The following is a 54,858-nucleotide window of genomic DNA, read 5'->3' on the forward strand; positions in this document are numbered from 1 at the left end:
TGAGCCGCCGGGGCGACGGCCTGTCGCTCGGCGACACGTTCTTCTTCATCTTCCTGTTCAGCATCCTGACGGTGCTCTACGACCGGTACCACCCGGTCAACGAGTACCGCACCGCCGCCGCGAAGAACGAGGTCACGCCCTAGACCGCACACCGAACCGAGGAGCTCACGATGTCAGACGGCGACACCCCCGGGACGCACCGGCGCCCGGGCGAGGTCGAGGTGCCCGAGTGGCCGAGCCGATGGGTCGGCTGGATCCTCTTCGCCGGCGTGATGATGATCGTGCTCGGGATCCTGCACGCGTTCCAGGGGTTCATCGCGATCTTCCACGACGACTACTTCCTGGTCCGCACCACCCGGCTGGCGATCGAGCTCAACTACGACTCCTGGGGCCTGATCCACCTGATCCTCGGCCTGGTCGTGGTCGTGTCCGGCATCGCACTGCTCAACGGCCGGCTGTGGGGACGGATCGTCGGCGTGATCCTGTCGGTGCTCAGCATCGTGGTGAACGCCGCGTTCCTGGCGGCGTACCCGATCTGGTCCACGATCCTGATCGCCGTCGACATCCTGGTCATCTGGGCCCTCACCGTGCACGGCGACGAGATGCGGACGATGCTCGAGGTCCGCGAGCGCTAGGTCTTCGGATCGGGTTGTGCACTGGCGGTGGGCTGCCGGGTCGGAAGATGGGCCGACAGGAACAGTGACAGCAGCGAGATCAACGCCAGGGCGGCCAGGGACGCGCGCAGTCCGTCCAGCCGGGCCTGCTCGTTCTCGTCGATGACGGCGTCGGCGGTGGTCTGGTCCACCTTGGCGTCGGAGAGCGCCTGACTGAGCTGGTCGTTCGAGACGAACGGGACGCCGCCCGCGAGCTTCACCTCCGCCTGCGACGACACGCTCGCGGGAACGTCCGGATTGTTCTTGATCCCGGTCAGGAACGACGTGGTCAGTGCCGAGATCAGGATCGCGCCGGCCAGGGCGGTTCCGATCGAGGAGCCGAGGAACGTGATCGAGTTCTGCAGTCCACCGACCTCGCCGCTCTCCTCGTCGGGCACCGAGCTGACGGTGACGGCGCCGAGCTGCGACGCCAGCGCTCCGATGCCGAGCCCGGCCAGCAGCAGCGGCACGGTCACGACGTCGGCCCCGACGCCGATGTCGAGCCCTGCGATCAGCAACACGATCCCCAGGAACAGCAGGGCGAAGCCGACCCGGACCACGCGCCGCGGCGACGCCTGCGGCCGGAGCCGCGGTACGCCGATCGCGGTGGCCAGCAACCCCAGTGACAACGGCAGCAGCCGCAGCCCGGTGTCGATCGCCGACAGGCCGAGGGCGATCGACAGGAACAACGGGACGACGAAGAACAGCCCGGCCTGCAGCAGGTACTGGAAAAGGAACGAGGTGAGCCCGGCCCGGAGCCGTTGGTTGCCGAACATCGCCGGGTCGACCAGGACCGCCTCCCCGCGGTTCGTCCGGCGGCGCTCCCAGGCCATGAAGCCGACCAGGACGGCGCCCCCGCCGAGGACCAGCCAGACGACCGGCGACAGACCGAGCCAGGACGGGGCGCCCTGCTTCGGGTTGACGAACCCCCAGGAACCCGCCCGCAGCACCCCGAAGACGATCAGAGCGAGCCCGGCCGCGGACAGCGCCGTACCGACCAGGTCGAGCTTCGCGGAGCGATCGGCGGGGACGTCGGCGATCCGGCGGGTCATCGCCAGGATGCCGAGCACGATCAGGACCTCACCGGCGAACACCCAGCGCCAGGACAGGTACGTGGTGAACAGGCCGCCGATCAGCGGGCCGAGCGCGACGGCGATCGCGGCCGCCGCGGCGACGGCGCCGTACGCGCGCGGCCGCTGGGACTTGTCGAAGTTGGAGGCCACGAGCGCGACGATGGCGGGCATGATCAGCGCCGCGCCGATGCCTTCCAGCCCTGACCAGCCGATCATCAGCACCGTCAGGTTGGGCGACAGCGAGGTGGTCAGCGAGCCGGCCCCGTAGATGATGCAGCCAATGGCGAAGGCGCGCTTGCGGCCGAGAATCTGGCCGAGCTTCCCGCCGGTGATCATCAGTGAGGCCATCACCAGGGTGTAGAGCGTGATGGCGGACTGGATCCCGGTCACCGTCGTCCCGAGATCCGCGGCCACCGTGGCGATCGACACGTTCATCACCGAACTGTCCAGCGCCATCAGGAACTGGCCGGACGCCAGAGTGATCAGAACTGTCCGCGAGCCGGTCGCGGTGCGCACGCCGGAGGCCGGCGCGTCGCTGCTCATCTGGGTCCCCCTCCCCGTCCGGATTCCGGCCGGACGAGGTCAGTAGAGCGCACCCGCCGGCACCCGGCATCGTCCGCGCCGGGTGATGGCGGGCGTCAGGCCTTGAGGCCCGACATTGCGATCGAGTCGGTGAGGTAGCGCTGGAGGAGGCCGAAGACCAGCAGGCTGGGGACGACCGTGATGGTCGCGCCGGCCATCAGCTGGTTGATCGGGACGGCCTGGCCCTGGAGGGTGGCGAGGCCGACGGTGAGGGTCTGCATCTTGCCGGACTGGCCGATCACGAGCGGCCAGAGGAAGTCGTTCCAGTGCCAGAGGAAGACGAAGATGCCGAGCGTGGCCAGCACTGGGCGGACCAGCGGGAGCACGATCATGGTGAAGATCCGCCATTCGGGGGCGCCGTCGATCTCGGCGGCCTCGAAGAGCTCGTCGGGGAGCTGCACGATGAACTGCCGCATCAGGAACACGGCTTGCGAGTTCGCCAGCGTGGGCACGATCAGGCCCCAGTAGCTGTCCACCCAGTCGAGCTTCGCGACCAGGATGTACGACGGGATCAGCGTCGCCTGGAACGGGACCATCAGCGTGGCCAGGAACGCCCAGAACATGATCTCCCGGCCGGGGAACTTCTTCTTCGCGAACGCGTACCCGGCCATCGCGGCGAACAGCAGCACCAGTGCCACCGACACCAGCGAGTAGAGCAGCGAGTTCACCGTCCAGCGCGGGATGTCCGAGCTGGACAGCACCTTGGAGAAGTTCTCCAGCGTGAAGTTCGCCGGGTTCAGCGCGTCCGGGAACGTCTGCCCGCTGGGCGGTGCGAACGCGACCAGCACCATCGCCGCGAACGGTACGACGGTGACGATCGCGGTCAGCGTCAGCAGCGTCGGCAGCGTCAGCCGGGCCGCGGTCCCACGCCGGGCCGCCGCCGGCGGCTCCGCGACCGGGCGGACCGGCGGGCGGTCGAGTACCTGGGCCATCTAGTCGTCCCTCCCGACGAGCCGGCGCTGTACGAGCGAGACGATCAGCACGATCAGGAACAGCACCAGGCCGATCGCGCTGGCGTAGCCGAAGTCGAAGTACTTGAACCCGCTGTCGTACAGGAAGTACACGAGCGAGTAGCTGGAGCGCACCGGGCCGCCGCCGGTCATCACGTACATCGCGTCGAAGACCTGGAACGCGCCGATGGTCTCGATCACCAGCACGAAGAACAGCACCGGCCGCAGCTGCGGCAGCGTCACGTAGCGGAACCGCTGCCAGGTCCCCGCGCCGTCGATCATCGCGGCCTCGAGGTACGACTTCGGCACCGCCTGCAGGCCCGCGAGCAGGATCAGCATCGAGTACCCGAAGCCCTTCCAGGCCGAGGTGAGGGCGATCGAGGGCAGCACGGTGTTCGACTGGCTGAGGAAGTCGATCGGGCCGATCGAGACCAGTCCGAGGACGGCGTTCAGCAGCCCGTCCTGCGCGTCGTAGATCCACTTCCAGATCACCGCGGCCAGCACGATGCTGGTCACGTACGGCAGGAAGAACACGCCGCGGAAGAAGCCCCGCCGCCACACCACCTGGTGCAGCAGTACGGCGGTGCCGAGCGACAGCAGGACCGTCAGCGGGACGAAGATCACCGTGTAGGTGATCGTCACCAGCAGGGCCTCGTGGAACACCTTGTCCGAGAGCAGGCGGGTGTAGTTGTCGAGCGCGATGAAGTCCCATTTCCCGCTGATCCGGTAGTCGGTCAGCGAGAGGAAGAACGCCCCGATCGCCGGCAGGAACCGGAACAACAAGAACAAGACCAGCATGGGCAGGACGAACACGAAGCCCACCCACGGGCGTTTGAGCGTGCCGCGCCGGGCCGGGCCGGCGACGGGTCCCGCCCGACCCGCCGCCGTGTCCGGCTGCCGTGCTTCGGTCAACGCTGCCTCGAGAGCAGGTCGTTGGCCTGCTTGGCCGCGTCGTCCAGGGCCTGCTGGGGTTGCTTCTTGCCGGTCAGCACGGCCTGGATCTCGGTGCTCAGGAACGACATCACCTGCCGCGCCGACGGGTTCGGCTCACCCGGTACGGCGTACTGCAGCGCGTCACGGAACTTCGCCGCGTTCGGGTCGGTCGACTCGGACTTGGCGTCGCTGCGCGGCGAGTAGAACCCGGACGCCTTGCTGAGCGCGTCCAGCTGCGCGGACTGCATCATGAACGACAGGAACTTCTTCGCGCCGTCGACGTTGTCCGAGGCCGCGTTCAGGACCAGACCGCCGGGGAGCCCGAAGCCGACCTGCTTCTTGCCGGTCAGCGGCGCCCCGAGCTCGACGTTCGCGGCGCCCCAGGTCGGCGTCACCGTGGCGACGTCGGCCGGCACGCTGGTCATCGCCATCGCGACCTGACCCTTGCCGAACGGCGAGTCGGCGACCACGTTGCCCGCGGTGAGCGCGGTCTTCGGGATCGCGCCCTGGTCCCACAGGCTCTTCAGGAAGGTCAGCGCCTCCAGACCCGGGGCCTGGTTGAACGCGACGCTCTTGCCGTCGTCGGCGAAGACCTTCCCGCCGGCCTGCCACAGCAGCGGGTAGAAGTTCAGGTTCAGCGTCGCCTCCGGCGAGGCCGAGTAGTCGAGCGTGGAGAACCCGGCTGCCTTGAGCTTCGGCGCGGCGGCCTTGATCTCGTCCCAGGTCGCCGGCGGCTTGCTGATCCCGGCCTTGGTCAGGACGGTCTTGTTGTACATCGTCGTGGTGACGGTGTGGTAGATCGGGGCGCCGTACACCTTGCCCTCGACCGTCAGGCCGGGGATCGCGGCCGGCAGGAACTTGTCCTTCTCCGGCGCGACCACGTCGTCGACCGGCTCCAACGAGCCGCTCTTCACGTACTGCGGGATCTGGTCCGGGATCATCAGCAGGACGTCCGGGCCTTTCCCGCCGGAGAACGCGGCCGCGACCTTCTCCTCGCGGCCCTTCCACGGCTGGTTCTCCAGCTTCAGGTCGACACCGGAGTTGGCCGCCTCGAAGTCGGTCTCGACCTTCTTCCAGTACGCGTCGCTGGCCGCCTGGTCGGCGATCACCGGGTACATCCAGAGCGTGACGCTCTTCTTCGAGTCCGAGGAGCCCGAGTCGCCTCCGCCGCAGGAACTGAGCGCGGCGGCGAGCACGAGCGCCGTGAGTGGTGCCGCCATGCGGCGGACGGTGGATCTCATCGCACCCCCAGGGTGTCCGGAAGTCAGGGCCGGAAGTAGTGAAACCGAATAACGGTCAGGACCGAAAGTAGCCGGGGTGAATTTCGGCTGTCAACGGCTGATATCAATCCGGAACAGCTCGGAGCCGCTCGTCATCAACAGTTGGTGATCTCCGCGGACGCCGAGCCGCCGGTGTGCGTGCTGCACGAACACCGTCGGGACCGAGTTCTTCCCCGGCGCGATCCGGTAGATCTTGTTCAGGTCGATGCTCACGTAGACGGCCTCCGAGGTCGCGACGATGTCGCCGCTGGAGGTCGTCGTCCCGAGCGTGAAGGACTTCTTCAGCTTGCCGCTGTCCGGGGCCAGCGCGAAGACGGTCTTCCCGGCCACGCCCCACAACAGCCCGTCCGGGCCCATCGTGACCGCCGAGACCGTCGCGGCCTTCGCCACCGGTACGACCTCCCAGAGCTTCTTCTTGCCGGCTACGTCCCACGCGAACACTGTGCCCGCTTCGCGGGTCGGCGGGGTGGTCGTCAGGCCGCCGGCGATCGACGTTCCGCCGTACACGATGCCGCAGTGCGCGGTGAGACCGAAAACGGACTCGTCCTGGACGACGTTGCGGTACTTCTCCGCGGTGTTCGTCGCCGGGTCGTAGATCACCAGCGCGCCGCCCAGTCGGTCCCCGTCGGGGATCGTGCCGACCGCGATCTTGCCGTTCACCTCGGTCAGCGCGCGGGCCCGGGTCTGGAACAGATCGGGCTTCAGGTTGAGCAGCTGCTTGGGGTTGTCCGGCGTGCCGGGCGGGCCGGGGGAGTACTCCGGGCTGCTCCAGGGCTTCGTGGTGTCGTAGGAGTAGAGGCGGGCCTCCGGATAGGCGCCGACCCAGACGGTGCCGTCGGAGCCCTCCATCAGGGCCTCGACCTGGGAGAACCGGTTGAACTTCGCCTCGCCGGTGGTCGGGTTGACCACCGAGACGCCGCCGTTGAGGAATCCGCCGGCGTAGATGTCGTCCTTGCCGCCCGCCACGGACAGGATCTCGATCGGCTCCCGCCGGACCTTGGTGGTGAAGATCTCGGACTTGCCGGTCTGCGGGTTGTACCGGAACTCCTCGCCGCGCCACAGGGTGCCGACGACACTGGTGCCCGGGTAGTCGGGCAGGCCCAGGTCGGCGTACCCGATCGAGCGGGCGTTCTGGATCCGGCCGGTGAAGGTCAGGCCGGTGCCGGTCAGCGTCTTGGTGGCCGGATCGTACTTCTTCAGTTCGCTGCTCTGGATGAGGTACAGCGAGCCGTCCGCGCCGATCGGGGAGATGTCCAGACCGTGCGCGTTCGGGATCTCGTCCACCCAGGTCCGCGAAGCGATGTCCCAGACGTACAGCGGGCCGGGGAACGCGGTGCTGATCCGCGCGTACACGCGCCCGCCGCGCGCGTTCAGGTCGTACACGACCTTGTCGGAGGGGTCGCCGAGGCCGGGCGGCGACGGCAGTTCGGTGATCGCGCCGGTGGCCGCGTCGACCTCCATGATGTGCGCGTCGGGCATCGTGCCGGCGTACACCTTGCCGCCGGCGTAGTCGATGCTCTTGACGTACGTCTGGCCGGCCAGGACCGTGCCGTAGTCGCGGACGGCGCCGGTCTTGTCGTCGTACCGGAACACCTTCCCGTGCGGGAACGTCCCGCCGTGCACGTTGCCCTGGTCGTCGGTGGTGATCCGCCAGATGAAGGTCTCGGTGGCGATCGGCCGGCCGAGGTCCTCGACGGCGCCGCCCGGGCGCAGCCGGTACAGGTGGCCGTTGTTGTAGGTGCCGACGTAGATCGTGCCGTCCGGCGTCGCGGCGACCGCGTAACTGCCGTCCGCCCCGGGCAGTGCCGCCGAGAGCAGGCTGTCGCCGGTGGCCGGGTCGACGGCGTTCAGGTACGCCGGACTTCCGGTGGACACGTTCCAGATCGCGGCCTTGCCGTTCGGGCCGGGTGCGACGGTGCCCCCGATCAGGAGTACGTCGGACAGCGGCGTGCCGAGCGAAACGACCGTGCCGGTCGGCGGTCCCGGCGGCCCGGCGGGCGCCGCGCCGGCAGGTGGCGCCGAAGGGGCCGTGACGAGCAGAGCGGCGAGTGCCAGTGCGAGAAGGGAGCGGACTGATCGCATGCGATTGCCTCCGGGGGCCTATTTACGGTCCTGTCCGAAAGTGAAGCTCTCGCGGCGTGGCCAAGTCAACGGCTCGGGAGAATTTGCCACTACTGACAGCAACCGGTCCGGTTACGGCCCCTGCCGTTAAAGTCCGGGCAGCGCGCCGAGCAGCTTCTCGAGCTTCTCGCGGGTGGCCGCGAAGTAGCTGTTCTCGCGGTGCAGCGCGCGGTGGAACGCGGCCAGTTCGGCCGCCGAGATGGTGTTCGAGAACGTGCTGATCTCGGTCAGGTCGAGCCGCCGGTTGAACAGGTGCACGGTGTCCCGCCACCGGTGCAGCTGCCCGACGAGCTCGGCGTCGCGGCGCAGGCCGAGCGCACCGGACACCAGCGCGAGATCGACCGCCGACACCACCAGCCGCGGATACACCTGCCGGACGGTCGGGGCGTCGGGCGAGAACCGGTCGTCGTTCAGCAGCCGGGTGTTCTCGTGCAGCTCGTCAGCGACGGACCGCAGCACCTCGGTACGGCGTTCCGCCTCGGCGGTCAGCCGCTCGACGAAGATGCCGGTCAGGCCGGCCACCAGCGTGAGCGAGTTGACGGCCGGCTCCCAGCGCGAGTTCTCCGGCCAGAAGAACCAGATGACACCGAGGACGAACGCCAGCGCGAGCAGGCCGTACGTCACGACGCTGACGACGGCCCGCCGGTTCATCCGGCTCATGTGGCCCAGATGTCGTCGGCGAGGCTGCGCGCGCCCTCGCCGGCTGCCTCCGGTGCGAGCAGCAGCAGCTCCAGGCCGAACGGGTTCGGACGGCGGGTGTACCGGAACTGGGACTGGATCGCCTCGACCGGCGTCAGCTTGCAGGCCTCGGTGAGCCGCTTCAGCCGGGTCGTGGAGTACTTGCGGGTGGTGTAGAGCCGGATCGTGTCACCGATCGGCAGCACCACCTCGGTGTGGTCCGGCAGCTCCATCCGGACCTCGTCGCCGGTGTCGTTCTGCCAGAGGATCTTCACCAGCAGGGCGTCGTCGTCCTCGACCTCGCCGACGAACTTGACCAGCTCGTTGTTGATCTTGAGGTCGGTGTTGTACCGCAGGGCGCTGGTGACGAACTCCGCGAACGCGCGGGTCTGGTGGTACTCGTCCGCGGCCGCGTCGGCGGTCTCCTGGTCCAGGCGCGTCGTACTGGCCACCTCGAGCAGCAGCCGGTCCTGGGCGCGCAGCCCTTGGGTGAGGGTGCCGAGCAGTTCCTCGTCGCTGTCGAAGTTGGCCAGCGTATTGCCGGTCAGCGTGAACAGGATCGGCTCGTCGCCGACCAGCCGGGCGAGCATCTCGGCCAGCTCTTCCATGTTGTCCGCGATCGAGAAGTCGAGCTGGACCGGCAGCAACTGGGCGACCGGGAACCGGGCGTCGCGCACCGGCTGGGTCCCCATCCGCAGCATTTCGGAACTCATGTCGACCGGGATGTAGTACATGTTCCGGTTCTGCCGGCGCAGGTCGCTGACGATGGTGCGGTCCTTGACACCCGTGCCGACGCCGAGGCTGACGACGTGGAAGCCGCCGTTCTCGACGTGCGGCCGGACCTTGCGCCAGTGCCGCTGGAACGACTCCGCGCCGGCCTTCATGACCAGGTAGAACGGGTCGTTCGTCGCGTTCGCCCAGGCGATCGTGGGGCCGATCCCCCAGTAGGAGAAGCCGGAGGTGATCTGCTTGCCGTCGCCGGTCGTCGAGAACGGCCCGCGCAGGTCGCCGGTCAGCGTCGCGAGCTTGTCCGTCTGGTCCTCACCGGTCAGCACCAGCGACCAGGCGAAGTCGTCGTCGGCCAGCGCATGCTCGAGCTTCCGGATCACGGGTACCGGCTCTGTCACGTCTCACCCCTCACACGATGAGACGTCAGGCTACCGGTTCGCGACGGTGCGTGCCGGTCAGATCGGAGTGACCGCGTCGGCCTCCCGGCCCTTCGGCCCGTCGACGATCTGGAACTCGACGTGCTGGCCGTCCTCGAGGGTCTTGTACCCGTCGGAGACGATCTTGCTCCAGTGCACGAACACGTCGTCCTGCCCGTCGACGGCCAGAAAGCCGTAGCCCTTGTCGGCGTTGAACCACTTCACGGTGCCGCGCACCATCGGAACTCCTTGACCACGGGACCCGCTTCACCCGGGCCCCTCGCGATCCACAAGCTTAATGGAGCCGCCTGCGACCAGCGCGACGCCCACGAGCGCCGCGCTGACCCAGAGCGGTCCGCGGAACCCGGCCGCGCCGATGGCCGGCCCGCCGAGCAGCGGTCCGGCGGCGGCGCCGACGTTCAGCGCGGCGGTGGCCAGTCCGCCGGTCAGCACGGGCGTCCCGCTCCCGGCGTACAAGCTGTAGGCGATCAGCGTCGACCCGACCGCGAACGACAACCCGCCCTGGAGCAGCACGAGCAGCACGGTCGGTACGACGGACGCCGCAGTGAGCGCGAACGCGCACCACCCGACGAGCAAGATGCCGCCGGCAACCAGTACGAGCCGGTCGTCGCGCCGGTCGGCGTACCGGCCCGCGACCGTCACGCCCGCGAACGAGCCGAGGCCGAAGAGCGCGAGCATCAGCGGCACCCAGCCCACGCCCAGCCCGGTGACCTCGGTGAGCACCGGGGAGAGGTACGTGAACGAGCAGAACGTCGCGCCGTTGACGAGGGCCCCGAGCAACAACAGGACGGCGAGCCGGGGCCTGATGCGGAACCGGCCCACCGTGGCCGGACCGGCGGCCCGCGAAGGGACCGAGCGGAGGATCCCGAGCAGCGCCGGGAGCGAGATGATCGCGACCGCCCAGAACGCGGACCGCCAGCCGAGGTACTGGCCGAGCACGGCGCCGGCCGGTACGCCGACAATGCACGCGAGCGTCGTACCGCCGAGCAGGACGGAGGTGGCACGGCCCTTCGCGTCCGGAACGAGACTCGCGGCGGTGGCGAGCGCGATCGCCAGGAAGCCGGCGTTGGCGAGGGCCGCGAGGACCCGCGTGACCAGCAGAACCGTGAAGTCGGATGTGAGCGCGCCGGCTACGTGGACGGCGAGGAAGACGGTCAGCGTCACGAGCAGGGTCCGCCGGCGCGGCCAGCGGGCGCCGAGCACGGCGATCGCCGGGGCGCCGACGATCATGCCGAGCGCGAACGCGGACGTCAGCCAGCCGGCGGCGGGGATGGAGACGCCCAGGTCGCGGGCGATGTCCGGGCCGAGCCCGGAGAGCATGAATTCGGACGTTGCCTGGGCGAAAACGGCCAGGCCGAGCAGATACAGCACGAAAGGCATGGAGAGGCTCCGTAACCAGTGGAGGACGGCATGAGTCGTCTCCGGCGGTTCCGGTGGGTCACACGGAACGGCCGGTGGTTACGGTCTGTCCGCCTCCGGGCTGGTCACGCCCTGGAGCCTAGAGAAGCGCAGACACCTACGTCCACCGAGTTAGACGCGACGCGACGCGGCCAGGCCGAGGAGTCCGGCCGTGACCAGCAGCAGTGCGCTGGTGACGCCGAGGTCGTCGGTCTGCAGCACGCCGTTGTCGGTGAGCATCCAGATCGTGGCAGCGCCGCTCAGCACCGTGCCGGCCACCACACCGGGTACATCCGGCCTGGTCTTCTTCATTGCGGCTGCCTCCCTTCGAGGATCAAAGACTGTCGGTGCTGTCTGTTTGGATCGGCGGCATGTCTCGATTCCGCATGTACCCGACGCCCGCACAGCAGGCTTCGTTGCTGGAACAGTGCAAGCACGCCCGGTACCTGTGGAATTTGGCGCTGGAGCAGTGGTCGATGTGGGCCCGGGACAAAGGTCCGACGCCTAAGTACGTCGAGCAAGCGCGGCAATTGACCGAGGCACGGGCAGCGTATGGCTGGCTGCGAGCCGGATCTCAAACTGTCCAGCAGCAGGCACTGCGAGACTTCGATCAAGCCTGCAAGAACTTCTACGCCGGAACGCACAAGAGACCGACCTGGCGCAAAGCCGGCGCGCATGAGGGATTCCGCATCGTCGGCCCGCAGGCGTTCCGAATCATACAGCTGAGCCGGAAGTGGGCAACAGCGCTTGTACCGAAGGTCGGCTGGGTACGGTTCCGGCTGTCCCGCGCCGTACCCGAGGCCAAGTCGTACCGCGTCACGCGTGACCGGGCGGGCCGCTGGCACATCGCATTCGCCGTGGCGCCGGAGCCGGTTCCACCGCCGGCCACCGGCGAAGTTGTCGGAGTGGATCGTGGCGTCGCCGTCTCTGCTGCCCTGTCCACAGGCGAAGTTCTGGTCTGCCCTCCACCGTCGAAGCGTGCGGAGGCGCGGCTCAAACGCCTGCAACGCCGCCTTGCCCGCTGTCGGCGTGGCTCCAACCGGAGTCACAGGCTGGCGTCCGCGATCGCCAAGGTGAATGCTCGTGTCGTAGACAGGCGCAAGGACTGGGTCGAGAAGGTTACGACCGACCTCGCTCGGCGGTTCGATGTGATCCGCGTCGAAGACCTGGGTGTCGCTCACATGACCCGACGTCCCAAACCCAGGCCCGACCTCGCACGACCAGGGCGCTATCTGCCGAACCACCGTCGGGCCAAGGCTGGGCTGAACCGCGGGATCTTGGCCAATGGCTGGGGCGCTTTGGTACGTCGTCTGGAGCATAAGGCGCCAGGAAGGGTTGAGAAGGTCAATCCCGCGTACACGTCGCAGACGTGCAGCATCTGTGGGCATCGCGCGCCGGAGAACCGTGAGAGCCAAGCGGTCTTCCGGTGCGTGGCCTGCGGTCACCAGGCGCACGCGGACGTGAATGCGGCTATCAATATCGCGGCCGGACGGGCCGTCAGCGCACGCGGAGAGACGCCCGTACGGGTCTCGGTGAAGCGTGAACCTCAACTCGCTACCTCCGCGTAGTAGTTGGAATCCCCACCTGCGGGAAGGGGAGGACGTCAACCGCGCTCCACCTTGATACTGCCCAGCCTGAGGTCCAGGTCCAGGGTGACCTGCGACGGGCCGGCCTTGCCGTCCGCGCCGAGGTCGTTGAGCTTCAGTTCGGCATTATGGCCGCCCTGGTGCTGGTCGAGGAAGGCGACGTCTCCCATCTCGGTCGACAGCGCGCCCTGCACGTCGACGTCGGCCGGCAGCTTCACGATCACCTCGCCGACGCCACCGTGTACGTCGACCTTGGCGCCCGGGCCGAACTTGGCCTGAGTCAGGTCCAGCTTCACCGACCCGGCGTCGAACTGGTAGCTGGTGCCGGTCGCGGTGATCGTCTGGCTGGCCGGCGCGACGTAGTTGGTGTCGGCGAAATTCTTCGGCACGTCCGGGAACACGGTGCTCGCGATGGCGCCCGCGGCCAGCAGGATGCCGAGCGGCAGCAGCGCCAGCGTGCGGCCGACGAATCCGCCGAGCAGCATGCCGCCGCCGAGCGTGGCCAGGCCGATGATCAGCATGGTCGCCGTGGACGCGCCCGCCAGCGCGGCGATGCCGATCGCGATACCGGTCAGGACGACGATGATCGACTTGACCCCGCGCATGCCCTTCGCGGGCGGCTCGGCGGGCTTGCGGGCAGCCGGCGCGACGGCCGGCTCGTCGACGTACAGGCCGAGAGGGTCGTCCTCGGTCCACACAGCCTGGACCGGTTCGACGGTGCGGTCCTGGGGTCGCTGTGTGGCCGAGGACGACGGGCCCGCCGGGGGAGCTGACGGGCCGGTCTGCGGAGGCACGTACGCCGTGGTCGGCTGCGGCCCGGCGTACGGCGAGGACGCCGGGGACGCCGGCGGGACCGTGTCCTGCGGGCGCTGTGCCTGCTTGTTGCTGTTGCTCTTGCTCTTGCGCTGCTTCGCGATCAGCCAGATGACTCCGAGCACGATCAGCGGGCCGGGCACGAACCGGCCGAAGTCGAACGACGACATCATCGCGATCGCGATGAACACGCAGGCGCCGACCGCCACCGGCCAGAACCACGGGTGGTCGGTCCGGATCCGGTCGCCGAGCACGCCCTGGGCGGCCGAGCGGTCACTGCCCTCGTCGGGCATCAGCACCCAGGCGGCGATGTAGAAGATCACGCCCGGGCCGCTGATGATCAGCACGGCCATCACCACGCGGACCAGAACGGGGTCGATGTTGAGCGCACGGCCGATGCCGCCGCAGACACCCGCGACCCAGCGGTCCGACCTGCTGCGCCGCCAGCTCTGGGGGTTCTGCAGGCGGTCGCGGTCGAACCCGGCGGGTCCACTCTGGTTCTGCTCCATGCCATCGATACTCACACCGGAGTGCGCCGTGGACATCGGGGATGCACCCTGACCACTCCCGGAGAGGCGGGATTTGGGGGTTCTCCCCGAGTCGACCCTGAGCGCGGAGGGTAGCGGCTGAGGAGGCGGCCGGGGACAAGCCTGCTGGTGTCGGGCCTGTCCACATGTGACGATCGTGGTGATGAGCCAGCCAGCAGCCGCGCCGCCGGGCGGGACCTCCAGCAACGGGGGCCAGCCCGAGCCTACGCCTGGGCAGACCCAGGACCAGTGGCGCTACAAGGGCTGGGGGCCGCAGGGCCCGGCAGGGCAGTACCAGGGCCCGTACGCCGCTTACGCCGCCCGGATGGGTGCGCAGGCGGGCTCGGGACCCGGTCAGTCGTACCTTCCACCAGGGCAGTCGGCCTCCGCCCGGCAGCCGACGGACGCTCCGCGGCGGGCGTACCGCCGTACGGAAGGACGCGTCGTCGCCGGTGTGGCCGGTGGTATCGCGGACCACCTCGGCGTGTCGGACACCGTCGTACGGCTGGTGCTGATCGCGACCACAGTGTCCGGCGGGTTCGGCATCCTGATCTACGCCGCGTTGTGGTTCTTGATGCCGCTGGCCCCGGAGACGGTACCGGCCGCGCCCGGCCTGGCCGCGCACACGCGGAGCGGGCTGCGCTCCGACGAGCCGACGCCGCCGGTCGCCGAGGCGAAGCAACGGAAACGGGAGAAGAGCCGCGGCCAGCTGCCCGCGCTGGTCGCCATCGGGGCCGGGCTGCTGATCCTGTTGCAGGTCGCCGGGCTCGGGATCGCCGGGAAGCTGTTCTGGCCGCTGGTGTTCGCCGCGACCGGTCTGGCACTGATCTGGCGGCAGGCCGACGAGAGCCAGAAGGACAAGTGGGCGCGCGACGTCCGGGTCCCGATCCTCGGGCTGGTACTCGGCAAGGGCGGCTGGAAGTCGCTCGTCCGGATCGGCGTCGGCCTCGTCCTGATCGGCACCGCGGTCACCCTGTTCCTGGTGCAGAACGGCCGGCTCTCGATGGTCGGCGACGTCCTGATCGCGCTGCTGCTCGCCGTGGTCGGGATCGGCGTCATCGCCGGGCCGTGGGTGCACCGGCTGACCCGCGACCTGAACTCCGAGCGCGCCGAGCGAGTCCGTTCGCAGGAACGCGCCGACATGGCCGCGCACCTGCACGACTCGGTCCTGCAGACGCTCGCGCTGATCCAGAAGCAGGCCGACGACCCGAAGGCCGTGGCCCGGCTGGCGCGCTCCCAGGAGCGCGAGCTGCGGTCCTGGCTGTACGACGAGGAGCACGACGCCGACCAGACGATCGCCGGCGCCGCGAAACAGGCGGCCGCCGAGGTCGAGGACTCGCACGGCGTACCGATCGAGGTCGTGACGGTCGGCGACTGCGACCTGACCGAACCGCTCGCCTCGATGGTCCGGGCCGCGCGCGAGTCGATGGTGAACGCCGCCAAGCACTCGGGAGCTGCGAAGATCGACGTGTTCGTCGAGGTGGACGGCGACCGGGTGGAGATGTTCGTCCGCGACCGCGGCAAGGGATTCGACGTCGACGAGGTCCCCGACGACCGGCTCGGCTTGCGGCACAGTGTGATGGGCAGAATGGAACGGCACGGCGGCCGCGCGACGGTGCGGTCCGATCCGGAGACAGGGACCGAAGTGCGACTGGAGATGGACAGATGAGCAGCAGGCGGGTAGTCGTCGTCGACGATCACGACATGTTCCGGGCCGGGGTACGCAGCGAGATCGGCGCCTCGGTCGACATCGTCGGGGAGGGCTCCGACGTCGACACCGCTGTGAAGGCGATCGTCGGCACCGAACCGGACGTCGTCCTGCTCGACGTCCACCTCCCGGGCGGCGGCGGTACCGAGGTGATGAAGCAGGTGCACCAGCGGCACCCCGACATCAAGTTCCTGGCGCTGTCGGTGTCCGACGCCGCCGAGGACGTCATCGGCGTGATCCGCGCCGGAGCCCGCGGGTACGTCACCAAGAACATCTCCGGCACCGAGCTGGTGGACGCGATCAACCGCGTCGCCGAGGGTGACGCGGTGTTCTCCCCGCGCCTGGCCGGCTTCGTCCTGGACGCCTTCTCCGGCGCCATCGACATCGCGTCGGTCGACGAGGACCTGGACCGGTTGTCGCAGCGCGAGCGTGAGGTACTGCGGTTGATCGCGCGCGGGTACGCGTACAAGGAAGTCGCCCGCGAACTCTTCATCTCCGTGAAGACCGTCGAAACCCACGTCTCCTCGGTCCTCCGCAAACTCCAACTCTCCAACCGCCACGAACTAACCCGCTGGGCCACCGACCGCCGCCTCGTGTAATCCGCCTGTCGGCGGCGGCTAGCCGGTTGCGATCTGGACGGCGCTCAGAATGTTTGGCAGGGATTCTGGGTGGGCGAGCTTCAGGTCTGCGAGATCGCTCGGGCGGAACCAGCGGAGGTCGTCGTGCTCGCCGGGTTCGGCGATGACCGGTTCGCCGTGCCAGTGCGTGACGAGGAAGCCGCGCATGTCGAGGACCGGGTCGTGGACGGTCAGCGGGATGGGCAGCGGGTCGTGGATCTCGACGCCGACTTCCTCGAGACACTCCCGACGGACCGCCTGGTCAGGTGATTCGCCCGGTTCGACATGTCCGCCGACAAAGCCCCAGCAGTCCGGATACGCCTGACGCAGTGGGTGGCGATGCGCCAGGAGCACGAGGCCGTCGCGTACAAGGACAGCGGTAGCGATCTGAATCCGGGCGACCATGGCGACACCCTAGGCGCGACCGCCGACATACCGCGGAGCCCGCGCAAGTGAGACCTCAGTGGGAAGCGTCAGGTGTCCATTCGCGGCGCAGAAGGCCGTAGACCCACGAGTCGGAGACGTCGCCGTTCACTATGCAGTCTTCGCGTAGCGTCCCCTCGCGGACGAAGCCGAGCTTCTCGAGGACTCGGGCGGAACCGATGTTGCGTGTGTCCGCCTCGGCCTGGACGCGGTTCAGGTCCAACGTGTCGAAGGCCCATCCCAACACCGCGCGCGCAGCCTCCGTCGCATACCCGTAACCCCACGATGCCTCGGTGAAGCAGTAGCCGAGTGACGCGCTGCGGAAGTCCGGGTTCCACTGGCTCAGGCTGCACCAGCCGAGGAACTCTCCGTCGGACGCACGATCGATGGCCACGCGAGCGCCCGTACCCTCCTCCGCCATCGTCCGGCACGCCGCGAGGAACCGCGCAGCGCGGCTCCGCTCACTCCACGGCGGCGAGTCCCAGTACCGCAGTACAAACGCATTGCTGTGCAGCGCGAACAGCGCGTCCGCATCCGCGTCGCCGAAAGGACGCAGTAGCAGACGATCGGTGGTCAACGTCGGCGTAGGCAGCGACACAGGTATCTCGTTTCGTCCGGGCTCGGTCGCCGACCAACCAAGCACCTGACGCCCTCCATCCGCAACGAATTTCCGGGCCGACGCCGAGCTGACCCAGCGTCAATGCACCTCGCGCACCATGACGCAGTTGCCCAGGCCCTTGGGCCGGTCGTAGGTGAAACCTTCGCGCTCGTACATCGTGCGGGTGCCGTTGTAGAGGAACGACGAGTTCTTCTTCCGGACCCCGCCGGTGTCGTGCGGGTAGCCCTCTACCGTGCCGCCGCCCGCCTGCGCGATCAGTTCGACGGCTCCGCGTAGGGCGATCGCCGCCAGACCCTGACCGCGATGGCCGCGCTCGACCAGGATGCAGGTGACCCGGTAGTCGGGCAGGCGCTGCGCAGTGGCGAGATACTCCTTGCGATGCTGGATGTCGGGCAGCTCGTCGGGCGTGCCGTACTCCGCCCAGGCGACGGCCCGGTCGCCGTCGTAGACCAGCGCGGCATGCGCGATCCCCTGGGCGACGAGACGTTGCTTGAGCGCCCGGTTCCCCTCGGCGCTCTGCCCCTTCTCCGCGCAGGCGGGATGAAACTTCGTACACCAGCAGCTGGCGAACATGCCCTTGTTCCGCTCGACGAGCGCGGCGAAGTCGTCGAACGTCTCCGGCGTGAGCGCCTTGATCCTGAGGTCGGACATGCCGCCAACGTACCGCTGATTCCGGACGTTCCGCGTCCGCTAACTCATCGCTTTCAGGTCGAGGCCGATGCCGGACGGGGCCAGCAGAGTCAGCTGGTTGTAGTCGATGGTGTACGAGACCGCCGGCCCGAGCGTGGCCAGGATCGCGGCCTGCAGCCTGGCAGTTTCGGCGGTGCAGGAGTGGTCGGTGACAGCAATGTCGCTGAAGGCCAGCTCGGTGTTGTTGCGGGTGACGGTGCCGGAGAATTCGTTGCCTCCGGTCCAGCCGGTCAAGCGCCCGTCGTCGAACCTGATCCATGCTTCGCCGGCGCGATAGAAGCCCTGGCGCAGATCGGCGTTGGTGATGGTGGTGACGACGTTCCACCTGATCCCGTCGAGCGGGACGTCTGGTTCGGCGATCTGCCGGTCCAGCAGCGTGATCGTCGTACTTGCGGAGGTGAGGGTGAGCTCGTCGCCGTTCAGTTGCCAGCTGGGCTTGCCCGTCAGGAACGTCTTCAGCCATTCCTCCTGGTCCCGAAGCGGCGGTCGGCAGCCGACCTGGGTGCCGCCGAGACCGGAGATCCACAGGGTCCCGTCGGCCAGCAGTTCACCGGCTGCGCTCGCTGTGCCCAGACTGTTACAGCCGACGTCCGCTCGTACGACGTCGTACACCCGCGGCCCGTCCGCGTTCTTGTTGGGCGTGCGCGCGAACTCGAGCCGGATACGCGTGTTCGGGAGCATTTGCCTGGGCTCGCCGCCTTCAATGATTGCGGTGGACAGGTACGTCTTGCCAAGCGGCGTGCTGGTCGACGGATCCAGAACCGCGATCGCGGATCTGAACTCGCGCAGTCGGTCAAGGAGTGCGTCGGGTCCGCCGCCCGCTCGGTCCTGCATACCTGCTCGATGCAGGGTCGGCCGACCGTCCAGGTCGACGCGGATCACCGTGCGGGCTCCGTAGGCAGCAGCCGGCGTGCGGCGGTCGTCGGCGTCGATGATCACAGTGCCGGCCGGAAACTGCGCGCGGGCTTCGGCGGCAGAGGCGGCCGGAGCTTGGCCGGTTCGGCCGGCGCTACCGCCGTAAAGGAAGGGATGGCTTTCCCACAGGTACACCAGCGGACCCCAGGACCCGTCGAAGAACAGCACCCAGCCGTCCTGGATGGCCGGCGCCAGCCATTCGGGCATCGTCGGGTCCTGCCGGATCGGAGCTAGGACGGCGATCCGCTCGGCGAGCGCGAAGTCGACCATGGCGAGGGCGCTGGTCGGCAGGTCGAGGTACCGGAACAGCTGATCGTGTGCGGCCGACGTGTGGACCGAGATGCCGACCGGGTGGTCGACGGGGCGGCCTTTCAGGAGATTCACCGCACGGGCGTCGCGGGCCACCACGGCGTACGTCAGCGGACTCGGACTCGTCACGACGACAGCCTCACCAGCCCGCAGTACGTCGACCGCGTGCAGCTGCGCGCGATCGAACTCAGGCAGGTCCATCACTGAGGCGGCTCTTACCTGCCCGAGGAGGTGTAGGGGAGGAGGGCCATTTCGCGGGCGTTCTTGATGGCTCGGGCTATTTGTTTCTGTTGCTGGACGGTGAGGCCGGTGACGCGGCGGGAACGGATTTTGCCGCGGTCGGAGATGAACTTGCGGAGGAGGGCGGTGTCCTTGTAGTCGATGTAGGTGATGCCATCGCGATCCAGCGGGTTCTGCTTCGGCTTGCGCTTACCGGTCGGGGCCGGGCGTCGGGGCATGACGCCTCCTCTGTTGAATGTCGTTTTCAACTAGCGTAGCGCAAGGTTTCGGCGGTGGCGCGTTTCGGCCAGGGCATCGATTCGCCACTCCGTTCCGGCGGTCCGGGCTTGGTGGCTGTTATACCGTCGACTGTTATGGAGCGGAATCTCACAGCCGATCAGCTCGCGCTCTTCGAGAAGGAGTTCGCGTCGAACCCGCAGTACCGGGTGATGCAGAACGCCGTCACGCAGACGCCGGTCAACAGCATCGCCCTGGATCGCCAGATCGTCACCTCGATGGACCATTCGGTGTCCCATCTGCTGGACGACTGGAAGGTCACCAATCAGAAGAAGAGCGGCCGCTGCTGGCTGTTCGCCGGGCTGAACCTGCTCCGCGCCGGCGCGGCCGAGAAGCTCGGGGTCAAGGACTTCGAGTTCTCCCAGAACTACCTGCTGTTCTGGGACAAGTTCGAGCGCTCGAACTTCTTCCTCGAGGCGATGATCGACACCGCGGACCGCGACGCCGACGACCGGACCGTCGCGCACCTGCTGTCCGACCCGATCGGTGACGGCGGTCAGTGGAACATGTTCGTCGCGCTGGTCCGCAAGCACGGCCTGGTGCCGAAGACCGCGATGCCGGAGACCGAGAGCTCGTCCGCGACCGCGCAGCTGAACGACACCCTCCGCAAGCTGCTGCGCCAGGGCGCGCGCGACCTGCGGGCGCTGGAGGGCGACGAGGCCCGTCGCGACCGCAAGCGGGAGATCCTGACCGCCGTGCACCGGGTGCTGAGCATCCACCTCGGGACGCCGCCGCAGAAGTTCCTGTGGCAGTGGAAGGACAGCGACAAGGGCTTCCACCGCGACGGCTGGACCACGCCGACCGAGTTCGCGGCGGCGTACGTGCAGCTGCCCGTCGACGAGTACGTCTGCCTCGTGCACGACCCGCGCCCGAGCAGCCCGGTCGGCCGGACGTTCACGGTGGACTACCTCGGCAACGTCATCGACGCCCCGCCGGTGGTGTACCTGAACGTCGAGATCGACCTGATCAAGCAGCTCACCAAGGACGCGATCGTCGGCGGCGAGCCGGTCTGGTTCGGCTGCGACGTCGGCAAGCAGATGAACGCCGACCTCGGCTTCTGGGACGCCAAGCTGTACGACTACGGCGCGGTGTACGACACCGACTTCACGCTGGACAAGGCCGAGCGGCTGGTGCACCACGAGACGCTGATGACGCACGCGATGCTGTTCACCGGCGTCGACGTGGTGGACGGCACGCCGCGCCGGTGGCGGGTCGAGAACAGCTGGGGCGACGAGAAGGCCGACAGCGGGTTCTGGACGATGAACGACTCGTGGTTCGGCGAGCACGTGTTCGAGGTCGCCGTCCGCCGTTCCGCGCTGCCGGCCGAGCTGCAGGCCCGCCTCGACGACGAGCCGATCGTGCTCCCCGCCTGGGACCCGATGGGCGCCCTGGCCGACTGACAACGCAGTGTCCCCGAAGGACCCCGGCCGACGGTCGGGGTCCTTCGGCGTTTCATCCGGCGTGCTTCAGGCCTCTCACTGCGTGATCAGGGCGAGGGCCTCGGCGGGGCGTTCCAGGGTTGGGAGGTGGCCGGCCCAGGGGAGGTGGAGCCGTTGCGCGTTCGGCAGGCGGTCGGCCAGATACTCAGCGCTGTCGGTGAAGAACTTGAAGTCGTGGGCGCCGGTGATCAGGCGCACCGGTGCGGTGATCTTTTCCGGCTCGACCGGCCATTCCTCGTTGTCCACGTCACCGGCCGCGAGCTGTACGTCGTACGCGCGCTTCTGCATGACCCGGAGCAGTTCACGGGCCTCGTCGTCCGCCTCCGGGCCGATCCACCGGCGCACTGTGAGTTCGGTCGCACCGTCGACGTCGCCCGCCTCCAGCAGCGCGTTCTCCTCGCCCCACAACGCCCGCAGCTCGTCGTCCGGCGGCACGTTGTCGGTCGGCGCGCACAGCAGCACCAGCCGCGAGAACAGCTCCGGCCGACGGCTCGCCACCTGCTGTACGACGTACCCGCCGTACGACGCGCCGACCGCCGTCACGTCCTTCGCGCCGAGCTCCTCGAGCAGCGCGAGCACGTCGCCCGCGTCGGAGTACGTCGGGGCGGGCGGCGTCTCGCCGTACCCGCGCAGGTCGAGCGTGATCACCCGGTTGCTGCTCTTCAGTTCTTCCACCTGCCGGGCCCACATCCGCGAGTCGGCCACTCCGGCGTGCACCAGCAACAGATCCGGGCCGTCCCCGGTCACCGCATGAGAAATCGTCATGGCTGAACCATCCCCGCCGCCGAGGCCGCCGAGCAAACTGATTAGACCCGGATAGCCTGCGCTGATGTTCACCCTGTTCGAGCCGCCGCTGTTCAGTCGGCTGCGAGATGCGCGTCGTGTTCTGATCGCCGGAGCGGGCGGTGGCTTCGATGTGTACGCCGGCGTTCCGCTCGCGCTGGCACTGACGAGTCAGGGCAAACAGGTCCGGTTCGCAAACCTCTCGTTCGCGGAACTCGGGGAGGTCGACGAGTGGCTCGCGGCGGGGGTGGCGGTGATACGTCCGGACAGCCGTGGTCGTCCGACGTACTTCCCGGAGCGGGTGTTGTCCCGCTGGCTCGACTCGAAGGACCTGCCGTCGACGGTCTATGCGTTCCCGCGGACAGGTGTTCGTCCGCTGCGAGCGGCATACCAGGCTCTGGTCGACCACCTGGACCTCGATGCGATCGTGCTGGTCGACGGCGGCACCGACATCCTCATGCGAGGCGACGAGGACGGGCTGGGCACACCGGAGGAGGACATGGCCAGCCTGTCGGCGGTGTCAGGTCTCCCCGGGATCGAGCGGCTCGTGGTCTGCCTCGGCTTCGGGATCGACGCCTACCACGGGGTGAGTCACGTGGACGTGCTGGAGAACCTCGCCGCTCTGGACCGCACTGGCGACTATCTGGGGGCGCTGTCGATCCCGTCCGCTTCGACGGAGGCGGCGGCGTACCTGGACCTGGTCGGCTACGCGCAGATGGTGACGCCGGCCCGTCCGAGCATCGTCAACGGTCAGATCGCGGCCGCGCTGCGCGGGGAGTTCGGCGACGTCCATTTCACGTCCCGGACGGCTGGAGGCGAGCTGTTCGTGAATCCGTTGATGGCGGTGTACTTCGCTGTCGATCTGCCCGGACTCGCGCGGTCGATCCACTACTTGGACGATCTGGAAACCACCGACCAGCCGGCCGAGATCTCCCGCGTGATCGAGAAGTACCGCGAAGAGGTGCGGCGTCGAGCCCGCCGAACCTTCCCGCACTAGGTCACACCCGGATGACCGTGAAGGCCTCGGCGTAGTGGTTGGCCGGGAAGCCGGCTGCTGCGGCGACGGCCGCGAAGTTGGTGCGGATGCCGGCCCGGAGACCGTCGGGGTCGCGGTGCTGGCTGGTGTGCGACATCAGCGCCGCGATCTTCTGGTCGAACGTGTCGGTGATGTCGACGTAGTGGTTCGCGACCGGGTGGTCCATCATCCACAGCTCGCTGACGTCCCACGCCTCCTCGGCCAGGTCCGGGTAGGCGTACGGGTTCCCGGCCGCGGGATAGAACGCGCGGACCGCCGCCTCGGCCGCGGCCAGGTGGTCCGGGTGGGAGACCTGCAGCCGGTGCCACGAGCGCTCCGGCGACTGGGTGAGCAGCCGCTGCGGGCGCACCGTGCGGATCACCCGGCTGATGTCGCGGACCAGTTGCGGGGTCGGCTCGACGGAACCGTCCTGGTAGCCGAGGAAGTGCAGGTCGCGGACGCCGACGTGCTGCGCGGCGGCGGTCTGCTCGGCCCGTCGTACGGCGGGGATCCCGGCGCGGTCCCGATCCGGCTCGAAGCCGCCGGCCTGACCGTCGGTGACCACGCAGTACTGGACCTCGATGCCGGCCTTGGTCCACAGCGCGACCGTGCCGGCGCCGCCGAAATCGATGTCGTCGGGATGCGCGACGACGACCAGCACGCGCTCGATCTCGCTGTCCGGCCGCGGGTCCGCCTGAGGCACTGTCACCTTCCAGACCCTAGCTGTTTGCCTGGGTGGGCACAGTGGAATTCATGGAGTTCGGTGGTACGTGCGACCCGCGGGACGCCGGCCTCGACCCCGGCCGGCTCGCGGAGGCGGTCGCGCTGATCGAGGCCCGGGGCGCGGTCGCGCAGCTGTGCGTCGTCCGGGACGGCCGGACGGTGGTCGATCGCTCCTTCGGGTGTTCACCGAACGCGTTGTTCTGGCTCTTCTCCGCGAGCAAGCCGTACGTCGCGGTCGTCATCCATCAGCTCGTCGAGTCCCGGCGGCTGCACCTCGACGACGCGGTCGCGGCGTACTGGCCGGAGTTCGGGCACAACGGCAAGCGGGAGATCACCGTTCGCCACGTGCTGCGGCATCGCTCGGGCCTGTCCAACGCGGGCTCGTACGTCGGTGAGGTCCGCGCGATGACGGACTGGAACCGCTCGCTGCGGCGGATCGAGGAGACCGCGCCGCGGTGGCCGATCGGAACCGTCGCATACAGCCCGCTGGCGTTCGGGTTCGTCCTCGCCGAGGTCGCGCGGCGCTGCAGCGGGACGCCGATCGACGAGTTGGTCCGGCACAACGTGCTCGAACCGCTCGGCGTCGAGGACACGTACCTCGGCCTGCCCGCCGAGCTCTGGGGCCGGCACGTGCCGATCCGCGCGACCGGTCCGCTCGGGCCGTTCATCCAGTCCGTCGTGAACCGGCGCAGCACGCGTGAGGCCGTCGTACCGGCGGCCGGGATGTCGACGACCGCGCGGGACCTGGCCGCGTTCTACCAGGCGTTGCTGGAGGGCCGTCTGCTGCGGCCCGACTCGCTCGCGATCGCGGTCGAGCCCAGCAGCGAAGGCGAGTACGACCCGGTGGCGCGGGCGCCGGTGCGGTGGTCCCAGGGGTTCCAGCTCGGCGGGCCGCGGTGGATGGAGGGTGCTGTGTCGTCGCTCGGGTCAATCAGCAGCCCGCGGGCGTTCGGCCACAACGGCAGCAACTGCTGCATCGGCTGGGCCGACCCGGATCGCCGGATCACGTACGCGTACCTGACCAACCGGGTCGGCCGCCCACAGCCGGACCTCCTCCACCACGCGGCCGTCGCCGACAAGGTCCTCGAAGCCGCCGGTTAGCTGAAGACGGGGAGCGGCACCCGCCCCGTGATCACCTGGTCGACGATGCCGTACTCCTTGGCGCCCTCCGCGGTCAGCACGTGGTCGCGATCCGTGTCGTGCCGCAACTGCTCGACGGTCTGTCCGGTGTGCCGCGCGAGGATCTCCTCGACCTGGCCGCGGACCCGCACCACCTCGTCAGCCTGCAGGATCAGGTCCGGGATGGTGCCCTGACCACGCGCGGCCGGCTGGTGCAGGACGATCCGGGCGTGCGGCAGTACGGCGCGGCTGCCCGGAGTGCCTGCCGCGAGCAGGACCGCGCCGGCGGAGATCGCCTGCCCGACGCAGAACGTCGAGATCGGCGACTGGATGTACTGCATCGTGTCGTAGATCGCGAGCATCGCGGTCATGTCGCCGCCCTCGCAGTTGATGAAGATCTTGATCTCCTGCTCGGGCTTGTCCGCTTCCAGATGCAGCAGTTGCGCGATCAGTGCGTTCGCGACGCCGGCGTCGATCGCCGTGCCGATGTAGATGATGCGCTCGGCCAGCAAATGGGAGTAGACGTCCATGATGCGCTCGCCGCGGGGGTGCTGCGCGATCACGTTCGGGATCGTGTACGTGCTCATGCTGCCGCCTTCCGTCGGGGCATGACCTGGTCGAAGGAGTCGACGATGTGGTCGATGAAGCCGTACTCCCGGGCCTGGTCCGCGGTGTACCAGTGGTCGTGCAGCGAGTCCTCGTGCACGGTCGCGAACGGCTGGCCGGTGTCGTCGGCGATCAGCCGGAGCACGGTGTCGCGGATGTGCCGCAGATCGTTGGCCTGGATCTCGATCTCGACGGCGGACCCGCCGATCCCGGCGGAGCCCTGGTGCATCAGGACCCGCGCGTGCCGCAGCGCGAAACGCTTGCCCGGCGTACCGGCCGACAGCAGGAACTGCCCGGCGCTGCAGGCCAGCCCGATCGCCAGCGTCGACACGTCGCACGGCACCAGCCGCATCACGTCCCGGATCGCCAGCATCGACGGCACCGAACCGCCGGGCGAGTGGATCCACAACGCGATGTCGGTGTCTGGGTCCTCGGCCGCCAGCGACATGATCTGGCTGGCGAGCAGGGTCCCGTTGTCGTCGTCGAGCACGCCGTCCAGGACGACGATCCGCTGCCCGAACAAGCGTTGCCGGGCGGCCTCGTTGAACATCGGCGGTTTCATGTCTTCTGCCATGTGTTCATGGTTGTCGCAGCCACCGGGCGCATCCCAGCTTTTCTGCTGACGGCAAGTCTGCCCAGAGCAAAGCCGGCGGCGTCCTGCACCTCACCCGGCAGCTGTCCTAGAGAACGGCCGCCAACCGATCTGCGAAGTCGGCCGGGAACGTGTGCCCGAGCCTCGGGATCCGCTCGATCGTGAACCCCTTCAGCTGATCGGCCGAGCCCTCGACCGTCGCCAGCAGATCGTCCTCGGCACCGATCCAAATCGTTGCCGGAGACAACGGCATCCCGCCCGCCGGCAACTCCCGCAACGCAGGAGCCATCGCAAGCACACCAGCAACAGGAACCGGCCGCCCGGTCAACGCCCAATCAACAGCAGCCCGCCCACCGGCCGAGAACCCAGCCGCAACCACCGGCAAGCCTGCGGTCGCCTGCGCTTCGGTGAGCGCCGCCGCGATGTCTGCCGCGGCCTGGTCGCGGTCGGGCCAGGTGCGGTACATCGGGGACATGCGGCGGGACGACTGGACGCAGACGAGTGCGTAGCCGTGCTCCAGCACTCCACCCCAGTCCCGCCGAGCATGGCTGGCCGTCTGCCCGGCCCCGTGCAACGCCACCACCACCCCCACCGCCGCCTGATCCGGCAGATCGATCACCGGGGGAGCCGGATCGTCGGTCACGCGGGTCTCGGACACGCTGACCAGTTCCTGGAACTCGGGGCGGTCCTGCAACCCGGCCAGGTCGTCGTCCTCGGTGAGGATGGTGGACCGCCACCACCCACCCGCCGCGCTCGCCTCGCGGAGGACCTGCAGAGCCCCGTCGGCGTCGCCGGATACGCCGAGCAGGCACGCCTTAACGTGGGCCAGTTCGGCGGCCCACGCCTCCAGGCCGTCGCTCTCCGCGTCCACCAGGTCCGCGGCCGCGCGGTACTGCCGGTCGTAGTACAGGACCTCGACCCGGTCCACCAGGTCGTCGTACCGCAGTTCGGAGGCATCCATGAGGCCGATCCTGGCAGCTCCGGACGCGCGGTTCGAACCGGTTTTCGGTAACTGTCGGCGGGAGCGCCTAAGGTGTTGGGTGATGACTACGCTGTTCTCGCCTGATGAGCTCCCGGTGCCGCTGGAGGAGCCGAAGACGTCCCGGACCGACCCGGATGCGCTGCTCGACGGGCTGAACCCGCAGCAGCGCGCCGCCGTGGTGCACGCCGGCAAGCCGCTGCTGGTGGTGGCCGGTGCGGGGTCGGGCAAGACTCGGGTGCTGACCCGCCGGATCGCCTACCTGCTGGCGGCCCGCGACGCGCATCCCGGCTCGATCCTGGCGATCACGTTCACCAACAAGGCCGCCGCCGAGATGCGCGAGCGCGTCGTCGACCTGGTCGGGCCGCGGGCGAAGCTGATGTGGGTCTCGACGTTCCACTCGTCCTGTGTGCGGATCCTCCGCCGCGACATCAAGCGGTTCGGGATCAACTCGACGTTCTCGATCTACGACGACACCGACTCGCGCCGGCTGATGACACTGGTCTGCCGCGAGCTCGACCTGGACGTCAAGCGCTACAACCCGCGCGCCGTGCTGAACTGGATCAGCGCCCAGAAGAACGAGCTGGTCGACCACGAGACGGCCGCGTCGAAGGCGGAGAACCACCTCGAGCAGACGTATGCCGAGTGCTACCGGATCTACCAGGAGCGCCTCGCCCAGGCGAACGCGCTCGACTTCGACGACCTGCTGATGACCACGGTCAACCTGCTGCAGGCCTTCCCCGAGGTCCGGGAGTACTACCGCCGCCGCTTCCGCCACGTGCTCGTCGACGAGTACCAGGACACCAACCACGCGCAGTACACGCTGATCCGCGAGCTCTGCGGCGAGGACGACCCGGCCAACAACAATCAGAATGGCAACGGCCCGACGGCGCCGCCGGCGGAGCTGATGGTGGTGGGCGACTCCGACCAGTCGATCTACGCGTTCCGCGGCGCCACGATCCGCAACATCCTCGCCTTCGAGGAGGACTTCACCGGCGCCGAGACGATCCTGCTGGAGCAGAACTACCGCTCCACCCAGACCATCCTGACCGCGGCCAACGCGGTGATCGCGCGCAACGAGGGCCGCAAGGCGAAGAACCTGTGGTCCGACCAGGGCCAGGGCGAGCAGATCGCGGTGTACGTCGCCGACAACGAGCACGACGAGGCGCAGTTCGTCGCCGACGAGATCGACCGGCTGGCCGACGCCGACGGGGTGAAGCCGTCGGACGTCGCGGTCTTCTACCGGACCAACGCGCAGTCGCGGGTGTTCGAAGAGGTCTTCATCCGCACCGGCCATCCGTACAAGGTGGTCGGCGGCGTCCGGTTCTACGAGCGCAAGGAGGTCCGCGACGCGCTCGCGTACCTGCGGGTGCTGGTGAACCCGGAGGACACCGTCTCGCTGCGCCGGATCATGAACGAGCCCAAGCGCGGGATCGGCGATCGCGCCGAGGCCGCGATCGAGGCGCTCGCGCAGCGGGACCGGATCTCGTTCGCGCAGGCGATGCGCCGGGCCCAGGACGCGCCGGCGATGGCGTCGCGGTCGGTGAACGCCGTGCAGGCCTTCGTCGACATCCTCGACGAGCTGACCGCGATGGTCGACTCGGGCGCGCCGCCGGACGACATCCTCGACGTCGCGCTGCACCGCTCGGGGTACTACGAGACCCTGCAGAAGTCGCCGGACCCGCAGGACGAGACCCGCCTGGAGAACCTGGACGAGTTCATCTCGGTGGCGCGCGAGTTCGTCGAGGAGCGGACCGCGGCCGGCGAGGCGGCCGACCTGCAGGCGTTCCTGGAGCGGGTCGCGCTGGTCGCCGACGCCGACCAGATCCCGGACGCGGCGGACGACGGCGGCGTGGTCACGCTGATGACGCTGCACACCGCGAAGGGCTTGGAGTTCCCGGTGGTGTTCCTGACCGGCATGGAGGACGGCGTCTTCCCGCACTCCCGGTCGCTGACCGACCTGAAGGAGCTCGAGGAGGAGCGCCGGCTGGCGTACGTCGGCATCACCCGCGCTCGGCAACGACTGGCGATCTCGCGCGCCGCGGTGCGTTCGGCGTACGGCGCCCCGCAGCACAACCCGCCGTCGCGGTTCCTGGAGGAGATCCCGGCCGAGCTGCTCGACTGGCGCCGGGACGAGTCTGCGATCACCCGCTGGTCGGGGACCGGCACGAGCCGCGGCAGCGGAATCCCGAGCCGGTACGAGCCTGCCCGCAAGACGGCCTCCGACAAGCCGGTGATCAGCCTCAACCCGGGCGACCGGGTGGTGCACGACAGCTTCGGGATGGGCACCGTCGTGGTGGTCCGCGGCGAGGGTCAGCAGGCCCAGGCAGACATCGATTTCGGCTCCGAGGGCGTCAAACGCCTGCTCCTGCGCTACGCACCGGTGGAGAAGATCTAGTCAACTTCTTGGACGGGTGCGTTGCATCTGACCCGGAGATTGAGACAATCAAGGATCTTCGGCCCACTCCCGGAAGCGGCCCCCATGTCCAAGTCGTCGGCCAGCAACCGCCGGATCATCCTGGCGGGAGCGAATCCTGGGCTGCGGCTGTTCGACGAGAAGGGCAAGGTCACGGCGTACGCGTCGATCTGGATGGTCGACTGGTCGATCCGCGGCTCCGGTACGGCGGTGGTGCTGTGGTTCGACGGGATCGTCCGGGTGGTGTCCGAGGATCCCGACCTGGCCGCCTGGCTGGAGTCGTACTTCGTCCGCTCGTTCCTCGAGGTCCAGGGCCTGCCGTGGCACGAGCCGGCCGTCGAGCGGGACCTGGTCCAGGTCTCGATGAACCTCGCCGACGGGTTGAGCGCCAAGGCCGCGGACATCCAGATCGAGATGAGCGGCGTCCTCGACCGCCGGCTGTTCGCGACCGACAACTTCCAGCTCGCCGACGGCAACCACAGCCTCAGCCTGGTGATCGCCCCGGTCCGCGCCGCTACGGTGTCGATCGGCGGCGCTTCGGTCCCCGGCTTCGTCCAGGTCGACGGCTCACCGGACAAACCGGGCTCGTCGGCGTTCCTGACCACCGCCGAGGTCTGGCAGCGCTGACCCTTCCCTTACGCTGTAAGCCCAGCGTCGGAAGGGAATCCAGGTGTCACAGGCGAACTCCGAGCCACGGGCGCCGCTGAGTCGCGAGCTGTTGCTCCGGGCCGCGGTCGCGATCGCCGACGCCGACGGGCTCGAGGCGGTCACGATGCGCCGCGTCGGCGAGGCGGTCGGCGCCGAGGCGATGTCGCTCTACCACCACGTCGCGAACAAGGGCGATCTGCTCGACGGTCTCGTCGACCTGGTGATGGCCGAGATCGACGAGCGCGTCGAGCGGACCGCCGTACCGGGCGACAGTTGGCAGCAGGCGATGCGGCGCCGGATCCTGTCGGCGCGCGAAGTCATGCTGCAGCACCCGTGGGCGCCGCGGCTGTTCGAGACGCGGCCCACCATGAGCCTCGCGGTGGTCCGGTATCACGACCGGTTGGTCGGGCTGATGCGCGCCGGCGGGTTCTCGTACGACCTCGCCCACCACGCGCTGCATGCCTTGGGCAGCAGGGCTCTCGGGTTCTCCCAGGAACTGTTCGATCCGGCCGCGAGCGCGAGCCCGGCGTCCGAGCGGATGCTCCGGGAGTTGGCCGATCAGGTCCCGCACCTGACCGGGATGATGGCCGAGATCGCGCACGACGACCCGGCCGGCACGATCGGCTGGTGCGACGACCAGGCCGAGTTCGAGTTCGCCCTCGACCTGCTGCTCGACGGTCTCGACCGCCGGCGCTGACCGCGCCGGGCCCTTGACGTCCCTTACGGCGTAAGGCAACCTTACGCCGTAAGGAGACTTACGTTGTAAGGGGGACGGGATGAAGGCCATCGTTCAGCACGAGTACGGATCACCCGACGTTCTGGCGTTCGCCGACGTCGAGACGCCCGAGCCGGCCGCCGGTGAGGTGCTGGTGCGGGTGCACGCCGCCTCGGTCAACGCGCGCGACTGGCACGTGCTCCGCGGCGATCCGTACATCGCCCGCCCGTCCGCCGATCTCGGCCTGCGGCGGCCGAACGTCACGATCCGCGGCACGGACTTCGCCGGCCGGGTGGAAGCGGTCGGCCCGGGAGTGACCGACGTACAGGTGGGCGCCGAGGTGTACGGCGAGGCGCCGCGGGCGTTCGCGGAGTACGTCGCCGTGCCGCAGGACCGGGTCGCGGCGAAACCGGCCGGCCTCGGCTTCGAGGAGGCGGCCGCGCTGCCGCTCGCGGCGAACACCGCGTTGACGGGTCTCCGCGACGCCGCGAAGATCCGGCCGCGGCAGCAGGTGCTGATCAACGGCGCGGCCGGTGGCGTCGGCACGTTCGCGGTGCAGATCGCCAAGGTCCTCGGTGCGACGGTGACGGCGGTGAACTCGTCGCCGTGCCGCTCCGCCCACGGAATCACCCGCGGCACCCGGAACCCGCGCTCGTCGGTGATCCCGATCGTCACCAGATGCTCGGAGCCCCGCCGCGCCGCGTCCACGAGCTCCGGACGGCCGAGCTCGGTCCCGGCCAGCGCGAGCACCGCCGCGATTCCCGCGAGCCCGTGCGTGAAGTTCGGCATCTCGGTCGGCTCGTCGGTCCGGAACCGGCGGGACACGAACTGCCAGTTGAGCCCGGTCGGCAGCTCCTCCCGTTCGTCGAGCAGCAGGTCCGCGGCCCGGTCGGCGAGCGCCGAGGCGTCGTCACCGCGGCGGGTCGCCCACAGGGCCCCGAGCAGGATCGCGCCGGTTCCGAGCGTCACGTCGTTGCCGACCGCATCGGGCGCGTACCGCGGCTCGTCGAGGAAGCTCTCATGCCAGCCGTTGCTAGTCGCAAGGGACTGAAGGCGTGCGAGCGCGGCGCCGGTTCCTGGCTCGTCGAGTGCGGTGAAGACCCCGATCGAGCTGACCAGTCCGTCGAAGAACGTGGTCACTGCGGTCGTCGGAATCGTTGCGCGGACCCGGTCCGCAATGGCCGTCGCGAGGTCCTGCTCGGCCTGGGTCCACGCGCGGGTCAGCCGGATCTCCGCCAGCACGTGCGCGAGCCCGCCGACGCCGCTGTGCATGCCTTCGGGGTACTTGTCGGGGGTGTCGCTGCCGCCGAAATCAGGGATCCACGGGCCCTCGTCGCCCCACCGGACCTGGCTCAGTGTCCAGGACCAGGCCTGTTCGGCCACCTCGCCGTACGTCATGGCTGAGCGTTGCGGAGCCGGATGCCGCTGAACTCGAGGGTGCTGGTGACGACCGCGGCCCAGAAGTCGTGCAGCCGCTGCAGGACCCGCAACTGGATCCCGGCTTCCTCGTGCAAGGCGAACAGGTCGCCGACGCGCTCGGGCGGACCGATCGGCCGGACGTCGACGCGGGCGACGACCGCGGCGTCGTGCTCGGCGAAATCGGCGGCAGGCAGGCGGTACGCGTAGAGCTCGACCGAGCGGATCGCGTCCAGCCAGCCGTACTCGACGGCGTGCACACGGGTGCCGGATCCGGCGCCGATGATCCGGTCGCGGTCCTCGGGAGTGGTGTTCGGCCCGACCCAGGCCATCGCGCGCGGGCACTGCCGCGGGAACCAGTAGTCGGGGGCCCGGTCGTGGCCGACGGCCCAGACGTACGGGGTGATCTTGCCGCCGGTCCTGGCGACGTAAGGCCGGAAGATCTCGATCGTCGGATCCTCGGAGAAATGCAGAACCTCACCAACTGCCGGACGCATGCCAGCAGCTTAGTCAGGGAGTCGTTACGGGTTCAGGCCACAGTGGTTGCGCAGCCACGGCATCGGGTTGATCGGCTCGCCGCCGTCCGGCCGGACCTCGAAGTGCAGGTGCGGGCCGGTGGTGTTGCCGGTCATCCCGACCCGGCCGACCTCGTCGCCGGCGTACACGGTCTCGCCGACCTCGACGCTGAACTTCGACATGTGGTTGTACCAGGTGACGGTGCCGTCCTCGTGCCGGACCTGGACCTGACGGCCGTACGGACCGGCCCAGTCGGCGAAGATCACGACGCCCTTCATCACGGACCCGATCCGGGTGCCGATCGGGGCGGCGAAGTCGGTGCCGGTGTGGTTGCGGGCCCAGCGGCTGCCGCCCTGCCCGAACGTCGCGGTGATGTGGTAACCGGAGATCATCATCTCGCAGCGGGTGGCCGACTCGCGGAGCTTCTGCTGGGCAGCCTCGGTCTTTGCCTTCGCGGCGGCCAGTGCGCTCGCCCGCTTGGCGGTCAGGGCCTGGGTGGCGCTGAGCTTCACCGCCCGGGCCTGTGCCAGCTTCGCCGCGGCGGACTGCTTCTTGGTGGTGGTCGTGTCGGCCAGCTGGACCCGGGAGGAGTCACGGGTGGCGAGCTGGCGCGCCTGGATGCGTGCCGTGGTGATACCGGACAGCTGCTGACCGCTGTCCAGGCTGAGCGCGGCGAGGTTCACCGCGGAGTTGGCCTGGGTCGGTGACGACAGGGCGCTGTGGCTGAAGCCGACAGCTCCGGCTGCCGCGGCGAGCGCGGCGGTCAATCCGACGATCTGGGTACTGCTGGGGGTATTACGCCTGGCAACGCGATGTTTTGCACTCTGACGTCCTGCGCCTGGCTTGCGCGCAGCATTGCCGGGCGTGACGCGGTCGCCCGCGGCACGGTGCTGGGACACAACGTGGCCTTTCGGTCACAGGGGAGGGGCTTGAAGCTTCTCTTGCAGCCCCCGGAGGGTTTATTCCCCGGGAGGACTCACAGACCATAACGGAAGGGTCACGGGGTGACAAACCCCGCCACCCCCTTTTCCGCGGCTCCTTCACGAAACTTTTGCATGAGCCGCTGCACGTGCATCCGCCGGAAGCGCCCAGGAAGCTTCCTGATCAGGCAGTTTTGGGCTCTTCGTCCAGGTGGGCCAGTACCCCGGTGATGCGGTGCACGACCTCGCCGTGGAACGGCAAGGACAGGTGGCCCACGCCGTGCACCCGGACATTACTCGCCGTCAGGTCGGGGTGACGGATCCGGGCCCTGCGCTGCGGCACGATCAGCTGGTCGACGTCGCTGTAGAACGCGACGAACCGGGTGTCGCAGTCCGGTGCCGGCTCGGCCAGCTCCGCCATCAGTTCACTGTCCGGCCGGACCTGCTTGACCAGCGGCCACGGCAGCAGCTTGGCGGCGACGGTGCCCTGGTGCGGCGTGCCCAGCGTGACGCACGTGTGCACCCGGGCGTCGCCGCCCAGGCGCTGGACGTAGTACCGCGCGATCAGCCCGCCGAGGCTGTGCCCGACGACGTGGATCTGGTCCGACCCGGACGCCTCGCAGATCGCCTCGATCTCCCGCCCCATCCGCTCGGCGGTGCGGCGGACGTCCAGCGTCAGCGGTGAGTACGAGAACGCGTGGATGCGACTGAACCCGCGACGGATCAGCTGCCGCCGCATCAGCGCGAAGATCGTGTGGTTGTCGATGATCCCGTGCGCCAGCAGGATCGGCGTACCGGCGGCCCGGACGTCGCTGACGAGCAGGCCGCGCTGGGCCGGGCCGAGGCCGGCGAGGTTCAGCCGCGCGGGCAGGTCGGGGGCGCCGCGGACCAGGCCGAGCGGGTACATCGCCAGATGCGTGGTCAGCCAGCCGATCTCGACCGCCGCTCCCTGCAGCACGCTGGGCGAGAGGGCCGAGCGGGCGCCGTACGCGAGCCCGTCCAGCGCGCCGCGGACCTCGTCCTGCCAGGTGCTCATGGCGACTCCTCACCAAACCAGACCCCCCGGTGGTCCGATCTCTTCCAAGGTAACCGGTTCCCGTCCTGCGTGTGGGGGAACACACGCCTCTGTGTCTTATCCGTGAGGAACGCCAGCGGTTAGCCTGCCCCCATGCCTGCTACGAGCCCGTTGCGCGTCGTCGTCGCCAAGCCCGGTCTGGACGGTCACGACCGCGGTGCCAAGGTCGTCGCCCGCGCCCTGCGGGACGCCGGCATGGAGGTCATCTACACCGGTCTGCACCAGACCCCGGAGCAGATCGTCGAGACCGCGATCGCCGAGGACGCCGACGCGATCGGCCTGTCGGTGCTGTCCGGCGCGCACATGACCCTGTTCAAGCGGGTCCGTGAGCTGCTGACCGAGCGGGACGCCGAGGACATCGTGGTGTTCGGCGGCGGCATCATCCCGGACGCCGACCTGCAGCCGCTGGCCGAACTCGGGGTGCACAAGATCTTCACCCCGGGCGCGACGACCACCGAAATCGTCGATTGGGTGCGCAGCAACGTCGGCGACGCCTCGGCGACCTCGGCCTGACCCCTCGGGCTGGTTCCGCGTCACTCCGGAGCGTGATGACGACTGCCCGGAGTCGTTCTGAACAGTCATGCCCTGTTCAGTCAGGTTACTAATCGGTAATACCGAATCGTTAAGAAATACCCGGTTGTGCGGGCTTCCCAAACGCGGTCGCATACAGCCATGCGGCTGTCCGTTTCAGAGACCGTCCGGCCGGGTTGTGTGTGGCTCAGAACACATCGGCCCGTTCTCGGTTACTGTCCGGACAGGGCGGATCGCAGTGCGGTGGGGGACTGCGACCTACTGACGCAGGACCCAAGCGAGTCCCATCGGGAGAGGGCAGGTAAACGATGAGGTTTGAACGATCACACGCACGCAGGACGGCTTTCGTCGCCGTCGCAAGCAGCTTCGCGCTGCTCGCCACCGCGTGTGGTAGTGGCGACGACGGAAGCAGCAGCGGCGGGGGCAGCAGCTCGGCCGGAGCGCTCGAGGGCCGGGGACCGATCACCTTCGCCACCGGCAAGGACACGTCCGGAAACCTGCAGAACCAGCTCAACGCCTGGAACGCTTCGCACCCGAACGAGAAGGTGGAGCTGAAGGAGCTGCCCGAGGACGCCGACGCACAGCGCCAGCAGATGGTGCAGAACGCGCAGGCGCAGTCCGACGCGTTCAGCGTGCTGAACATGGACGTCGTGTGGACGTCGGAGTTCGCCGCGAACCAGTGGATCACCCAGATCCCCGAGGACAAGGTTCCCGACCTGGGCAAGCTGATCCCGGCGACGGTGGAGACGGCGAAGTACCGCGACAAGCTGTACGGCGTGCCGGTCACCTCCGACGGTGGTCTGCTCTACTACCGCAAGGACCTGCTGACCAAGGCCGGTATTGCGGAGGCCCCGAAGACCTGGGACGAGATGCTCGCCGCCTGCCAGAAGGTGGCCGCGCTGCCCGAGGGCAAGGGCATGAGCTGCTACTCGGGTCAGTTCGAGAAGTACGAGGGCCTGACGGTCAACTTCTCCGAGGCCATCAACTCGGCCGGCGGCGAGGTCGTCGGCAAGGACGGCAAGCCGAACGTCAACACCCCCGAGGCCAAGGCCGGTCTCGACGAGCTGGTGAACGGCTTCAAGACGGGTGCCTTCCCCAAGGCCGCCATCACCTACAAGGAGGAGGAGAGCCGGCGCGCCTTCCAGGACGGCAAGCTGCTCTTCCTGCGCAACTGGCCGTACGTCTACTCGCTGGCGAACAAGACCGACGGCTCGTCGAAGATCGCCGGTAAGTTCGCGGTCGCGCCGCTGCCGGGCAAGTCCGGCGCCGGTGTCTCCTCGCTGGGTGGTCACGACTACGCGATCAGCTCGTTCGCGAAGAACAAGGCCACCGCGATCGACTTCATCAACTTCATGGCGAGCGAAGAACGCCAGAAGGCGAACATCGAGAAGACGTCGCAGGCGCCGACCTGGCAGTCCCTGTACGACGACGCGGCGCTGAACAAGCAGTTCCCGTACCTGGCGCCGCTGAAGGCGTCGATCCTCGGTGCGCAGCCGCGCCCGCGGGTGGTCAAGTACGGCGACGTCACGGCCGCGATCCAGCAGGCCGCGTACGACGCGCTGACGGGCAAGCAGACGTCGGATCAGGCGTTGTCCGGCCTGCAGACCAAGCTCGAATCGCTCATCACGCAATGACCGTCGTGCCGGGGCCGGTGTGTGGGGAGGTTATGACCACGCACCGGCCCCGGCCAGTCCCTGCCCCGGCTCCGGCCGGGAAGCAAAGGAGGCACAGGTGACTGCAAGTACGCCGGTCGCGGAACGGCCGGTCAAGGAGCCGAAGCGCCAGCAACGGTTCGACGAGGGCACCGGCCGGCTGGCCGCGACCCTGCTCTCCCCGACGCTGCTCGTCCTGGGCGTCGTCGTGTTGTTCCCGATCATGGCCGCGCTGCGGGATTCGCTCTACCAGAGCGGCCAGCGGATCGACGAGAACGGGTTCATCGTCAAGGGCTCGACGTTCGTCGGGCTCGACAACTACACCGCCATCTTCAAGGGTGAGACCGGCGACCGGTTCTGGAACGCGTTCTACAACACCACGCTCTTCACCGTGGTCTGCGTGATCCTCGAGACCGCCCTCGGTGTCGCGATGGCGCTGATCATGCACAAGGCCTTCAAGGGCCGCGGCATCGTCCGGGCCAGCATCCTGGTCCCGTGGGCGATCCCGACCGTCATCTCGGCGCTGCTCTGGAAGTGGATCTTCCAGGCAGACGGCATCGCCAATACTCTGATCGGCACCCAGGTGCTGTGGTCGACCGAGGGCTGGCAGTCGAAGCTGTCGGTCGTCATCGCCGACACCTGGAAGACCGCACCGTTCATCGGCCTCCTGGTCCTGGCCGGGCTGCAGACCATCCCGGCCGAGGTCTACGAGGCCGCGAAGGTCGACGGTGCGAACGCCTGGAAGACCTTCACCCGGATCACGCTGCCGCTGGTGAAGCCGGCGCTGCTGGTGGCGGTGCTGTTCCGGATCCTCGACACGCTGCGGATCTTCGACCTGCCGTTCGTGCTGGTCGGTGCGCACAAGAACTCGGTCGAGTCGCTCTCGATGCTCGCCTACGACGAAGCGTCAAACGTCAGATACGGCCCGGCCGCCGCCTACGCGACCTTGCTGTTCCTGTACGTCGCGGTGGTCGCCTACCTGTTCGTCAAGATCCTCGGCGCCGACGTGATCGGTGAGGCCCGGGCCAAGAAGCCCGGCGGCGGGCGCCGGAAGAAGAACCGCAACTCGGATACGGCAGCCGCGCGGGCCGTCGTCGCCGCGGGAGCCGGTCCGGGTACTGGAGGGAACGTCTGATGGCTACCGCAACCGCACAGCCCCGGGCCGACGCGGCTCAGGTCCGGGCAGCCGAGTCCGGCTGGGTCAAGCGCTGGCTGCCGCTGCTCGGCGTCGCGCTGATCGTGATCTACTGCCTGGCGCCGTTCTACTGGATGGTCGTCTCGGCGTTCCGCCGGCCGGCCGACCAGTTCTCGAACGCGCCGATCCCGTCGCCGTTCTCGATCCAGAACTTCAAGGACGTGTTCAGCGGCAACAACGGGTTCCCCCGTGGTCTGCTGAACAGCCTGATCGTGGCCGGCTCGGTGACGATCCTGACGCTGGTCATCGGCATGATCGCGGCGTACACGCTGGCCCGGCTCGACTTCCGGGGCAAGAACCTCGTGCTGGCGATCATCATCACCACGTCGATGTTCCCGGGCATCTCGCTGGTGGTGCCGCTGCTGAAGCTGTTCGTCGACATCAAGTGGATCAACACCTACCAGGCGATGATCGTGCCGAGCCTGTCGTTCGCACTGCCGCTGGCGGTGTGGAACCTGACCGCGTTCTTCCGGCAGATGCCGCAGGAGCTCGAGCAGGCCGCGATGGTGGACGGCTGTACGCCGGCCCAGGCGTTCCGCAAGGTCATCATCCCGTTGGCGGCGCCCGGTGTGTTCACCACCGCGATCATCACGTTCATCGCGGCCTGGAACGAGTTCCTGATCGCGCTGAGCATGACCAACAAGAAGTCGATCCAGACGGCGAACGTGATCGTCTCGCAGTTCACCGGGACGACGGGCCGCGACCAACCGTTCGGCAGCCAGATGGCCGCCGGTGTGGTGGTCACGATCCCGCTCGTGATCGCCGTCCTGCTGTTCCAGCGCCGTATCGTCGCCGGCCTCACGGCAGGTGGCGTGAAGTGAGCTGGCGGGACCGGCGCGACCAGGATCGCCGGGACCGGGAGGAGCGTGACCGGCGGGACCGGGAGGACCGGGACCGCCGCGATCGCGAGGACCGTGACCGGCGGGACCGGGAAGACCGGGACCGCCGCGATCGCGAGCGCTACCGCTAGGTGAACGACACGAAAGGGCCGGGGCCGACCATGGTCCCGGCCCTTTCGTGTGTTCACAGGACGGCGGCACCTGAGGACGCAGCGCGTCGCGTTCATCCGCACAGGCGGATGTGCCGGCCGGTGCGCCACTGAGACGATGCCTCAGGGGATCGACGGCGGAATCCGCCACGGCACACACCGGGCCGCCTGGGGGCGGTCGCAATCAGGGGGCATCATGCGACGAACAGCATGGATTCTGATCGGATTCGGAGTGCTGCTGCTGATTTTGGCGGCAGTGCTGAGGTTCGTGGTCGCACCGGCCGCGACGAAGCTGCCGAGCGATACCGACACCACCACGACGTACAGCGGGAAAGGCACCGTGCTGAACGCCGCGGCCCTGCAATCGGGTGACGTGGCCAACGCGCTCGCCCGGGACATCCCGGTCACTCTCGACCGCCATGTCTATGTCAGTGACTCCGACAGTGACACCGCCATCGTCCACGACGACGGGACCCTGAAGGCCGGCCCGTCGTCGTCACAGAGCAACCACACGTACGCCGTCGACCGGACGACGATGACCGAGACCGATCCGATCAACGGCATCCAGGTCGAGCAGCACCATGGCCTGACCGTGACGCTGCCGGTCGACCCGGAGGCGTCGTCCGACGTCTACACCTATTGGGACACCATGACGCGGAAGGCTGTTCCGGTCACCTACATCGGTACCGAGGACCGCGCGGGGCGCACGACGTACCACTACCGAGCGACCGCGTCCGGCCCGCTCGCGGACCCTGCGCTGCAGCAGCAGTTGCCGACCTCGCTGCCGAGGACGCTGGCGCCCAGACTGCTCGCGCTGCTGCCGACGCAGACGCAGCAGCAGCTCGCTCCGCTGGTGGCCGCGCTGCCGGCGCAGGTGCCGTTGGGCTACACCGCCACCAGCACGTACGACGTGTGGGCCGACACTGATCTCGGCGCTCCGCTCGACACCAAGATCAACCGCTCCGTGATCGCCAATGTATTGCTCGGCAACAACGCGCTCCCGCTGCTCCCGGTCCTGGCTGTCGATGTCACTGAAACCCAGGCGTCGGTCGCGGACGCGGCGGCCAAGGCGGACGATGCTGCGCTCAAGCTCGACTGGATCCAGCTGTGGGGTCCGCTCATCCTGCTGGTCCTCGGTCTCGCCCTGATCGTCGTCGGACTGCTGGTCGGCCGGCGGAAGCCGGAGCCGCCGGTGGCCGCACCGACCGGACGGGTCGATGCGGGGTCACCGGCAGCCACGTGACGGCGGCTTTACTCCTCGAGCCAGACGCTGGTGTCGGGCGGTAGCCCGGCACCGGTCAGCGGCTCACTGCTGAGCAGAACCTTGCTGTGGGGCGGGAGCGGAACCGTGGTCTCAGCGAGGTTCACCACGCACCGGAAGCCAGGGTCGCGGGTGAACGAGAGGACGCCGCCGGGGGCGTCCTCGTCCCAGACCAGCCGGCCCTCGCCGAGCGCCGGGTGTTCACGCCGGATCCGGAGCGCGTCCTTGTAGAGGCTGAGGTGGCTGCCGGGGTCGCCGGTCTGTGCTTCGGCGGTCAGGCTCGCCCAGTCGGCGGGTTGGGGGAGCCACGGCTGCCCGGAGCTTGGGCCGAAGCCGTACGGCGGCTCGGAACCTGACCACGGGATCGGGACCCGGCAGCCGTCGCGGCCGCGGACGGTGTGCCCGGAGCGCTCCCAGGTCGGGTCGTCCAGCACCTCCTCGGGGAGGTCCTCGACCTCGGGCAGTCCGAGCTCGTCACCTTGGTAGATGTACGCGCCGCCGGGCAGCGCCAGCTCCAGCAGCGCGGCGGCCCGGGCCCGGCGCAGCCCGAGCGCGAGGTCGGTCGGTACGACGCCCGCACCCGCGAGCGCGTCCTTGTGGTCACGCCCGTACCGGGTGCGGTGCCGGATCGTGTCGTGGTTGCTCAGCACCCAGGTCGCGGGCGCACCGACCGCCCACAGGTTGTCGGTCGTGTGGTCGACGACCTCGCGCAGCTCCGCCGCGTCCCAGGCGGCGCGCAGGGCGTCGAAGTTGAACGCCGAGTGCAGCTCGTGCGGCCGCACGTACTGCGCCAGCCGCTCGGCCGGCGACAGCCACGCCTCCGCCACGAACACCCGGGGGCCCTGCGGCGTATCGGCGTACTCGTCCGCGATCGCGCGCCAGCGCTGGTGGATCGTGTGGACGCCCGGCTGGTCGTAGAACGGGTGGCCGACGTACTTCTCGTGGGTCGGTTCACCGTTGTGCAGCAGCTCCACGTCCGGCATCGCGGGATCCTTGGCCATCGAGTCGGCGACGTCGATCCGGAAGCCGTCGACACCGCGGTCGAACCAGAACCGCAGGATCGCGTCGAACTCCTCGATCACCTTCGGGTGGTCCCAGTTCCAGTCCGGCTGCGAGATGTCGAACAGGTGCAAATACCACTGGCCGTCCCCTGAGTCGGCACTGGTCTGCTGCCAGGCGCCGCCGCCGAACGCGGCCGGCCAGTTGGTCGGCGGGAGCCCGCCCTCCTTGCCGTCGCGGAACCAGAACAGGTCGCGCTCCGGGGAGCCCTTGCCGGCCGCCAGCGCGGCCTTGAACCACGGGTGCTCCCAGGAGCAGTGGTTCGGCACCAGGTCGATCAGGATCCGCAGGCCGAGCGCGTGCGCCTCGGCGATCAGCGCGTCCGCGTCCGCGAGGGTGCCGAAGTCCGGATTGATGTCGCGGTAGTCGGCGACGTCGTACCCGCCGTCGAGCAGCGGGGACGGGTACCACGGGCTGATCCAGATCGCGTCGACGCCGAGATCGGCGAGGTACGGCAGCCGGGCCCGGATGCCGTTCACGTCGCCGGTCCCGTCACCGTCCGCATCGGAGAACGAGCGCGGGTACACCTGGTAGACGACGGCGCTACGCCACCAGTCGTCAGCTGGTCTGCTCTCAGGATCGGTCATGCCAACCAGCCTCGCACGACCGGCGGGAGGGCTGTGACAGTCGTCTCAGCCAGTACCCCGGCTGTCGCTGCCGGCCCGAAGGTGGCTAGTGTCAGGAATCCGTACCGGCGAGAGAGGGACCACACTCGTGGATCTGATGGAATTCCAGGCGAAGACGGTCTTCGCCAAGCACGGGGTGCGGACGACCGTGGGTGCGGTCGTCACGACTCCGGAGGAAGCGCGCGCGGCGGCCGAGAAGATCGGCGGCCGGGTGGTCGTGAAGGCCCAGGTCAAGACCGGTGGGCGCGGTAAGGCCGGCGGCGTCAAGCTGGCCTCGAGCCCGGACGAGGCCGAGGAGAAGGCCCGCGAGATCCTCGGGCTGGACATCAAGGGTCACGTCGTCAAGATCCTGAACATCGTCCCGGCCGCGGCGATCGGCGAGGAGTACTACTTCTCGTTCCTGATCGACCGGGCGAACCGCAACTACCTCTGCATCGCCTCCGCCGCCGGCGGCATGGAGATCGAGGAGGTCGCGCACACCAACCCGGACGCGGTCGCGCAGATCTCGATCGACCCGGCGACCGGTGTGGACTCGGCGAAGGCGCGGGAGATCGCGGAGGCCGCGAAGTACCCGGCCGACGTGATCGACGCCGTCGTCCCGGAGATCGTCAAGCTGTACGAGGTGTTCATCGGCGAGGACGCGTCGCTGGTCGAGGTGAACCCGCTGGTCAAGCTCGAGGACGGCAACGTCGAGGCGCTCGACGGCAAGGTCACGCTGGACGAGAACGCGGACTTCCGGCACCCGGAGCACGCCGAGTTCGAGGACGTCTCGGCGGCCGACCCGCTGGAGGCGGCGGCCAAGGCCAAGGGCCTGAACTACGTGAAGCTGGACGGCTCGGTCGGCATCATCGGCAACGGCGCGGGTCTGGTCATGTCGACCCTGGACGTGGTCGCGTACGCCGGTGAGGAGTTCGGCGGCCAGAAGCCCGCCAACTTCCTCGACATCGGCGGCGGCGCGTCGGCCGAGGTGATGGCGAACGGTCTGGAGATCATCATCTCCGACCCGCAGGTGGAGAGCGTGTTCGTGAACGTCTTCGGCGGCATCACCGCCTGTGACGCGGTCGCCAACGGCATCGTCCAGGCCTTCGAGCTGCTCGCGAGCCGCGGTGAGCACGTCACCAAGCCGCTGGTCGTGCGGCTGGACGGCAACAACGCCGAGGAGGGCCGCCGGATCCTCGACGAGGCCGGGCTGGCCGGTCTGGAGCGGGTCGACACGATGGACGGCGCCGCCAAGCGCGCCGCCGAGCTGGCTGCGAAGTAAGGGATCGCCGAACAATGTCTATCTTCCTGACCAAGGACAGCAAGGTCATCGTCCAGGGCATGACCGGCTCCGAGGGCACCAAGCACACCACCCGGATGCTCGCCTCGGGCACCAACATCGTCGGCGGCGTGAACCCGCGCAAGGCGGGCCAGAGCCAGGACTTCGACGGAAAGGCCGTTCCGGTGTTCGGCACGGTCGCCGACGCGGTCAAGGAGACCGGCGCGAACGTGTCGGTCATCTTCGTCCCGCCGAAGTTCACCAAGGACGCCGTACTGGAGGCCGTCGAGGCCGAGGTGCCGCTGGTCGTGGTGATCACCGAGGGCGTGCCGGTGCACGACACGGCCGCGTTCTTCGCCGCCGCGCAGGCGTCCGGCAAGACCCGGATCATCGGCCCGAACTGCCCCGGCATCATCACCCCGGGCGAGTCGAACGCCGGCATCATCCCGGCCAGCATCGCCGGCCAGGGCCGGATCGGCCTGGTCTCCAAGTCGGGCACGCTGACCTACCAGATGATGTACGAGCTGCAGGACTTCGGGTTCTCGACCGCGATCGGGATCGGCGGCGACCCGATCATCGGGACGACGCACATCGATGCGCTGCAGGCGTTCCAGGACGACCCGGACACCGACGCGATCGTGATGATCGGCGAGATCGGCGGTGACGCCGAGGAGCGGGCGGCCGCGTTCATCAAGGAGAACGTGACCAAGCCGGTCGTCGGGTACGTCGCCGGCTTCACCGCGCCGGAGGGCAAGACGATGGGCCACGCGGGCGCGATCGTGTCCGGCTCGTCCGGCACCGCGGCCGCGAAGCAGGAGGCCCTCGAGGCCGTCGGCGTGAAGGTCGGCAAGACGCCGTCCGAGACCGCCAACCTGATGCGCGAGATCATGCAGGAACTGAGCAAGTAGATCCAGGCTGCCGGAGCGGGACCTGCCCAGCCGGGCGGGTCCCGTTCCTACTTGTAGGCGGCGGCGCGGTCGACCGCGCGGATCAGCGTCTCGTTGAACGTCGCGTCGGTGAGGTCCAGGTTCTTCAGCACCGGGAACAGCAGGTAGACCGCCCGGTTCCCGGATCCGGCGATCCCGATCCGGTAGACGAACTTCTTCCCGTCGCCGGTGTCGTAGGTCGCCTTCCAGCTCTTGCCGCTGACGGTGCTGGTCTTGACCGTGCCGGTCGACTCGACCTTGGCGTTCGAGACATTCTTCTCGCAGGCGTCGACGTTCTTCTTGACCTGGCTGACGAAGGTCGAGGCACCGGCCGCGGTGGCGAACTTGGCGACCGTGTCGTCCATGCCGAACTCGGTCGGCACCTGCGCCTCCGGCGTCACATAGGTGACCGTGCCGTACTTCACCGGCTTGGTCTTCTTGAAGTCGATCTTCTCGCAGCCGGTGCCGGTGCCGGTGCTCGCGGTGGCGCTCACCCACGGCTTGTCGATCTCGTCCAGCAACGGCAGGTCGACCGACGCCATGAAGCCGGGGGTGTCGACGTTCGGCAGCAGGGCCGGTTTCGCCAGCGGTGCGCCGGTGCCGCAGCCGCCGGTCTGCGCGCAGATCTTCTTCGCCGCCGCGTTCGCGGTCGCCAGCACCGCGTCCGGCCGCGGCGGGGTGGCGGCGGTCGTGTCGTGCTCGACGACCATGGTCGCCTGCCCGGCCAGCGTGACCGCGACGGTCCGGTACTTCGTCTTCGATCCGGGCAGTTGCGCGAAGACCGCGATCACGCCCTGCTCGCCGACGCCGGACGTCACGTAGCCCGCCGACAACCGGGTCTGCGGTGTCGTGCATTGGCTGAGCCAGTGCACGACCGTCGAGTACGTCTTGGCCGCGGTGGCCTTGTCGTTCGACACGTCGACGTACTGGACCGCGGTGTCCTTGGTGGCCGAGTTCTGCAGGGTGCGGACCCAGGTGCGCAGGCCGGACGGGTCCGCGAAGCGCTGCAACTGGCACGCGAACGCGCTGTCCGGCGCCGAGTCTCCGTCCGCGGTCTTGGTGACCGCCCAGGTGCCGGTCGCGCCGAGAGTCTTCGCGCCCACGGCGTCCAGCAGCGCCTTGTCGTCGGTCAGGACGTCGGAATTGGTCGGCTTGTCGTCCGATGGGCCGCTGCCGACCTTCGGACCTGCTTTGTCGTCGCCGCCGAACGCGTTCAGCGCGGCGACACCGCCGCCGCCGACCAGCACCACGACCGCGACACCGGCGGCGATCGTCTGGTTCCGCTTGCGCGTCTGCTGGCGACGCGCTTCCCGGGCAGCGGCGCGACCGCCGCCGCGTGGTGCACGGTGGGAACCGGCCAAAGCTCGACCTCCTGACTGATTCCACCCGACAGTACCCGGTGAACCCCGGCGGGCCCCACTCCGCTACCACCAGGCGAACTCTCGTGGACCGAGCGTGAGCAAGCGGCCTGAAGTCTCCCACATCCGGCGTGTCAGGACGAGTGGTGTCCGCGGACGGGGAGACCATGGGAGTCAGATGACCGACATGCTGAGCCGCCCGGGCGCGCGGGACGGCGATACGAGCGCTGCGCAGACGTCGGAGATCGCCGCCCGGACCAAACCCTTGGTCGTGTCGGCCGTGATCTCCGCCGGGGCCTGCCTGCTGACCGGTCTGCTGACCTGCGCCGCGGTCGCCGTGATCGGCTGGCTGGGGGCGACGTTCGGCGGCGCGTCCGGCGCGGTCCGGGCCGGTGCGTCGGCCTGGCTGATCGCACACAAGGCCGGGGTGACGATCGGCACCGGCCGGATCAGCATCGCGCCGCTCGGCCTCACCCTGTTCTTCGCCTGGTGCCTGTATCGCGGCGGCAAGTCGGCGGCCCGCTCCAGTGCGGTCGACCGCACCAAGGACCTGATCGCGCTGGGCGGCGCGTTCGCGCTCGTGTACGGGCTGGGCGCGCTGGTGATCGCGTTGCTCACGGCGGAGGGCTCGCTGAAGGTGTCGCCCTGGTCCGCCTTCCTGGGCGCGTTCACGCTCGCGCTGGTGGCCGGGCTGGCGGGGATCGTGGTCGAGTCCGGAGCCGGCGAGGACATCGCGGACGCCACACCGGCCGGCCTGCGGGACGTCGTACCGGCCGCGACGGCCGCCGTACTGACCGTGATCGCGCTGGCGTCGTTGCTGTACGGCGTCCTGCTCGCGATCCACTTCTCCCGGATCACCGGGATGCTCGAACTCCTCGACGCCGGCGTGATCGGCTCGGTCGTGCTGTTCGCGATCTGCCTGATGCTGGTGCCGAACATGGTGCTGTACGTCGTCGCGTTCCTCGCCGGGCCCGGCTTCCAGCTGGGGGCCGGTACGACGATCGCCCCGACCGGCGTGGACGTGGGGAACCTACCCGCGCTCCCGTTGCTGGCCGCGGTCCCTGCCGACGGCGCGCCCCCGTCGTACCTGCTGGCGTTGACGGCCGTGGTGCCGCTGGTGGCCGGTGTGATGGCTGGGCTGGTCGTCGTACGGCGTGGGCTCGTGGAGCGGGAGGCGTACGCGCTGGGCTGGGACGCGTTCGCGTTGCGCGGCGCGATGGCGGCGCTGGTCGCGGGGGTCGTCCTGTTCGTACTGCTCGCGCTGTCGGGCGGGTCGGCGGGGCCCGGGCGGATGTCCGCGGTCGGGGTGCCGGCGGCGCTGCCGGCGGCCGGTGTGCTGGCCGCGGGGATGGCGATCGGGGCCGCGATCACGGCCGCGGTGGTCGCGTCCCGCCGTCCGCCCGGCCGACCGGATGACGAGGAGACCGACGCCGGGCGATAGGCTTCCGGCCGTGACTTCTGCTGTGGACCCCGGTCCGGCTGATCCTGCGCGAGCGCGCCTCGTCGTGCTCGTGTCGGGGTCGGGGTCGAACCTGCAGGCCTTGCTGGACGCCTCCGCCGACCCGGCGTACGGCGCTCGGGTCGTCGCTGTGGGCGCCGACCGGGACGGGATCGCCGGCCTGGACCGCGCCGCGGCCGCCGGGGTGCCGACCTTCGTCCACAAGGTGAAATCGTTCGCCGAGCGCGCGGACTGGGATCGCGCGCTGACCGAGTCGGTCGCGGTGTACGAGCCTGACCTCGTGGTCTCGGCCGGGTTCCTGAAGCTGGTCGGCGACGACTTCCTCGCGGCGTTCGGCGACCGGTACATCAACACCCACAACGCGCTGCTGCCGGCCTTCCCCGGGATCCACGGTCCCCGGGACGCGCTGGAGTACGGCGTGAAGGTCGCCGGGGCGACGCTGTTCTTCGTGGACGGCGGCGTCGACACCGGGCCGATCATCGCGCAGGTCGTCGTCCCCGTTCTCGACGACGACACCGAAGAATCCCTGACCGAGCGGATCAAGGAGGTCGAACGCCGCCAGCTGGTGGAGTGGGTCGGCCGACTGGTCCGCGAGGGCTGGACCATCACCGGACGAAAGGTTCGACTGAAGTGAGCACCGACCGCAGGCCGATCCGCCGGGCGCTGATCAGCGTCTATGACAAAACCGGCCTGGAGGAGCTCGCTGGGGCGCTGCACGCCGCCGGTGTGCAGCTGGTGTCGACCGGTTCCACCGCGGCCCGGATCGCGGCCGCCGGCGTACCGGTGACCAAGGTCGAGGAGCTGACCGGCTTCCCCGAGTGCCTGGACGGGCGGGTCAAGACGCTGCACCCGCTCGTGCACGCGGGGCTGCTCGCCGATCTGCGCAAGCCCGATCACGTCGAGCAGCTGAAGGAGATGCGGGTCGAGCCGTTCGACCTGCTGGTGAGCAACCTGTACCCGTTCAGCGAGACGGTCGCGTCCGGCGCCTCGGTCGACGAGTGCATCGAGCAAATCGACATCGGCGGTCCGTCGATGGTCCGCGGCGCGGCGAAGAACCACGCGAACGTGGCTGTCGTGACGTCCGCTTCGCAGTACTCGTCGTTGCTCGCCGCCTTGAGCGAGGGCGGTTTCTCGCTCGAGGAGCGGCAGCGGCTGGCGGCGGCGGCCTTCGTCCACACCGCGGAGTACGACATCGCGGTCGCGTCCTGGATGGGCAACGTGCTCACCGACTCCAGCGAGGGCTCCGGCTTCCCGGCCTGGGTCGGCGCCTCGTGGGACAAGTCCGCCGTGCTGCGGTACGGCGAGAACCCGCACCAGCCGGCCGCGCTGTACCTGAACGGGCGGGGCGGGCTGGCCGCGGCAGAGCAACTGCACGGCAAGGAGATGTCGTACAACAACTACGTCGACGCCGACGCGGCCCGTCGGACCGCCTACGACTTCAGCGAGCCGGCCGTCGCGATCATCAAGCACGCGAACCCGTGCGGCATCGCCGTCGGCAAGGACATCGCCGAGGCCCACCGGCGCGCGCACGAGTGCGACCCGGTGTCGGCGTACGGCGGCGTGATCGCGACGAACCGCCCGGTCACGGTGGACCTGGCCAAACAGGTCGCGGAGATCTTCACCGAGGTGCTCGTGGCGCCCGCCTTCGAGGACGGCGCCGCCGAGATCCTGCAGGCGAAGAAGAACATCCGGCTGCTCGTCGCGCCGGAGGTCTCCGCCGACGAGACGGTCGAGATGCGCGCGATCAGCGGCGGCCTGCTGCTGCAGCACCGCGACCGCTTCCAGGCCCCCGGTGACGACCCGTCGTCCTGGACGCTCGCCGCCGGCTCGCCTGCCTCGCCCGAGGTCCTGGCCGACCTGGCCTTCGCGTGGAAGGCCTGCCGCGCCGTCAAGTCCAACGCGATCCTCCTCGCCGCCGACGGCGCCTCGGTAGGCGTCGGCATGGGCCAGGTCAACCGCGTCGACTCCTGCCGCCTCGCCGTCTCCCGCGCCGGCGACCGCGCAACCGGCTCCGTCGCCGCCTCCGATGCCTTCTTCCCCTTCCCCGACGGCCTCGAGGTCCTCATCGAAGGCGGCGTCAAGGCCGTCGTCCAGCCCGGCGGCTCCATCCGCGACGAAGCCGCCATCGAAACCGCCACCAAGGCCGGCATCACCATGTACTTCACCGGCACCCGCCACTTCTTCCACTGACGCCCGACCCCCGGCCCCGCCGCGCAGTAGGTTGTGCGCATGCGGAGGCTGGGGGCTTTGGCGGTTGCAGTGCCCTGTCCGACCAAGCGGTTGCCGTCACGGTCCGAGTTGCCGAAGGTGGCGTACCAGCGGATCACCGTGACGCGTCTCCAGGCGCCGAACAGTGCCCTGCGCGCGCCTCGTCCGGGGTATGCGCAGGTGATCTTCGCGTGCTCGTACGAGGAGTGGAGCTGGCAGTACGAGTACGACGTGCTGACGAACTACAACCCGCCGGGCCGGCACTGGGCCGGCGACGACCGTGGCGATCAGTTGAACCCGCCGGCGAACAGTGACGTCGGCCGCGCGCAATGCGTACGCCAAGGGGTGCTCGGTGAAGTACATCGCGCCGCTCCTCGACGCTGTGCGGGTCAGTGTCTATGCGCCTTGGGCCTGGACGATCTGAAGCTGCGGCGGTAGGAGACCTGGCGGCCGGCGTCGCGGGCGTGTTGGTGAGCAGCATCAGGTCGCCGAACCCCGCGTTCCACGCGTCGACGTACATCCGGACGACCTCCGGCGCGTCTCCATCACGAGCAGAACGAATCGTCAGCATCCGTCAGATTGTTCAGATGACGACGACGCTCTGCACACGTTATTGGTTTCAACCGAGGACTAGGCGTTCGTCGCCGAAGTCGGCGATCACCTCGAGCTTCCCGCCGAGCGCTTCGACGTAGCGTCGGATGGTGCTCAGCTCGGAGCGAGCCAGCTCACCGCGCTCGATCTTGGACACCGCGGTCTGCGTGATGTGCAGCCTGTCGGCCAGGTCGGTCTGGGTGAGTCCGTGCTGCTGACGTACATCGGCGAGCCGGTGCGCCCGCACCTCCGCCAGCGCCTCGTCCTTGTAGGCCGCGAGCTCGGTTTCGTCCTGCGGGGTCTTGACGAACTCACCCCGCACCTCGTCGTGCGTTCTGTACTTCACCACTCCTCCTCCCTCCGAATCAGGAATCCTTGTTCTTCTCGAGATCGTCCAACCAACTGGTCCAACCACTTGTAGCAGTCGTCGGTATAGACGATCATGAAGCCCATCCGAACACGATAATACCTCTAGGTTCTAGAACCCAAAAGTACTATTCGGTCTCAGTTCGGGATGATCAGGCCCAGGACGGCGATGGCGGTGGCGGTGAGGATCAGGAAGCTGGTGTCGAACATGCGGCTGCGGATCTGCAGGAGGCCGGCCGCGGTGTCGGAGAGGGTGGCTCGGAGGACGGCGGCCAGGCCGACGGCGCCGGCGAAGACGAGTACGCCGTTGCGCCAGTCGTAGAACCAGAGCACGACCAGGCCGGTGAGGGCGACCAGGAGCGTCAACGCCAGCGGCCACTGGCTGCGGCGTTGGGCCTCGCCCGCCATCAGCACGCCGTACCCGTCTCGGCGCTCCGCCGTCCGCCGGCGGTCACTGCGCCAGGCTCGCTTCGGCGGCCTCGACGACGTTGGTGAGGAGCATCGCCCGCGTCATCGGGCCGATACCGCCGGGCATCGGCGCGATCCACGCGGCCTGCTCACGGGCGGCGTCCTCGATGTCACCGACGATCTTGCCCTCGGCGTTGCGGCTGGTGCCGACGTCGAGGAGGACGGCGCCGGGCTTCACCATGTCCGCCGTGATCAGCCCGGCCGAACCGGCGGCGGCGATCACGATGTCGCCGGTCCGGACGACGGAGGCGAGGTCCTTCGTGCCGGTGTGGCACTGGGTCACGGTCGCGTTCTCGCTGCGCCGGGTGAACAGCAGCCCCATCGGCCGGCCCGCGGTCACGCCGCGGCCGACGACGACCACGTGCGCGCCGGCGATCGGTACGTCGTACCGCCGGAGGATCTCCACACAGCCCTTCGGGGTGCACGGCAGCGGGCCGTCCTGGCCGAGGACGAGCTTGCCCAGGCTGACCGGGTGCAGGCCGTCGGCGTCCTTGGCGGGGTCGATCAGCCCGAGGATCGTGTTCGTGTCGACGTGCTTGGGGAGCGGGAGCTGGACGATGAAGCCGGTGCAGTCCGGGTTCTCGTTGAGCTCCTGGACCTTGGCGGCGATCTCGTCCTGGGTCGCGGTCGCCGGCAGCTCGACCTGAATCGAGGAGATCCCGACCGCCGCGCAGTCGCGGTGCTTGCCCGCCACATACGCCCGGCTGCCCGGGTCGTCGCCGACCAGGATCGTGCCGAGCCCGGGCACCAGGCCCTGCTCGGCGAGCTTCGCGACCCGGACCTTCAGCTCGTCCTTGATCGCCGCCGCCGTGGCCTTACCGTCCAGAATCTGCGCCGTCACGACTCCAGAGTCTGCCACGCGCGCGGGCCCGGGTCGCATCCGGCTCGGCCTCACTCGGGTGAGCGGACGTGCGCCACTCACCAAGCGCCCCGCGGGCGCGGGCGCGCAGCGTGAGGTTGGTCGGACGAAGGGGCTTTCGGGAGGTTGGTGAGTGATGGAGGTCCGCATCCAGCTCCGCGTGCCGGCCAGTTCCGCGGCGGCCCGGGAATGCGGGCGCTCTTGCTCCGGTTCGAGGAGATAGTTTATTCTTGAACTACCAATCAGCGAGGAGCACACCATGCCCGCCGTGACCGTCAGCGACATCACCGTCCTGCCCCGCATCAGCGAGCAGGACCCGGCCGTGGTGCGGGAGCGTGCCGTGAAGTCGGTGACGTCCGCGCCGAGCGGCTACGAAGGCGAGGGCTTCCCGGTGCGGCGCGCGTTCGCGGGCGTCGACCTGCGCGACCTGGACCCGTTCATCCACATGGACCAGATGGGTGAGGTCGAGTACGCGCCGGGTGAGCCGAAGGGCACCCCGTGGCACCCGCACCGCGGCTTCGAGACCGTCACGTACATGCTCGACGGCATCATGGAGCACCAGGACTCCACCGGCGGTGGCGGCGTGATCTCCAACGGCGACACGCAGTGGATGACCGCGGGCAGCGGCCTGCTGCACATCGAGACGCCGCCGGAACACCTCGTGGTGAGCGGTGGCCTGTTCCACGGCATCCAGCTCTGGGTGAACCTGCCCAAGGCGCTCAAGTGGGCCCCGCCGCGCTACCAGGACATCCGCGGCGGCGACTCCGCTCTGCTCTCCACGCCCGACGGCGGCTCGCTGATCCGCGTGATCGCCGGCACGGTCGACGGCCACAACGGCCCCGGTTCGACCCACACACCGATCACGCTCGTCCACGCGACGGTCAGCCCGGGCGCGGAAATGGTGCTGCCGTGGCAGCCGGACTACAACGCTCTCGTCTACGTCCTGGCCGGCCAGGGCACGGTCGGCGCCGACCGCCGCCCGATCCGCAAGGGGCAGCTGGCCGTCTTCGGTCCGGGCGACACCATCCGTACGGCGGCGAGTACGTCGCAGCCGCAGGCGGAGCCGAACCTCGACGTCCTGGTGATCGGCGGCCGCCCGATCCGCGAGCCGATCGCCATGGCCGGGCCGTTCGTGATGAACACCCGCGCCGAGGTCATCCAGGCCTTCGAGGACTTCCAGGCCGGCAAGCTCGGCACCATCCCCGCGGTCCACGGCGCCCCGACCGAGCTGCGCAGCACCGAGGACTAACCCTCGGGGTAGAACAAGAACAGAGTGCAGCCCTTCGTGGACTGCGGAACGTGCGACGATCCGGCCGGGGCGTGGAGGAACGAACCGGCCGGGTAGTCACGGGCGCCGTCGTTGAAGACGCCGTCGACGACGAACACTTCCTCGGGTCCGGGATCGTGGACGTCGATGCCTTCCCAGCGAGATCCCGGATCCATCTGCAGGACGAACGCTTTCGCGACCGCGCCGGCCCAGAGCGGGCGCAGCCTGATGCCCGGAAAGAGTTCGCGGACCGGTGCGTCGTCGACGGACGCCCATTCGTAGTTCTCCATGCGTCTGATCCAACAGGTATCCACAGCTTTGTCCCCAGTGTCTGGATAGTCCCTGTGCGGTACTTTTCTGCCATGCACCGTGTCGTCGCGCTGGTGACCGCGCCGCAGGCGAGTTTCGAGCTCGGGTGTGCGGCCGCGGTCTTCCGCGACGCGCCGTACCGGTTCGGCGTGTGCACCGAGGAGCCGGGCGCCGTCCGTACCACCGAGGGTTTCGACATGGTCGTCACCTCCGGGCTGCGCGCTCTCGACCGGGCCGACACGATCGTGGTGCCGGGGTGGTTGCCGATCAACCGCGAGCCGACCGCGGCCGTCGTCCGCGCGCTCACCCGGGCCCATCGACGCGGCGCTCGGCTCGTCAGCATCTGTTCGGGCGCATACCTCCTTGCGGCGACCGGGCTGCTCGACGGGCGCCGAGTGGCCACGCATTGGCGGTACGCCGAGGAACTGCAGCGCCGATTCCCCGCAGTGCAGGTCGATGCGGAGGTGCTGTACATCGACCACGGCGATGTGGCGACGAGCGGCGGGTCGGGGACCGGGATCGATCTGTGCCTGCACCTGGTGCGGAGCGATCAGGGCGCGGGGTTCGCGGCGCGGGTCGCAGGGCGGATGGTGATGCCGCCGCATCGCGAAGGTGGTCAGGCGCAGTACCGCTCCGCGAGCCCAGGAAACGCGGGAGGCTCAACTGACGGAGTGGGTGCTCTGCTGGCGTGGGCGGTGGAGCGGTTGGGGGAGCCGGTCACGGTCGACGACCTCGCGCGCCGTGGGAACGTGTCGGCGCGGACGTTGGCGCGCCGGTTCGAGCAGCAGGTGGGCATGGCTCCGGGGCAGTGGCTGTTGGCGCAGCGGATCGCCAGAACACGTGTTCTGCTGGAGGAAACGGACCTTTCCGTCGAGGCCATCGCCGTGCGGGTCGGCCTTTCGTCGGCGACCAATCTGCGCCGCAGGTTCCGCGCCGCGCTGCACACCACCCCGAGCGCGTACCGGCGGGTCTATCGGGGCAGGTAGTCGCCGGTGTCGTCGAGCGTGATGTAGTGCTCGATGCGCGGGTCGTCCGGGTCCCCGCCGTACAGCTCGACGAAGCGCCAGGCCGCGGGCAGGCCGCCGTACTGCGGGTTGAGGCCGCCGCGGAGGCTCTTGAACATCAGCGCGAGGTCCAGGTAGCGGTCGCCGACGCCGAGCCGGCTGAGGTCGAGGAGGCCGGCGAAGCGGAGCGTCGCCGGGTCGATGAAGACGTTCGGCGCCGCGTAGTCCCCGTGCGTCACCGCGGAGCCCGCACCAGGGAAGGGCGACGGGAACGGGCAGCCCGTCAGCTCGTCGAGGGCGCGAAGGCCCTCGGCCAGAGCGGCCAGGACCGCGGGACGGTCTGCCGCGGGCCAGTCCTGCGAGGCGTCCCGGCCGGCGAGCTCCGTGGTCAGGAGCCAGTTGTTGCCTCGGTCAACGACGCGCGGGCAGGGGAATCCCGTCGAGGCCAGCCAGGACAGCCGGTCCGCCTCGAGGTCCAGACCGGCTCCGGCCTTGTAGTACAGACGTTCCCGGCCGCGGCTGAGCTTGACCACGGTCGCGCCGGAACAACCGACGTGGACCGGTTCGGCCTGATGAGCGCCGAACCGGTCCTGGAGAGTCTGGAGATCCACTCAGCGAAGGTTACGGTGCAACGCCGAGATCAGCTCCCCGTTTTCGGTGTCGCCGTCGAGCGACCAGATCATCGCCCCGCCCAGGTCGCGGTGCGAGATGTACTGCGCCTTGCGCCGCATCTCGACCGGGTCGTCCCAGGTCCAGAACGTCGTACCGTCGAACAGCCAGGCGAACCCGGCGCGGTTGTCGCGGTAGACGGTGTAGTTCGCCAACTGTGCCTTGAGGTAGCGGTAGTCCTCGGTGCCGGCGTCGAACGTCGACGGCGCCGGACCGGTCGACGGCTGGAAGAGACCGTGGTTCTGGTTCGTCACGCCGGTCCAGCCGTGCGAGTAGAACGGCACA

General features: G+C 69.1%; 58 protein-coding genes (2 of these 58 running past the window's edge). 26 read left to right on the forward strand and 32 right to left on the reverse strand.

Annotated elements, in window-relative coordinates:
- Both ACWEOO_RS01585 and ACWEOO_RS01590 read left to right on the forward strand, forming a co-directional pair.
- Positions 1–143, forward strand: the end of a protein-coding gene (locus ACWEOO_RS01585; protein ID WP_359938491.1) for a hypothetical protein. The gene continues 940 nt to the left of window position 1, outside the view; the window shows 143 of its 1,083 coding nt (coding positions 941–1,083); the start codon falls outside the window, past its left edge; the stop codon is at positions 141–143.
- Between the two features lie 27 nt (positions 144–170).
- Positions 171–635 carry a DUF7144 family membrane protein gene (locus ACWEOO_RS01590; RefSeq protein ID WP_452141280.1) on the forward strand — a complete coding sequence of 155 codons (465 nt, stop codon included), beginning with the start codon at positions 171–173 and terminating at the stop codon, positions 633–635.
- Here ACWEOO_RS01590 and ACWEOO_RS01595 read toward each other — a convergent pair.
- The 10 genes from ACWEOO_RS01595 to ACWEOO_RS01640 all read right to left on the reverse strand — a co-directional run bounded on the left by ACWEOO_RS01595 (position 632) and on the right by ACWEOO_RS01640 (position 11,146).
- The gene (locus tag ACWEOO_RS01595) at positions 632–2,269 is read right to left on the reverse strand and encodes an MFS transporter (protein WP_452141281.1); all 1,638 of its coding nucleotides are present in this window, start codon (positions 2,267–2,269) and stop codon (positions 632–634) included. The two genes, ACWEOO_RS01590 and ACWEOO_RS01595, sit on opposite strands and share 4 nt — an antisense overlap.
- A 95-nt stretch (positions 2,270–2,364) precedes the next feature.
- Entirely contained in the window at positions 2,365–3,240 is an 876-nt protein-coding gene (locus tag ACWEOO_RS01600) for a carbohydrate ABC transporter permease (RefSeq protein ID WP_452141282.1), read from the reverse strand.
- Complete coding sequence (locus tag ACWEOO_RS01605; RefSeq protein WP_355696115.1) at positions 3,241–4,170, reverse strand: carbohydrate ABC transporter permease; 930 nt, start codon at positions 4,168–4,170, stop codon at positions 3,241–3,243.
- Complete coding sequence (locus tag ACWEOO_RS01610) at positions 4,167–5,411, reverse strand: extracellular solute-binding protein (RefSeq protein ID WP_452141283.1); 1,245 nt, start codon at positions 5,409–5,411, stop codon at positions 4,167–4,169. Before ACWEOO_RS01610 ends, ACWEOO_RS01605 begins: the two co-directional genes overlap by 4 nt.
- A 111-nt stretch (positions 5,412–5,522) precedes the next feature.
- Complete coding sequence (locus tag ACWEOO_RS01615) at positions 5,523–7,553, reverse strand: hypothetical protein (protein ID WP_452141284.1); 2,031 nt, start codon at positions 7,551–7,553, stop codon at positions 5,523–5,525.
- A gap of 126 nt (positions 7,554–7,679) precedes the next feature.
- A complete protein-coding gene (locus tag ACWEOO_RS01620) occupies positions 7,680–8,252 on the reverse strand; it encodes a hypothetical protein (protein WP_452141285.1) in 573 nt (190 codons plus the stop codon).
- Positions 8,249–9,397: an L-histidine N(alpha)-methyltransferase gene (locus ACWEOO_RS01625; protein WP_359938507.1), complete on the reverse strand. Its 1,149-nt coding sequence runs from the start codon at positions 9,395–9,397 to the stop codon at positions 8,249–8,251. The genes ACWEOO_RS01620 and ACWEOO_RS01625 overlap by 4 nt, the downstream gene beginning before the upstream one ends.
- Before the next feature lie 57 nt (positions 9,398–9,454).
- A complete protein-coding gene (locus tag ACWEOO_RS01630) occupies positions 9,455–9,655 on the reverse strand; it encodes a cold-shock protein (protein ID WP_350278708.1) in 201 nt (66 codons plus the stop codon).
- A 27-nt stretch (positions 9,656–9,682) separates the two neighbouring features.
- Positions 9,683–10,816: a Cmx/CmrA family chloramphenicol efflux MFS transporter gene (locus ACWEOO_RS01635; RefSeq protein ID WP_452141286.1), complete on the reverse strand. Its 1,134-nt coding sequence runs from the start codon at positions 10,814–10,816 to the stop codon at positions 9,683–9,685.
- A gap of 150 nt (positions 10,817–10,966) precedes the next feature.
- On the reverse strand, positions 10,967–11,146 hold the full coding sequence (locus tag ACWEOO_RS01640) for a hypothetical protein (RefSeq protein WP_452141287.1): 180 nt from the start codon (positions 11,144–11,146) through the stop codon (positions 10,967–10,969).
- A 35-nt stretch (positions 11,147–11,181) separates the two neighbouring features.
- On the opposite strand from ACWEOO_RS01640, the gene ACWEOO_RS01645 reads away from it, so the two are divergent.
- Positions 11,182–12,402, forward strand: coding sequence for an RNA-guided endonuclease InsQ/TnpB family protein (locus tag ACWEOO_RS01645; protein ID WP_452141288.1), 1,221 nt, complete (start codon positions 11,182–11,184; stop codon positions 12,400–12,402).
- A 35-nt stretch (positions 12,403–12,437) separates the two neighbouring features.
- On the opposite strand, the gene ACWEOO_RS01650 is transcribed toward ACWEOO_RS01645, so the two are convergent.
- Positions 12,438–13,742 (reverse strand): PspC domain-containing protein, encoded by a 1,305-nt coding sequence (locus tag ACWEOO_RS01650; protein ID WP_452141289.1) that lies wholly within the window; start codon positions 13,740–13,742, stop codon positions 12,438–12,440.
- 181 nt (positions 13,743–13,923) lie between these two features.
- On the opposite strand from ACWEOO_RS01650, the gene ACWEOO_RS01655 reads away from it, so the two are divergent.
- Positions 13,924–15,429: an ATP-binding protein gene (locus ACWEOO_RS01655; RefSeq protein WP_452141290.1), complete on the forward strand. Its 1,506-nt coding sequence runs from the start codon at positions 13,924–13,926 to the stop codon at positions 15,427–15,429.
- On the forward strand, positions 15,426–16,067 hold the full coding sequence (locus tag ACWEOO_RS01660) for a response regulator transcription factor (protein ID WP_355696130.1): 642 nt from the start codon (positions 15,426–15,428) through the stop codon (positions 16,065–16,067). Before ACWEOO_RS01655 ends, ACWEOO_RS01660 begins: the two co-directional genes overlap by 4 nt.
- Positions 16,068–16,085: 18 nt before the next feature.
- Here the strand turns inward: ACWEOO_RS01660 and ACWEOO_RS01665 are convergent, their stop codons facing one another.
- The 5 genes from ACWEOO_RS01665 to rpsR all read right to left on the reverse strand — a co-directional run bounded on the left by ACWEOO_RS01665 (position 16,086) and on the right by rpsR (position 19,499).
- Positions 16,086–16,490 (reverse strand): NUDIX domain-containing protein, encoded by a 405-nt coding sequence (locus ACWEOO_RS01665; RefSeq protein ID WP_452141291.1) that lies wholly within the window; start codon positions 16,488–16,490, stop codon positions 16,086–16,088.
- A gap of 55 nt (positions 16,491–16,545) precedes the next feature.
- On the reverse strand, positions 16,546–17,106 hold the full coding sequence (locus tag ACWEOO_RS01670; RefSeq protein WP_452141292.1) for a GNAT family N-acetyltransferase: 561 nt from the start codon (positions 17,104–17,106) through the stop codon (positions 16,546–16,548).
- 99 nt (positions 17,107–17,205) lie between these two features.
- The gene (locus ACWEOO_RS01675; RefSeq protein WP_452141293.1) at positions 17,206–17,778 is read right to left on the reverse strand and encodes a GNAT family N-acetyltransferase; all 573 of its coding nucleotides are present in this window, start codon (positions 17,776–17,778) and stop codon (positions 17,206–17,208) included.
- A gap of 39 nt (positions 17,779–17,817) precedes the next feature.
- The gene (locus tag ACWEOO_RS01680) at positions 17,818–19,242 is read right to left on the reverse strand and encodes an META domain-containing protein (RefSeq protein WP_452141294.1); all 1,425 of its coding nucleotides are present in this window, start codon (positions 19,240–19,242) and stop codon (positions 17,818–17,820) included.
- Positions 19,243–19,256: 14 nt separating this feature from the next.
- A complete protein-coding gene (gene rpsR, locus ACWEOO_RS01685) occupies positions 19,257–19,499 on the reverse strand; it encodes a 30S ribosomal protein S18 (protein WP_355473940.1) in 243 nt (80 codons plus the stop codon).
- A 135-nt stretch (positions 19,500–19,634) separates the two neighbouring features.
- Here rpsR and ACWEOO_RS01690 point away from each other — a divergent pair, with 135 nt between their 5' ends.
- A complete protein-coding gene (locus ACWEOO_RS01690) occupies positions 19,635–20,957 on the forward strand; it encodes a C1 family peptidase (RefSeq protein WP_363710263.1) in 1,323 nt (440 codons plus the stop codon).
- 75 nt (positions 20,958–21,032) lie between these two features.
- Here ACWEOO_RS01690 and ACWEOO_RS01695 read toward each other — a convergent pair whose 3' ends face one another.
- A complete protein-coding gene (locus tag ACWEOO_RS01695; RefSeq protein WP_452141295.1) occupies positions 21,033–21,761 on the reverse strand; it encodes an alpha/beta fold hydrolase in 729 nt (242 codons plus the stop codon).
- A gap of 64 nt (positions 21,762–21,825) precedes the next feature.
- Here ACWEOO_RS01695 and ACWEOO_RS01700 point away from each other — a divergent pair, with 64 nt between their 5' ends.
- Entirely contained in the window at positions 21,826–22,776 is a 951-nt protein-coding gene (locus ACWEOO_RS01700) for a DUF1152 domain-containing protein (protein WP_452141296.1), read from the forward strand.
- 1 nt (position 22,777) lies between these two features.
- Here ACWEOO_RS01700 and ACWEOO_RS01705 read toward each other — a convergent pair whose 3' ends face one another.
- Complete coding sequence (locus tag ACWEOO_RS01705) at positions 22,778–23,503, reverse strand: PIG-L deacetylase family protein (protein ID WP_452141297.1); 726 nt, start codon at positions 23,501–23,503, stop codon at positions 22,778–22,780.
- 44 nt (positions 23,504–23,547) lie between these two features.
- Here ACWEOO_RS01705 and ACWEOO_RS01710 point away from each other — a divergent pair, with 44 nt between their 5' ends.
- Positions 23,548–24,618, forward strand: a complete 1,071-nt coding sequence (locus ACWEOO_RS01710; protein WP_452141298.1) for a serine hydrolase domain-containing protein — start codon at positions 23,548–23,550, stop codon at positions 24,616–24,618.
- On the opposite strand, the gene ACWEOO_RS01715 is transcribed toward ACWEOO_RS01710, so the two are convergent.
- The 3 genes from ACWEOO_RS01715 to ACWEOO_RS01725 form a co-directional block, all read right to left on the reverse strand.
- A complete protein-coding gene (locus ACWEOO_RS01715; protein ID WP_363710267.1) occupies positions 24,615–25,223 on the reverse strand; it encodes a ClpP family protease in 609 nt (202 codons plus the stop codon). The genes ACWEOO_RS01710 and ACWEOO_RS01715 overlap by 4 nt on opposite strands.
- Positions 25,220–25,816 carry a ClpP family protease gene (locus ACWEOO_RS01720; protein ID WP_452141299.1) on the reverse strand — a complete coding sequence of 199 codons (597 nt, stop codon included), beginning with the start codon at positions 25,814–25,816 and terminating at the stop codon, positions 25,220–25,222. The genes ACWEOO_RS01715 and ACWEOO_RS01720 overlap by 4 nt, the downstream gene beginning before the upstream one ends.
- 106 nt (positions 25,817–25,922) lie before the next feature.
- A complete protein-coding gene (locus tag ACWEOO_RS01725) occupies positions 25,923–26,795 on the reverse strand; it encodes an alpha/beta hydrolase (RefSeq protein ID WP_452141300.1) in 873 nt (290 codons plus the stop codon).
- Between the two features lie 82 nt (positions 26,796–26,877).
- On the opposite strand from ACWEOO_RS01725, the gene pcrA reads away from it, so the two are divergent.
- The 4 genes from pcrA (at position 26,878) to ACWEOO_RS01745 (ending at position 31,643) form a co-directional block, all read left to right on the forward strand.
- Complete coding sequence (gene pcrA / locus ACWEOO_RS01730) at positions 26,878–29,211, forward strand: DNA helicase PcrA (protein ID WP_452141301.1); 2,334 nt, start codon at positions 26,878–26,880, stop codon at positions 29,209–29,211.
- 84 nt (positions 29,212–29,295) lie between these two features.
- A complete protein-coding gene (locus ACWEOO_RS01735) occupies positions 29,296–29,856 on the forward strand; it encodes a hypothetical protein (protein WP_359938556.1) in 561 nt (186 codons plus the stop codon).
- 43 nt (positions 29,857–29,899) lie between these two features.
- On the forward strand, positions 29,900–30,574 hold the full coding sequence (locus ACWEOO_RS01740; RefSeq protein WP_452141302.1) for a TetR/AcrR family transcriptional regulator: 675 nt from the start codon (positions 29,900–29,902) through the stop codon (positions 30,572–30,574).
- A gap of 79 nt (positions 30,575–30,653) precedes the next feature.
- On the forward strand, positions 30,654–31,643 hold the full coding sequence (locus tag ACWEOO_RS01745) for an NAD(P)-dependent alcohol dehydrogenase (RefSeq protein WP_452141303.1): 990 nt from the start codon (positions 30,654–30,656) through the stop codon (positions 31,641–31,643).
- A gap of 343 nt (positions 31,644–31,986) precedes the next feature.
- Here ACWEOO_RS01745 and ACWEOO_RS01750 read toward each other — a convergent pair whose 3' ends face one another.
- The 3 genes from ACWEOO_RS01750 to ACWEOO_RS01760 form a co-directional block, all read right to left on the reverse strand.
- Positions 31,987–32,505 (reverse strand): DUF6886 family protein, encoded by a 519-nt coding sequence (locus ACWEOO_RS01750; protein ID WP_359938568.1) that lies wholly within the window; start codon positions 32,503–32,505, stop codon positions 31,987–31,989.
- A gap of 24 nt (positions 32,506–32,529) precedes the next feature.
- Positions 32,530–33,291, reverse strand: a complete 762-nt coding sequence (locus tag ACWEOO_RS01755) for a M23 family metallopeptidase (protein WP_452141304.1) — start codon at positions 33,289–33,291, stop codon at positions 32,530–32,532.
- Positions 33,292–33,628: 337 nt separating this feature from the next.
- A complete protein-coding gene (locus ACWEOO_RS01760) occupies positions 33,629–34,480 on the reverse strand; it encodes an esterase/lipase family protein (RefSeq protein ID WP_452141305.1) in 852 nt (283 codons plus the stop codon).
- A 132-nt stretch (positions 34,481–34,612) separates the two neighbouring features.
- On the opposite strand from ACWEOO_RS01760, the gene ACWEOO_RS01765 reads away from it, so the two are divergent.
- From ACWEOO_RS01765 to ACWEOO_RS01790, 6 genes are all read left to right on the forward strand, one after another.
- A complete protein-coding gene (locus ACWEOO_RS01765) occupies positions 34,613–35,032 on the forward strand; it encodes a cobalamin B12-binding domain-containing protein (protein ID WP_355473907.1) in 420 nt (139 codons plus the stop codon).
- Positions 35,033–35,358: 326 nt separating this feature from the next.
- Positions 35,359–36,684 (forward strand): ABC transporter substrate-binding protein, encoded by a 1,326-nt coding sequence (locus ACWEOO_RS01770; protein ID WP_452141306.1) that lies wholly within the window; start codon positions 35,359–35,361, stop codon positions 36,682–36,684.
- 97 nt (positions 36,685–36,781) lie between these two features.
- A complete protein-coding gene (locus ACWEOO_RS01775) occupies positions 36,782–37,837 on the forward strand; it encodes a carbohydrate ABC transporter permease (protein WP_452141307.1) in 1,056 nt (351 codons plus the stop codon).
- The gene (locus ACWEOO_RS01780; RefSeq protein ID WP_359938582.1) at positions 37,837–38,718 is read left to right on the forward strand and encodes a carbohydrate ABC transporter permease; all 882 of its coding nucleotides are present in this window, start codon (positions 37,837–37,839) and stop codon (positions 38,716–38,718) included. The genes ACWEOO_RS01775 and ACWEOO_RS01780 overlap by 1 nt, the downstream gene beginning before the upstream one ends.
- On the forward strand, positions 38,715–38,867 hold the full coding sequence (locus tag ACWEOO_RS01785; RefSeq protein ID WP_452141308.1) for a hypothetical protein: 153 nt from the start codon (positions 38,715–38,717) through the stop codon (positions 38,865–38,867). The genes ACWEOO_RS01780 and ACWEOO_RS01785 overlap by 4 nt, the downstream gene beginning before the upstream one ends.
- Before the next feature lie 214 nt (positions 38,868–39,081).
- The gene (locus tag ACWEOO_RS01790) at positions 39,082–40,128 is read left to right on the forward strand and encodes a porin PorA family protein (RefSeq protein WP_452141309.1); all 1,047 of its coding nucleotides are present in this window, start codon (positions 39,082–39,084) and stop codon (positions 40,126–40,128) included.
- Between the two features lie 8 nt (positions 40,129–40,136).
- Here ACWEOO_RS01790 and ACWEOO_RS01795 read toward each other — a convergent pair whose 3' ends face one another.
- On the reverse strand, positions 40,137–41,792 hold the full coding sequence (locus ACWEOO_RS01795; protein ID WP_452141310.1) for a glycoside hydrolase family 13 protein: 1,656 nt from the start codon (positions 41,790–41,792) through the stop codon (positions 40,137–40,139).
- A gap of 127 nt (positions 41,793–41,919) precedes the next feature.
- On the opposite strand from ACWEOO_RS01795, the gene sucC reads away from it, so the two are divergent.
- Entirely contained in the window at positions 41,920–43,092 is a 1,173-nt protein-coding gene (sucC, locus tag ACWEOO_RS01800; RefSeq protein ID WP_452141311.1) for an ADP-forming succinate--CoA ligase subunit beta, read from the forward strand.
- 14 nt (positions 43,093–43,106) lie between these two features.
- Entirely contained in the window at positions 43,107–43,997 is an 891-nt protein-coding gene (sucD, locus tag ACWEOO_RS01805; RefSeq protein ID WP_452141312.1) for a succinate--CoA ligase subunit alpha, read from the forward strand.
- Between the two features lie 47 nt (positions 43,998–44,044).
- Here the strand turns inward: sucD and ACWEOO_RS01810 are convergent, their stop codons facing one another.
- On the reverse strand, positions 44,045–45,376 hold the full coding sequence (locus ACWEOO_RS01810) for a hypothetical protein (protein ID WP_452141313.1): 1,332 nt from the start codon (positions 45,374–45,376) through the stop codon (positions 44,045–44,047).
- A 175-nt stretch (positions 45,377–45,551) separates the two neighbouring features.
- Between ACWEOO_RS01810 and ACWEOO_RS01815 the strand changes: the two genes are divergently transcribed.
- The 4 genes from ACWEOO_RS01815 to ACWEOO_RS01830 all read left to right on the forward strand — a co-directional run bounded on the left by ACWEOO_RS01815 (position 45,552) and on the right by ACWEOO_RS01830 (position 49,478).
- Complete coding sequence (locus ACWEOO_RS01815) at positions 45,552–46,814, forward strand: cell division protein PerM (protein WP_452141314.1); 1,263 nt, start codon at positions 45,552–45,554, stop codon at positions 46,812–46,814.
- Positions 46,815–46,878: 64 nt separating this feature from the next.
- Positions 46,879–47,466 carry a phosphoribosylglycinamide formyltransferase gene (gene purN / locus ACWEOO_RS01820; RefSeq protein WP_452141352.1) on the forward strand — a complete coding sequence of 196 codons (588 nt, stop codon included), beginning with the start codon at positions 46,879–46,881 and terminating at the stop codon, positions 47,464–47,466.
- Positions 47,463–49,022, forward strand: a complete 1,560-nt coding sequence (purH, locus tag ACWEOO_RS01825) for a bifunctional phosphoribosylaminoimidazolecarboxamide formyltransferase/IMP cyclohydrolase (protein ID WP_452141315.1) — start codon at positions 47,463–47,465, stop codon at positions 49,020–49,022. The genes purN and purH overlap by 4 nt, the downstream gene beginning before the upstream one ends.
- Positions 49,023–49,061: 39 nt before the next feature.
- A complete protein-coding gene (locus tag ACWEOO_RS01830) occupies positions 49,062–49,478 on the forward strand; it encodes a hypothetical protein (protein WP_452141316.1) in 417 nt (138 codons plus the stop codon).
- Positions 49,479–49,659: 181 nt separating this feature from the next.
- Here the strand turns inward: ACWEOO_RS01830 and ACWEOO_RS01835 are convergent, their stop codons facing one another.
- The 3 genes from ACWEOO_RS01835 to ACWEOO_RS01845 form a co-directional block, all read right to left on the reverse strand.
- On the reverse strand, positions 49,660–49,977 hold the full coding sequence (locus tag ACWEOO_RS01835) for a helix-turn-helix domain-containing protein (protein ID WP_452141317.1): 318 nt from the start codon (positions 49,975–49,977) through the stop codon (positions 49,660–49,662).
- 158 nt (positions 49,978–50,135) lie between these two features.
- Positions 50,136–50,405 carry a DUF3017 domain-containing protein gene (locus tag ACWEOO_RS01840; RefSeq protein WP_359938612.1) on the reverse strand — a complete coding sequence of 90 codons (270 nt, stop codon included), beginning with the start codon at positions 50,403–50,405 and terminating at the stop codon, positions 50,136–50,138.
- A 43-nt stretch (positions 50,406–50,448) separates the two neighbouring features.
- Entirely contained in the window at positions 50,449–51,306 is an 858-nt protein-coding gene (locus ACWEOO_RS01845) for a bifunctional methylenetetrahydrofolate dehydrogenase/methenyltetrahydrofolate cyclohydrolase (RefSeq protein WP_452141318.1), read from the reverse strand.
- Positions 51,307–51,583: 277 nt separating this feature from the next.
- Between ACWEOO_RS01845 and ACWEOO_RS01850 the strand changes: the two genes are divergently transcribed.
- Entirely contained in the window at positions 51,584–52,573 is a 990-nt protein-coding gene (locus ACWEOO_RS01850) for a pirin family protein (RefSeq protein ID WP_452141319.1), read from the forward strand.
- Here ACWEOO_RS01850 and ACWEOO_RS01855 read toward each other — a convergent pair.
- Positions 52,570–52,881, reverse strand: coding sequence for a cupin domain-containing protein (locus ACWEOO_RS01855; protein ID WP_452141320.1), 312 nt, complete (start codon positions 52,879–52,881; stop codon positions 52,570–52,572). The two genes, ACWEOO_RS01850 and ACWEOO_RS01855, sit on opposite strands and share 4 nt — an antisense overlap.
- 72 nt (positions 52,882–52,953) lie before the next feature.
- On the opposite strand from ACWEOO_RS01855, the gene ACWEOO_RS01860 reads away from it, so the two are divergent.
- Positions 52,954–53,886 (forward strand): helix-turn-helix domain-containing protein, encoded by a 933-nt coding sequence (locus ACWEOO_RS01860; protein ID WP_452141321.1) that lies wholly within the window; start codon positions 52,954–52,956, stop codon positions 53,884–53,886.
- On the opposite strand, the gene ACWEOO_RS01865 is transcribed toward ACWEOO_RS01860, so the two are convergent.
- Entirely contained in the window at positions 53,871–54,515 is a 645-nt protein-coding gene (locus ACWEOO_RS01865; RefSeq protein ID WP_452141322.1) for a phosphotransferase, read from the reverse strand. The two genes, ACWEOO_RS01860 and ACWEOO_RS01865, sit on opposite strands and share 16 nt — an antisense overlap.
- Positions 54,516–54,858, reverse strand: the final stretch of a protein-coding gene (locus ACWEOO_RS01870; protein WP_452141323.1) for a glycoside hydrolase family 18 protein. Its footprint extends 920 nt past the window's final position; the window shows 343 of its 1,263 coding nt (coding positions 921–1,263); its start codon lies off the right edge, out of view; the stop codon is at positions 54,516–54,518.

This window comes from Kribbella sp. NPDC004138 (genome assembly GCF_053603655.1).

Excerpts from the sequence above, each read along its gene's own strand:
- ACWEOO_RS01590 (WP_452141280.1), top strand. The coding sequence starts at position 171 with ATGTCAGACGGCGACACCCCCGGGACGCACCGGCGCCCGGGCGAGGTC.
- ACWEOO_RS01595 (WP_452141281.1), bottom strand. The coding sequence starts at position 2,269 with ATGAGCAGCGACGCGCCGGCCTCCGGCGTGCGCACCGCGACCGGCTCG.
- ACWEOO_RS01600 (WP_452141282.1), bottom strand. The coding sequence starts at position 3,240 with ATGGCCCAGGTACTCGACCGCCCGCCGGTCCGCCCGGTCGCGGAGCCG.
- ACWEOO_RS01610 (WP_452141283.1), bottom strand. The coding sequence starts at position 5,411 with ATGGCGGCACCACTCACGGCGCTCGTGCTCGCCGCCGCGCTCAGTTCC.
- ACWEOO_RS01615 (WP_452141284.1), bottom strand. The coding sequence starts at position 7,553 with ATGCGATCAGTCCGCTCCCTTCTCGCACTGGCACTCGCCGCTCTGCTC.
- ACWEOO_RS01620 (WP_452141285.1), bottom strand. The coding sequence starts at position 8,252 with ATGAGCCGGATGAACCGGCGGGCCGTCGTCAGCGTCGTGACGTACGGC.
- ACWEOO_RS01630 (WP_350278708.1), bottom strand. The coding sequence starts at position 9,655 with ATGGTGCGCGGCACCGTGAAGTGGTTCAACGCCGACAAGGGCTACGGC.
- ACWEOO_RS01635 (WP_452141286.1), bottom strand. The coding sequence starts at position 10,816 with ATGCCTTTCGTGCTGTATCTGCTCGGCCTGGCCGTTTTCGCCCAGGCA.
- ACWEOO_RS01640 (WP_452141287.1), bottom strand. The coding sequence starts at position 11,146 with ATGAAGAAGACCAGGCCGGATGTACCCGGTGTGGTGGCCGGCACGGTG.
- ACWEOO_RS01650 (WP_452141289.1), bottom strand. The coding sequence starts at position 13,742 with ATGGAGCAGAACCAGAGTGGACCCGCCGGGTTCGACCGCGACCGCCTG.
- ACWEOO_RS01655 (WP_452141290.1), top strand. The coding sequence starts at position 13,924 with ATGAGCCAGCCAGCAGCCGCGCCGCCGGGCGGGACCTCCAGCAACGGG.
- ACWEOO_RS01660 (WP_355696130.1), top strand. The coding sequence starts at position 15,426 with ATGAGCAGCAGGCGGGTAGTCGTCGTCGACGATCACGACATGTTCCGG.
- ACWEOO_RS01665 (WP_452141291.1), bottom strand. The coding sequence starts at position 16,490 with ATGGTCGCCCGGATTCAGATCGCTACCGCTGTCCTTGTACGCGACGGC.
- ACWEOO_RS01675 (WP_452141293.1), bottom strand. The coding sequence starts at position 17,778 with ATGTCCGACCTCAGGATCAAGGCGCTCACGCCGGAGACGTTCGACGAC.
- ACWEOO_RS01680 (WP_452141294.1), bottom strand. The coding sequence starts at position 19,242 with ATGGACCTGCCTGAGTTCGATCGCGCGCAGCTGCACGCGGTCGACGTA.
- rpsR (WP_355473940.1), bottom strand. The coding sequence starts at position 19,499 with ATGCCCCGACGCCCGGCCCCGACCGGTAAGCGCAAGCCGAAGCAGAAC.
- ACWEOO_RS01690 (WP_363710263.1), top strand. The coding sequence starts at position 19,635 with ATGGAGCGGAATCTCACAGCCGATCAGCTCGCGCTCTTCGAGAAGGAG.
- ACWEOO_RS01695 (WP_452141295.1), bottom strand. The coding sequence starts at position 21,761 with ATGACGATTTCTCATGCGGTGACCGGGGACGGCCCGGATCTGTTGCTG.
- ACWEOO_RS01700 (WP_452141296.1), top strand. The coding sequence starts at position 21,826 with ATGTTCACCCTGTTCGAGCCGCCGCTGTTCAGTCGGCTGCGAGATGCG.
- ACWEOO_RS01710 (WP_452141298.1), top strand. The coding sequence starts at position 23,548 with ATGGAGTTCGGTGGTACGTGCGACCCGCGGGACGCCGGCCTCGACCCC.
- ACWEOO_RS01715 (WP_363710267.1), bottom strand. The coding sequence starts at position 25,223 with ATGAGCACGTACACGATCCCGAACGTGATCGCGCAGCACCCCCGCGGC.
- ACWEOO_RS01720 (WP_452141299.1), bottom strand. The coding sequence starts at position 25,816 with ATGGCAGAAGACATGAAACCGCCGATGTTCAACGAGGCCGCCCGGCAA.
- ACWEOO_RS01725 (WP_452141300.1), bottom strand. The coding sequence starts at position 26,795 with ATGGATGCCTCCGAACTGCGGTACGACGACCTGGTGGACCGGGTCGAG.
- pcrA (WP_452141301.1), top strand. The coding sequence starts at position 26,878 with ATGACTACGCTGTTCTCGCCTGATGAGCTCCCGGTGCCGCTGGAGGAG.
- ACWEOO_RS01735 (WP_359938556.1), top strand. The coding sequence starts at position 29,296 with ATGTCCAAGTCGTCGGCCAGCAACCGCCGGATCATCCTGGCGGGAGCG.
- ACWEOO_RS01745 (WP_452141303.1), top strand. The coding sequence starts at position 30,654 with ATGAAGGCCATCGTTCAGCACGAGTACGGATCACCCGACGTTCTGGCG.
- ACWEOO_RS01750 (WP_359938568.1), bottom strand. The coding sequence starts at position 32,505 with ATGCGTCCGGCAGTTGGTGAGGTTCTGCATTTCTCCGAGGATCCGACG.
- ACWEOO_RS01760 (WP_452141305.1), bottom strand. The coding sequence starts at position 34,480 with ATGAGCACCTGGCAGGACGAGGTCCGCGGCGCGCTGGACGGGCTCGCG.
- ACWEOO_RS01765 (WP_355473907.1), top strand. The coding sequence starts at position 34,613 with ATGCCTGCTACGAGCCCGTTGCGCGTCGTCGTCGCCAAGCCCGGTCTG.
- ACWEOO_RS01770 (WP_452141306.1), top strand. The coding sequence starts at position 35,359 with ATGAGGTTTGAACGATCACACGCACGCAGGACGGCTTTCGTCGCCGTC.
- ACWEOO_RS01780 (WP_359938582.1), top strand. The coding sequence starts at position 37,837 with ATGGCTACCGCAACCGCACAGCCCCGGGCCGACGCGGCTCAGGTCCGG.
- ACWEOO_RS01790 (WP_452141309.1), top strand. The coding sequence starts at position 39,082 with ATGCGACGAACAGCATGGATTCTGATCGGATTCGGAGTGCTGCTGCTG.
- ACWEOO_RS01795 (WP_452141310.1), bottom strand. The coding sequence starts at position 41,792 with ATGACCGATCCTGAGAGCAGACCAGCTGACGACTGGTGGCGTAGCGCC.
- sucD (WP_452141312.1), top strand. The coding sequence starts at position 43,107 with ATGTCTATCTTCCTGACCAAGGACAGCAAGGTCATCGTCCAGGGCATG.
- ACWEOO_RS01815 (WP_452141314.1), top strand. The coding sequence starts at position 45,552 with ATGACCGACATGCTGAGCCGCCCGGGCGCGCGGGACGGCGATACGAGC.
- ACWEOO_RS01830 (WP_452141316.1), top strand. The coding sequence starts at position 49,062 with ATGCGGAGGCTGGGGGCTTTGGCGGTTGCAGTGCCCTGTCCGACCAAG.
- ACWEOO_RS01840 (WP_359938612.1), bottom strand. The coding sequence starts at position 50,405 with ATGGCGGGCGAGGCCCAACGCCGCAGCCAGTGGCCGCTGGCGTTGACG.
- ACWEOO_RS01850 (WP_452141319.1), top strand. The coding sequence starts at position 51,584 with ATGCCCGCCGTGACCGTCAGCGACATCACCGTCCTGCCCCGCATCAGC.
- ACWEOO_RS01855 (WP_452141320.1), bottom strand. The coding sequence starts at position 52,881 with ATGGAGAACTACGAATGGGCGTCCGTCGACGACGCACCGGTCCGCGAA.
- ACWEOO_RS01860 (WP_452141321.1), top strand. The coding sequence starts at position 52,954 with ATGCACCGTGTCGTCGCGCTGGTGACCGCGCCGCAGGCGAGTTTCGAG.